This is a genomic window from Aquabacterium sp. A08, assembly GCF_011742065.1.
Genome location: NZ_JAAQQT010000550.1, coordinates 1 through 56,867 on the forward strand (window position 1 = coordinate 1; position 56,867 = coordinate 56,867).

Annotated in this window: 48 protein-coding genes and 1 riboswitch (1 of these 49 running past the window's edge); of the genes, 30 read left to right on the forward strand and 18 right to left on the reverse strand. The window is 69.6% G+C overall.

Features of this window, described 5'->3' with window-relative positions:
- Positions 1–860: 3-methyl-2-oxobutanoate hydroxymethyltransferase (gene panB / locus HA630_RS05070; RefSeq protein WP_166832921.1), on the reverse strand; the 860-nt coding region annotated here is incomplete at its 3' end.
- A 163-nt stretch (positions 861–1,023) separates the two neighbouring features.
- Here panB and nadC point away from each other — a divergent pair.
- Genes nadC through HA630_RS05085 form a run of 3 tightly spaced genes read left to right on the forward strand, consistent with a single transcriptional unit; the run spans position 1,024 to position 3,719 of the window.
- Positions 1,024–1,902, forward strand: coding sequence for a carboxylating nicotinate-nucleotide diphosphorylase (gene nadC / locus HA630_RS05075; RefSeq protein WP_166832923.1), 879 nt, complete (start codon positions 1,024–1,026; stop codon positions 1,900–1,902).
- A 13-nt stretch (positions 1,903–1,915) separates the two neighbouring features.
- Entirely contained in the window at positions 1,916–3,013 is a 1,098-nt protein-coding gene (gene nadA / locus HA630_RS05080; protein ID WP_166832925.1) for a quinolinate synthase NadA, read from the forward strand.
- Positions 3,014–3,071: 58 nt separating this feature from the next.
- Positions 3,072–3,719 carry a hypothetical protein gene (locus tag HA630_RS05085; protein ID WP_166832927.1) on the forward strand — a complete coding sequence of 216 codons (648 nt, stop codon included), beginning with the start codon at positions 3,072–3,074 and terminating at the stop codon, positions 3,717–3,719.
- An 18-nt stretch (positions 3,720–3,737) separates the two neighbouring features.
- Here HA630_RS05085 and panD read toward each other — a convergent pair whose 3' ends face one another.
- Positions 3,738–4,118, reverse strand: a complete 381-nt coding sequence (panD, locus tag HA630_RS05090) for an aspartate 1-decarboxylase (protein WP_166832929.1) — start codon at positions 4,116–4,118, stop codon at positions 3,738–3,740.
- Between the two features lie 93 nt (positions 4,119–4,211).
- Entirely contained in the window at positions 4,212–6,140 is a 1,929-nt protein-coding gene (gene thiC, locus HA630_RS05095; RefSeq protein ID WP_166832931.1) for a phosphomethylpyrimidine synthase ThiC, read from the reverse strand.
- A gap of 98 nt (positions 6,141–6,238) precedes the next feature.
- Positions 6,239–6,342, reverse strand: a riboswitch (TPP riboswitch).
- 67 nt (positions 6,343–6,409) lie between these two features.
- On the opposite strand from thiC, the gene HA630_RS05100 reads away from it, so the two are divergent.
- Positions 6,410–7,024, forward strand: a complete 615-nt coding sequence (locus HA630_RS05100; RefSeq protein WP_166832933.1) for a YitT family protein — start codon at positions 6,410–6,412, stop codon at positions 7,022–7,024.
- Positions 7,025–7,108: 84 nt separating this feature from the next.
- On the opposite strand, the gene nadB is transcribed toward HA630_RS05100, so the two are convergent.
- From nadB to metG, 6 genes are all read right to left on the reverse strand, one after another.
- Complete coding sequence (gene nadB / locus HA630_RS05105; protein ID WP_166832935.1) at positions 7,109–8,737, reverse strand: L-aspartate oxidase; 1,629 nt, start codon at positions 8,735–8,737, stop codon at positions 7,109–7,111.
- A gap of 40 nt (positions 8,738–8,777) precedes the next feature.
- The gene (locus HA630_RS05110; RefSeq protein ID WP_166832938.1) at positions 8,778–9,638 is read right to left on the reverse strand and encodes a ScpA family protein; all 861 of its coding nucleotides are present in this window, start codon (positions 9,636–9,638) and stop codon (positions 8,778–8,780) included.
- A 22-nt stretch (positions 9,639–9,660) separates the two neighbouring features.
- Positions 9,661–9,873, reverse strand: coding sequence for a DUF3460 family protein (locus tag HA630_RS05115; protein WP_166832940.1), 213 nt, complete (start codon positions 9,871–9,873; stop codon positions 9,661–9,663).
- 11 nt (positions 9,874–9,884) lie between these two features.
- Complete coding sequence (locus HA630_RS05120; protein WP_243855350.1) at positions 9,885–11,543, reverse strand: SulP family inorganic anion transporter; 1,659 nt, start codon at positions 11,541–11,543, stop codon at positions 9,885–9,887.
- A 126-nt stretch (positions 11,544–11,669) separates the two neighbouring features.
- Positions 11,670–12,404 carry a YoaK family protein gene (locus HA630_RS05125; RefSeq protein ID WP_166832944.1) on the reverse strand — a complete coding sequence of 245 codons (735 nt, stop codon included), beginning with the start codon at positions 12,402–12,404 and terminating at the stop codon, positions 11,670–11,672.
- A 12-nt stretch (positions 12,405–12,416) separates the two neighbouring features.
- Positions 12,417–14,510, reverse strand: a complete 2,094-nt coding sequence (metG, locus tag HA630_RS05130; protein WP_166832945.1) for a methionine--tRNA ligase — start codon at positions 14,508–14,510, stop codon at positions 12,417–12,419.
- 123 nt (positions 14,511–14,633) lie between these two features.
- Between metG and apbC the strand changes: the two genes are divergently transcribed.
- Both apbC and HA630_RS05140 read left to right on the forward strand, forming a co-directional pair.
- Entirely contained in the window at positions 14,634–15,725 is a 1,092-nt protein-coding gene (gene apbC, locus HA630_RS05135; RefSeq protein ID WP_166832947.1) for an iron-sulfur cluster carrier protein ApbC, read from the forward strand.
- Positions 15,725–16,207, forward strand: coding sequence for a PACE efflux transporter (locus HA630_RS05140; RefSeq protein WP_208299972.1), 483 nt, complete (start codon positions 15,725–15,727; stop codon positions 16,205–16,207). The genes apbC and HA630_RS05140 overlap by 1 nt, the downstream gene beginning before the upstream one ends.
- A gap of 54 nt (positions 16,208–16,261) precedes the next feature.
- Here HA630_RS05140 and HA630_RS05145 read toward each other — a convergent pair whose 3' ends face one another.
- Positions 16,262–17,887, reverse strand: coding sequence for a benzoate-CoA ligase family protein (locus HA630_RS05145; RefSeq protein ID WP_166832949.1), 1,626 nt, complete (start codon positions 17,885–17,887; stop codon positions 16,262–16,264).
- A 47-nt stretch (positions 17,888–17,934) separates the two neighbouring features.
- The gene (locus HA630_RS05150) at positions 17,935–19,509 is read right to left on the reverse strand and encodes a 3,4-dehydroadipyl-CoA semialdehyde dehydrogenase (protein ID WP_166832951.1); all 1,575 of its coding nucleotides are present in this window, start codon (positions 19,507–19,509) and stop codon (positions 17,935–17,937) included.
- A 166-nt stretch (positions 19,510–19,675) separates the two neighbouring features.
- Here HA630_RS05150 and HA630_RS05155 point away from each other — a divergent pair, with 166 nt between their 5' ends.
- The 8 genes from HA630_RS05155 (at position 19,676) to HA630_RS05190 (ending at position 29,654) form a co-directional block, all read left to right on the forward strand.
- Positions 19,676–20,629, forward strand: a complete 954-nt coding sequence (locus tag HA630_RS05155; protein WP_166832953.1) for a helix-turn-helix transcriptional regulator — start codon at positions 19,676–19,678, stop codon at positions 20,627–20,629.
- A 126-nt stretch (positions 20,630–20,755) separates the two neighbouring features.
- Complete coding sequence (gene boxC / locus HA630_RS05160; protein WP_166832955.1) at positions 20,756–22,417, forward strand: 2,3-epoxybenzoyl-CoA dihydrolase; 1,662 nt, start codon at positions 20,756–20,758, stop codon at positions 22,415–22,417.
- Positions 22,418–22,507: 90 nt separating this feature from the next.
- Positions 22,508–23,935, forward strand: a complete 1,428-nt coding sequence (gene boxB, locus HA630_RS05165; protein ID WP_166832957.1) for a benzoyl-CoA 2,3-epoxidase subunit BoxB — start codon at positions 22,508–22,510, stop codon at positions 23,933–23,935.
- 140 nt (positions 23,936–24,075) lie between these two features.
- Positions 24,076–25,383 (forward strand): benzoyl-CoA 2,3-epoxidase subunit BoxA, encoded by a 1,308-nt coding sequence (boxA, locus tag HA630_RS05170; protein ID WP_166832959.1) that lies wholly within the window; start codon positions 24,076–24,078, stop codon positions 25,381–25,383.
- A 166-nt stretch (positions 25,384–25,549) separates the two neighbouring features.
- The gene (locus HA630_RS05175; protein WP_166832961.1) at positions 25,550–26,188 is read left to right on the forward strand and encodes a DUF3305 domain-containing protein; all 639 of its coding nucleotides are present in this window, start codon (positions 25,550–25,552) and stop codon (positions 26,186–26,188) included.
- A complete protein-coding gene (locus HA630_RS05180) occupies positions 26,181–26,918 on the forward strand; it encodes a DUF3306 domain-containing protein (RefSeq protein ID WP_166832963.1) in 738 nt (245 codons plus the stop codon). Before HA630_RS05175 ends, HA630_RS05180 begins: the two co-directional genes overlap by 8 nt.
- Positions 26,919–26,947: 29 nt before the next feature.
- On the forward strand, positions 26,948–29,023 hold the full coding sequence (locus HA630_RS05185) for a 4Fe-4S dicluster domain-containing protein (protein ID WP_166833016.1): 2,076 nt from the start codon (positions 26,948–26,950) through the stop codon (positions 29,021–29,023).
- 13 nt (positions 29,024–29,036) lie between these two features.
- Entirely contained in the window at positions 29,037–29,654 is a 618-nt protein-coding gene (locus HA630_RS05190; protein ID WP_166832964.1) for a molecular chaperone, read from the forward strand.
- A gap of 24 nt (positions 29,655–29,678) precedes the next feature.
- Here the strand turns inward: HA630_RS05190 and HA630_RS05195 are convergent, their stop codons facing one another.
- A complete protein-coding gene (locus tag HA630_RS05195; protein ID WP_371809202.1) occupies positions 29,679–31,820 on the reverse strand; it encodes a cache domain-containing protein in 2,142 nt (713 codons plus the stop codon).
- Positions 31,821–31,832: 12 nt separating this feature from the next.
- Positions 31,833–33,245: a sigma-54-dependent transcriptional regulator gene (locus tag HA630_RS05200; RefSeq protein WP_371809203.1), complete on the reverse strand. Its 1,413-nt coding sequence runs from the start codon at positions 33,243–33,245 to the stop codon at positions 31,833–31,835.
- A gap of 403 nt (positions 33,246–33,648) precedes the next feature.
- On the opposite strand from HA630_RS05200, the gene HA630_RS05205 reads away from it, so the two are divergent.
- The 6 genes from HA630_RS05205 (at position 33,649) to HA630_RS05230 (ending at position 40,030) form a co-directional block, all read left to right on the forward strand.
- On the forward strand, positions 33,649–33,861 hold the full coding sequence (locus HA630_RS05205; RefSeq protein WP_166832966.1) for a formate dehydrogenase: 213 nt from the start codon (positions 33,649–33,651) through the stop codon (positions 33,859–33,861).
- Between the two features lie 79 nt (positions 33,862–33,940).
- Positions 33,941–36,904 carry a formate dehydrogenase subunit alpha gene (locus HA630_RS05210; protein WP_166832968.1) on the forward strand — a complete coding sequence of 988 codons (2,964 nt, stop codon included), beginning with the start codon at positions 33,941–33,943 and terminating at the stop codon, positions 36,902–36,904.
- A gap of 100 nt (positions 36,905–37,004) precedes the next feature.
- The gene (gene fdh3B / locus HA630_RS05215; protein WP_166832970.1) at positions 37,005–37,610 is read left to right on the forward strand and encodes a formate dehydrogenase FDH3 subunit beta; all 606 of its coding nucleotides are present in this window, start codon (positions 37,005–37,007) and stop codon (positions 37,608–37,610) included.
- A 2-nt stretch (positions 37,611–37,612) separates the two neighbouring features.
- Positions 37,613–37,864: a hypothetical protein gene (locus HA630_RS05220; RefSeq protein ID WP_166832972.1), complete on the forward strand. Its 252-nt coding sequence runs from the start codon at positions 37,613–37,615 to the stop codon at positions 37,862–37,864.
- 11 nt (positions 37,865–37,875) lie between these two features.
- Positions 37,876–39,081 (forward strand): formate dehydrogenase subunit gamma, encoded by a 1,206-nt coding sequence (locus tag HA630_RS05225; RefSeq protein ID WP_166832974.1) that lies wholly within the window; start codon positions 37,876–37,878, stop codon positions 39,079–39,081.
- Between the two features lie 46 nt (positions 39,082–39,127).
- Positions 39,128–40,030, forward strand: a complete 903-nt coding sequence (locus HA630_RS05230; protein WP_166832976.1) for a formate dehydrogenase accessory sulfurtransferase FdhD — start codon at positions 39,128–39,130, stop codon at positions 40,028–40,030.
- Here the strand turns inward: HA630_RS05230 and HA630_RS05235 are convergent.
- Positions 40,012–41,355, reverse strand: a complete 1,344-nt coding sequence (locus HA630_RS05235) for a glutamine synthetase family protein (RefSeq protein ID WP_166832978.1) — start codon at positions 41,353–41,355, stop codon at positions 40,012–40,014. The genes HA630_RS05230 and HA630_RS05235 overlap by 19 nt on opposite strands.
- Before the next feature lie 124 nt (positions 41,356–41,479).
- Between HA630_RS05235 and upp the strand changes: the two genes are divergently transcribed.
- The 3 genes from upp to HA630_RS05250 are packed head-to-tail and all read left to right on the forward strand — an operon-like array spanning position 41,480 to position 45,145.
- Positions 41,480–42,112: a uracil phosphoribosyltransferase gene (gene upp, locus HA630_RS05240; RefSeq protein WP_166832980.1), complete on the forward strand. Its 633-nt coding sequence runs from the start codon at positions 41,480–41,482 to the stop codon at positions 42,110–42,112.
- A 55-nt stretch (positions 42,113–42,167) separates the two neighbouring features.
- Positions 42,168–44,696 carry an ABC transporter permease gene (locus HA630_RS05245; RefSeq protein WP_208299973.1) on the forward strand — a complete coding sequence of 843 codons (2,529 nt, stop codon included), beginning with the start codon at positions 42,168–42,170 and terminating at the stop codon, positions 44,694–44,696.
- A 26-nt stretch (positions 44,697–44,722) separates the two neighbouring features.
- A complete protein-coding gene (locus HA630_RS05250; protein ID WP_166832982.1) occupies positions 44,723–45,145 on the forward strand; it encodes a group II truncated hemoglobin in 423 nt (140 codons plus the stop codon).
- Positions 45,146–45,206: 61 nt separating this feature from the next.
- On the opposite strand, the gene HA630_RS05255 is transcribed toward HA630_RS05250, so the two are convergent.
- Together HA630_RS05255 and radC are read right to left on the reverse strand one after the other, a co-directional pair.
- Positions 45,207–45,866, reverse strand: a complete 660-nt coding sequence (locus HA630_RS05255; RefSeq protein ID WP_166832984.1) for a Smr/MutS family protein — start codon at positions 45,864–45,866, stop codon at positions 45,207–45,209.
- 59 nt (positions 45,867–45,925) lie between these two features.
- Positions 45,926–46,600 (reverse strand): DNA repair protein RadC, encoded by a 675-nt coding sequence (gene radC, locus HA630_RS05260; RefSeq protein WP_166833024.1) that lies wholly within the window; start codon positions 46,598–46,600, stop codon positions 45,926–45,928.
- Between the two features lie 66 nt (positions 46,601–46,666).
- On the opposite strand from radC, the gene HA630_RS05265 reads away from it, so the two are divergent.
- The 4 genes from HA630_RS05265 to HA630_RS05280 all read left to right on the forward strand — a co-directional run bounded on the left by HA630_RS05265 (position 46,667) and on the right by HA630_RS05280 (position 51,931).
- Positions 46,667–47,113, forward strand: coding sequence for a peptidylprolyl isomerase (locus HA630_RS05265; protein ID WP_166832986.1), 447 nt, complete (start codon positions 46,667–46,669; stop codon positions 47,111–47,113).
- Complete coding sequence (gene ispH, locus HA630_RS05270; protein WP_166832988.1) at positions 47,113–48,063, forward strand: 4-hydroxy-3-methylbut-2-enyl diphosphate reductase; 951 nt, start codon at positions 47,113–47,115, stop codon at positions 48,061–48,063. Before HA630_RS05265 ends, ispH begins: the two co-directional genes overlap by 1 nt.
- 109 nt (positions 48,064–48,172) lie before the next feature.
- The gene (serS, locus tag HA630_RS05275) at positions 48,173–49,501 is read left to right on the forward strand and encodes a serine--tRNA ligase (RefSeq protein WP_166832990.1); all 1,329 of its coding nucleotides are present in this window, start codon (positions 48,173–48,175) and stop codon (positions 49,499–49,501) included.
- Between the two features lie 21 nt (positions 49,502–49,522).
- Complete coding sequence (locus HA630_RS05280) at positions 49,523–51,931, forward strand: response regulator (protein ID WP_166832992.1); 2,409 nt, start codon at positions 49,523–49,525, stop codon at positions 51,929–51,931.
- A gap of 6 nt (positions 51,932–51,937) precedes the next feature.
- On the opposite strand, the gene gloA is transcribed toward HA630_RS05280, so the two are convergent.
- A complete protein-coding gene (gloA, locus tag HA630_RS05285) occupies positions 51,938–52,351 on the reverse strand; it encodes a lactoylglutathione lyase (RefSeq protein ID WP_166832994.1) in 414 nt (137 codons plus the stop codon).
- A gap of 59 nt (positions 52,352–52,410) precedes the next feature.
- Entirely contained in the window at positions 52,411–54,132 is a 1,722-nt protein-coding gene (locus tag HA630_RS05290; protein WP_166832996.1) for a DEAD/DEAH box helicase, read from the reverse strand.
- 252 nt (positions 54,133–54,384) lie between these two features.
- Here HA630_RS05290 and ettA point away from each other — a divergent pair, with 252 nt between their 5' ends.
- The 3 genes from ettA to HA630_RS05305 all read left to right on the forward strand — a co-directional run.
- Positions 54,385–56,049 carry an energy-dependent translational throttle protein EttA gene (ettA, locus tag HA630_RS05295; RefSeq protein WP_166832998.1) on the forward strand — a complete coding sequence of 555 codons (1,665 nt, stop codon included), beginning with the start codon at positions 54,385–54,387 and terminating at the stop codon, positions 56,047–56,049.
- 8 nt (positions 56,050–56,057) lie between these two features.
- Positions 56,058–56,621, forward strand: a complete 564-nt coding sequence (locus HA630_RS05300) for a DUF1415 domain-containing protein (protein WP_166833000.1) — start codon at positions 56,058–56,060, stop codon at positions 56,619–56,621.
- A gap of 128 nt (positions 56,622–56,749) precedes the next feature.
- Positions 56,750–56,867: the 5' portion of a helix-turn-helix domain-containing protein gene (locus HA630_RS05305; RefSeq protein ID WP_371809204.1), read on the forward strand. 575 nt of this gene lie beyond the right edge of the window; the window shows 118 of its 693 coding nt (coding positions 1–118); its start codon is at positions 56,750–56,752; its stop codon lies off the right edge, out of view.

Here is a 56,867-nt window from a genome sequence, read left to right on the forward strand (position 1 = left end):
GCGTTGTCGGGGAAGCTGCCGTCCTTCACGGCGGCCACGTAGGCGGCCATGGCGGCCTTGACGCTGGCCGAGCCGTCCATGAAGTTGCGCACGAACTTGGGGTTCTTGCCGAGGTTGATGCCCAGCATGTCGTGCATCACCAGCACCTGGCCGGCGGTGGCGCTGCCCGAGCCGATGCCGATGGTGTGGCAGCGCGGCAGCTGTTGCGTGACCTCGGCCGAGAGGGCGGCGGGCACCATTTCCAGCACCAGCATGGTGGCGCCGGCGTCCTGCAGTTCCAATGCTTCGCGCTTGAGGCGCAGGGCGTCGCTGTCGTTGCGGCCCTGCACGCGGTAGCCGCCCAGGGCGTGCACCGTCTGCGGCGTCAGGCCCAGGTGGGCGCAGACGGGGATGCCGCGCTCCACCAGGAAGCGCACGGTCTCGGCGGTCCAGCCGCCGCCTTCGAGCTTGACCATGTGGGCGCCGGCGTGCATCAGCGCCGAGGCGCTGCGGATGGCCTGTTCCTTGGACTCCTGGTAGCTGCCGAACGGCAGGTCGCCCAGCACCCAGGCGGTGCCCTGCACCCGGCGCAGGCCGCGGGTGACGCTTTCCACGTGGTAGCACATGGTCTCCAGCGTCACGCCCACGGTGCTGCTCAGGCCCTGGCAGACCATGCCCAGCGAGTCACCGATGAGCAGGCATTCGACGCCGGCGCTGTCGGCGACGGCGGCGAAGGTCGCGTCGTAGGCGGTGAGCATGGTGATTTTTTCCCCGCGTTCGCGCATTTCCTGCAACCGCGGCAGGCTGACGGGTTTGCGCGCGGGCAGGGGCGACGCGGCGGGCAGGGTGCCGTAGGGCGTGCTGGCGGTGGTCTCGCTCATGTGTTGTCTCTCACTCAGGGGCGGTGCGTGGCCGGACCCGCCTGTGGGCGGGGCGGCGCAGGAAATGGCGAGTCTAGTCGATCCCGTGCGGTGGAACCGTTATGCTTGCGCCCTGTCCCGCCGGTGGCGGCAACCCGCACCCTGGGTGCGACGAGATTCTGGCATGACCCCAATGAGCAGCGATTTTTCTCCCGAGCGCGTGGCCGAGCTGGCCCGCGCCGACGTCGCCCGCGCCCTGCAAGAGGATGTGGGCAGCGGCGACCTGACCGCCGCCCTGGTGGACCCGGCGCAGCGCGCCCGCGCCCGCGTGCTGGCGCGCGAGGCCGCGGTGATCTGCGGCCAACCCTGGGTGCAGGCCACCGTGGCCGCGCTGGACCCGCAGGCCCGCATCACCTGGCACGTGGCCGAGGGCCAGCGCTGCGCCCCCAACCAGGTGGTGTTCGAGATCGACGGCCGGGCCCAGCCCCTGCTGACGGCCGAACGCACCGCGCTGAACTTTTTGCAGACCCTGAGCGCCGTGGCCACCAAAACCGCCCACTACGTGGAGCGGGTGGCCGGCACCCGCGCGCAGATCGTGGACACCCGCAAGACCCTGCCCGGCCTGCGCCTGGCGCAGAAGTACGCGGTGCTTACCGGCGGCGGCGCCAACCACCGCCTGGGCCTGTACGACGCGGTGTTGATCAAGGAAAACCACATCGCCGCCGCCGGGGGCGTGACCGCCGTGTTGCAGCGGGTGCGGCAAACCGCGCCGCAGGCCAAGTTCGTGCAGATCGAGGTGGAAACCCTGGCCCAGCTGCAGGAGGCGTTGGACGCCGGCGCCCGCATGGTGCTGCTGGACAACATGGACCTGCCCACGCTGCGCGAGGCGGTACGCCTGAACGCTGCCCACCCACAGGGCGGGGCGGTGCTGGAAAGCTCCGGCGGCGTCACCGACGCCACGGTGCGCGCCCTGGCCGAGACCGGGGTGGACCGCATTTCCATCGGCACGCTGACCAAGGACGTGCAGGCGGTGGATTTTTCAATGCGCTTCGAAGCGCTGTGAACGGGGGCGTGCCATGGAACAGGTGATTGAAGTCGATTACGAACAGCCGGCGTGCGCCACCAAGCACGCCTGGGCCCGCGTGCCCGAGGAGCCGGGCCCGGCCGAGCGCACGGCGCTGAAGGACAAGATCCGCCGCCTGCTGCAAGAGAAAAACGCGGTGATGGTGTCGCACTACTACGTGCACCCGGACCTGCAGGACCTGGCCGAAGAAACCGGCGGCATCGTCAGCGACAGCCTGGAGATGGCCCGCTTCGGCCGCGACCACGCCGCGCAGACGCTGGTGGTGTCGGGGGTGCGCTTCATGGGCGAGACGGCCAAAATCCTGTCGCCCGAAAAGACCGTGCTGATGCCCGACCTGGACGCCAACTGTTCGCTCGACCTGGGCTGCCCCTTGCCCGAGTTCAGCGCTTTTTGCGACCAGCACCCCGACCGCACCGTGGTGGTGTATGCCAACACCAGCGCCGCGGTGAAGGCCCGTGCCGACTGGCTGGTCACTTCCAGCTGCGCGCTGGACATCGTGCGCGCCCTCAAGGACAAGGGCCACAAGATCCTGTGGGGGCCGGACAAGCACCTGGGCGGTTACATCCAGCGCGAAACCGGCGCCGACATGGTGATGTGGCAGGGCTCGTGCATCGTGCACGACGAGTTCAAGGGCGCCGAACTGCAGGCCCTGATGGCCGAGCACCCCGGCGCCAAGGTGCTGGTGCACCCGGAAAGCCCGGCCGAGGTGGTGGCGCTGGCCGACGCGGTGGGCTCCACCAGCGGCATCCTCAAGGCCGCGGCCGAGATGGACGCCAAAGAATTCATCGTCGCCACCGACAACGGCATGATGCACAAGCTGCGCACGCTGAACCCGGGCAAGGTGTTCATCGAGGCGCCCACCGCTGGCAACAGCGCCACCTGCAAAAGCTGCGCCCACTGCCCCTGGATGGCCATGAACAGCCTGGCCGGCGTGGCGCGCGTGCTGGAAGGCGGTCTGAACGAGATCCAGGTGGACCCTGGCCTGATTCCGCGGGCGCGCCAGCCCATCGACCGCATGCTGGCCTTCACCGCCGCCCTCAAAGGCGGGCAAAACGCCGGGGCACTGGTGCCTCACATCGGCGCGGCCTGACGCCTCGGCGCACAATGGGCGGGTGCGGTGGCCGGGGCTACCGCGTTCGGAGCCTGCCATGCCTTGGAAGACCTGTGCACTGGCCACGTTGGGGGTGGCCACCGGCCTGGCGGCGCTGCCTGCCACGGCGGGCCCGCTGGAGCTGGACGACATCGCCCTGGAGGGCGAGCTGCGCTTCCTGGCCGAGCGGCCCGACCCCGAGGCCTACCGTTACGAGGCCACCGCCGCCATCGATGAAGGCAGCCTGCGCACCGGGGTGATCGTCCTTCAAACCTGCCACCGCCAATTGGACCCCAACCGCCGGGTGGTGGTGGCGTTCAACCGCGAACGGGTGCAGCAGATCGACCTGCTGGACCACGCGGGCGTGGGCCGCGCCTGGGTGGACGGCCACCGGGTGGAGCTGGCCGACGTGCAGCGCGGCGGGCACGTCTGCATCGGGTTGCGTTCGCGCGCGCTGGAGTCCACCGGCCCCGGCCGCTGGCGTCTGCACGCCGGCCCGCTGATGCGCCGCTACCTGGACGGCTACCTGCCGATGGACGCCACGCTGACGGTGCGCTGGCCGGCAGGCCTGCTGGCGGTGGCGCACACCGAGCCGGCGCCCCAGCCCGGCGTGCGCCTGAGCGAGGCGACCGACGGCGCCACGCTGGCCCTCACCTTTGCCGGGCGCCTGACGGCCACCTGGGAACTGCGCTCGCCCGGGCCCTGAGCCGCGGGCGGCGCGGGCTCACAGCCGCTGCGTGGCCACCTTGTCGCGCAGCTCCACCTGCTGGTTGCGTTCGTTCACGAACACCAGTTGGGGCTTGTGTTGGGCCACGTGGTCTTCGTGCACCTGGGCAAAGGCGGCGATGATGAGCAGGTCGCCCACCTGGGCGCGGCGCGCGGCCGAGCCGTTGACCGAAATCATGCCGGAGCCGCGCTGGCCCTTGATGGCGTAGGTGACGAAGCGCTCGCCGTTGTTGATGTTCCAGATGTGGATCTGTTCGTTTTCGCAGAGGTTGGCCGCGTCCATCAGGTCTTCGTCGATGGCGCAGGAGCCCTCGTAGTGCAGTTCGGCGTGGGTCGCGGCCACGCGGTGGATTTTGGATTTGAGCAAGGTGCGGAACATGGCGGTTTCCTGAGCGCGGTGCGCGGTGGGGGCGGATTGTGACAGACCGCCGCGCACCGCTTGCATACAAGACGGGGCGCGGACGGCCCGGCGTCAGACCCGCTGGATCGGGATGTACACCTCGCCGCCGGCCTTGCGGAACGCGTCGGACTGGGCTTGCATGCCCTTCTCCAACGCCTCGGCTTCGCTCACGCCCTGCTGTGCCGCGAAGTCGCGCACATCCTGCGTGATCTTCATGCTGCAGAAGTGCGGCCCGCACATCGAGCAAAAGTGTGCCACCTTGGCCGAGTCCTTGGGCAGGGTCTCGTCATGGAATTCGCGCGCCTTGTCGGGGTCCAGGCCCAGGTTGAACTGGTCTTCCCAACGGAACTCGAAGCGCGCCTTGCTCAAAGCGTTGTCGCGGATCTGCGCCCCTGGGTGGCCCTTGGCCAGGTCGGCGGCGTGGGCCGCCAGCTTGTAGGTGATGATGCCTTCCTTGACGTCCTGCTTGTTGGGCAGGCCCAGGTGCTCCTTGGGCGTCACGTAGCACAGCATGGCGGTGCCGTACCAGCCGATGGTGGCTGCGCCAATGCCGCTGGTGATGTGGTCGTAGCCCGGGGCGATGTCGGTGGTCAGCGGCCCCAGGGTGTAGAAGGGCGCCTCGTGGCATTGCTCCAGCTGCAGGTCCATGTTCTCCTTGATCAGGTGCATGGGCACGTGGCCGGGGCCTTCGATCATCACCTGCACATCGTGCTTCCAGGCGATCTGCGTGAGTTCGCCCAGGGTCTTGAGTTCGCCCAGCTGGGCTTCGTCGTTGGCGTCGTAAATGGAGCCGGGGCGCAGGCCGTCGCCCAGGCTGAAGGCCACGTCGTAGGCCTTCATGATGTCGCAGATGTCCTCGAAGTGGGTGTAGAGGAAGCTTTCCTTGTGGTGCGCCAGGCACCACTTGGCCATGATGGAGCCGCCCCGGCTGACGATGCCCGTCATGCGGTTGGCCGTGAGTGGGATGTAGCGCAGCAGCACGCCCGCGTGGATGGTGAAGTAGTCCACGCCCTGCTCGGCCTGTTCGATCAGGGTGTCGCGGAAAATCTCCCATGTCAGGTCCTCGGCCTTGCCGTTGACCTTTTCCAGTGCCTGGTAGATGGGCACGGTGCCGATGGGCACGGGCGAGTTGCGCACGATCCACTCGCGCGTTTCGTGGATGTTCTTGCCGGTGGACAGGTCCATCACCGTGTCGCCGCCCCAGCGGATGGCCCAGGTCATCTTGTCCACTTCCTCGTTGATGGACGAGCCCAGCGCAGAGTTGCCGATGTTGGCGTTGATCTTCACCAGGAAGTTGCGGCCGATGACCATCGGCTCGGTTTCGGGGTGGTTGATGTTGTTGGGGATGATGGCGCGGCCACGGGCCACCTCGTCGCGCACGAACTCGGGCGTGATCTCGGTCGGGATGCTGGCGCCGAAATGCTGGCCCGGGTGCTGGCGGCCGATCATGGCGGCCATTTTCTGGCCGGTGGGGCCAGCGGTTTTCAGGGATTCCAGGTACTCCCGGCGGCGCAGGTTTTCGCGGATGGCGATGTACTCCATCTCGGGCGTGACGATGCCGCGGCGGGCGTAGTGCATCTGCGTCACGTTGGTGCCGGGCAGGGCGCGGCGCGGCTGGCGGTGCAGGCCGGGGAAGCGCAGTGCGTCGAGCTTGGGGTCGGCGGCGCGCTCGCGCCCGAAGGCGCTGCTCAGGCCGGGCAGCACCTCGGTGTCGTTGCGTTCTTCGATCCACTTCTGGCGCAGCGCGGGCAGGCCTTGGCGGATGTCGATGTGCGCGGCCGGGTCGGTGTAGGGGCCGGAGCAGTCGTACACAAAGATGGGCGGGTTGGGTTCGGCGCCGAAGCTGGCCGGGGTGTCGCTCTGGCTGATCTCACGCATGGGCACGCGGATGTCGGGGCGGGAGCTCTCCACGTACACCTTGCGGGAATTGGGCAGGGGCTGGATGGCGGCCTGGTCCACCTGGGCGGTGGTGGCGAGGAATTTGTCGGCAGGGGCGTTCACGGGGCGTGTCTCCTTCGGTGGCAGGGTGGGTGCTCCGAAGGTCGCCCCGGCGGCGCGGCCCCACGCGGGCCAAGGGCCTGCAAGGGTGTCCACGCAACGCGGGATGTGACAGCTCTTCTTCCGCCGGTCTGAACCGGATCAAGTTCGCGGGTTCGGCATCGCCATCTCAGCCCACACCATGTGGACACCCCGGAGCAGTGCGGATTGTACGGCCCACCCGTTTGGCACCGTGGCAGCGCATGGCATGATGCCTGCATCTGACCCGCGACATGACCCACCCCGTCCCACCCATTCAAACCCACACCGTTTTTGAAGACGCCCAGGCCATCTTCACCGGCACGCTGTTCGTGTCGCTGGCGCTGATTTTGTTTGCGCAGTCCGGTTTGCTCACCGGCGGCACGGCCGGCGCGGCCTTCGTGCTGCACTACGCCACCGGTTGGGGGCTGGGGCAGTGGTTTTTTCTCATCAACCTGCCGTTTTACTGGTTCGCCTGGCGCCGCATGGGGCGCGAGTTCACGCTCAAGACCTTTTTGGCCATCACGCTGCTGTCGGCGTTGACGCAGTGGTCGCCGCAGCTGTTCGCCATCGAGCGGCTGCATCCGGCCTACGCCGCCGTGCTGGGCGGTTTGCTGCTGGGTTCGGGTTGTTTGTTCCTGGCGCGGCACCACGCCAGTTTGGGTGGGGCCACCATCATCAGCCTGTACCTGCAGCGGGCCAAGGGCTGGCGCGCGGGCAAGGTGCAAATGGGCATCGATTGCACCATCGTGCTGCTGGCGCTCACGGTGGTGGAGCCCGAGCGGGTGGCGTGGTCGGTGCTGGCGGCGGTGGTGATGAACCTGTTCATCGCCATCAACCACAAGCCGGGGCGTTACGCCGTCCTGTGAGCACCGCCGCGAGCGGTCAGCCTGGGCGCCGTTACCGGCGCCACGGGGCCCAGGGGTGCAAGGCCACGCCCGTCCCGGCGGCTTTCAGCCCGCGTTCGGGTCCAGCACCGTGGGCAATGCCTCTGGCAGCAGGCCGGTGTGGTCGCGGCTGAAGTGCAGGCCCCGGCTTTCCTTGCGCGCCTGGGCGCAACGCACGATCAGGTCGGCCACTTCCACCAGGTTGCGCAGCTCGAGCAGGTCGCGGGTGACGTGGAAGCTTTTGTAGAACTCCTGGATTTCGGCCTTGAGCAGCGCGATGCGGTGGGCGGCACGTTCCAGCCGCTTGTCGGTGCGCACGATGCCCACGTAGTCCCACATGAAGCGGCGCAGTTCGTCCCAGTTGTGCGAGATGACGACGTGCTCGTCGGCGTCGATGACGCGGCTGTCGTCCCACGGGCGGATGGTGGGGATGGCCGCCGTGGGCTGGGCCGCCATGTCGCGCACGGCGGCGCGGGCAAACACCATGCACTCCAGCAGCGAGTTGCTGGCCAGGCGGTTGGCGCCGTGCAGGCCGGTGCAGCTGGCCTCGCCCACCACGTACAGGCCAGGCAGGTCGGTGCGGGCGTTCAGGTCGGTCACCACGCCGCCGCAGGTGTAGTGCGCAGCCGGCACCACGGGGATTGGCTCTTGGGTGATGTCGATGCCCAGCTCGGCGCAGCGCGCCAGGATGTTGGGGAAGTGCTCGCGCAGGAACTCGGGCGGCTGGTGCGAGATGTCGAGGTAGACGCAGTCCAGGCCGTGCTTTTTCATCTCGAAGTCGATGGCGCGGGCCACCACGTCGCGCGGGGCCAGTTCGGCGCGCGGGTCGTGGTCGGGCATGAAGCGGTGGCCGCCCAGGTGCGCCGGCAATTTCAGCAGGCCGCCTTCGCCGCGCACCGCCTCGGTGATGAGGAAGCTCTTGGCCTTGGGGTGGTACAGGCAAGTGGGGTGGAACTGGATGAATTCCATGTTCGCCACCCGGCAGCCGGCGCGCCAGGCCGCCGCAATGCCGTCGCCGGTGGCGGTGTCGGGGTTGGAGGTGTACAGGTACACCTTGCCCGCGCCACCGGTGCAGAGCACGGTGTGGGGGGCCACAAAGGCTTCCACTGCGTCGGTGTCTTCGTTCAGGGCGTAGGCGCCCAGGCAGCGGCGCGGCGCGTCGGTTTGACCGCCGTGTTTGTCGCTCAGGATCAGGTCCACCAGGTTGTGGGTCTCGAACACCTGCACGTTGGGCGCCTGGTGCACCCGGTCGATCAGGGTGTGTTGCACGGCCGCGCCGGTGGCGTCGGCCGCGTGCACGATGCGCCGGTGGCTGTGGCCGCCTTCGCGCGTCAGGTGCAACTCGCCGTCGTGCAGGGTGAACTGGGTGCCCATGGCGCGCAGCCAGGCGATGGCTTCGGGCGCGTTTTCCACGGTGAAGCGGGTGGCCGCCGGGTCGCACAGGCCGGCGCCGGCCACGAAGGTGTCTTCCACGTGCGCGTCGAAGCTGTCGTCCTCGGCCAGCACGGCGGCAATGCCGCCCTGGGCCCAGCCGCTGGAGCCGTCTTCGATGGTGCGTTTGGTCAGCACCGCCACGCGCAGGTGGGGGGGCAGCAGCAGCGCGGTGCTCAGGCCGGCCAGGCCGCTGCCGACGATGACCACGTCAAATTGGCGGGTGGTGGTGGCGCTGGGGGCGTGTGGGGTGGAGGCGGTCATGAACGGTTCCGGGGTGGCCGGGGGGCCAAAACGGCGGGCCTCAGGTGGGGGTGTAGGCCAGCCGGACGTAGATGGGGGCAAAGGCTTCGGCCTGGGTCAGCTCGATCAGCGTTTCCTTGGCCAGCTCCAGCATGGCGATGAAGGTGACCACCAGCACCGGCACGCCCTGGCGCAGGTCGAACAGGTCGCCGAATTCGACGAAGCGACGGCCCTGCAGTTGGCGCAGCACCAGGCTCATGTGTTCGCGCACGCTCAGTTCCTCGCGGCGGATGCGGTGGTGTTGCACCAGCGTGGCGCGGCGCAGGATGTCGCGCCAGGCGGTTTGCAGGTCGATCGGGTCCACGTCGGGGAAGCGCGGCACCAGCGACTGCTCCACGTGCACCTGGGCGCGCAGGAAGTCGCGGCCCAGCTGCGGCAGGTCGTTCAGCCGCAAGGCGGCGCGCTTCATCTGCTCGTATTCCAGCAGGCGGCGCACCAGCTCGGCGCGGGGGTCTTCGGCTTCCTCGCCCTCGGCCGCCTTTTTGGGCGGCAGCAGCATGCGCGACTTGATCTCGATCAGCATCGCCGCCATCAGCAGGTATTCGCCGGCCAGCTCCAGGTTGCGGGCGCGCACCTGCTCCACGTAGCCCAGGTACTGGCGCGTGACCTCGGCCATGGGGATGTCGAGGATGTTGAAGTTCTGCTTGCGGATCAGGTAGAGCAGCAGGTCCAGCGGGCCCTCGAAGGCCTCCAGGAAGACTTCCAGCGCGTCGGGCGGGATGTAGAGGTCCTGCGGCAGCGCGAACAGCGGTTCGCCGTAGAGGCGCGCGCGCGCCACCTGGTCCACCACCTCGGGCAGGGTGGCGGCGGGGTCGGGCGGGGCCGGGGGCAGCTCGGCGGCCGGCGCGGTGGCGGGGCTCATGCTGGCCGGGGCGGCCGTGGGCTCAGCGCAGGCTGGGCTCGGTCTGGTAGACGTAGGGCTTCTGTTCCACGCGGGCGGCGTCGGCCGCGGCGTTGAAACCGCGGTCCACCGGGCGGTCCCACAGCAGGGCGCGGCCCTGGCGTTGCTCGGCTTCCAGCGTGGGCTTGGCCGCCTTGAGCGAGTCGATGAACTGCGTGGCGTCCGATGCGTAGTGGGGGCGGGCAAAGAGGTTCATAAGCGGCGATTTTACCCAGCCCCGCCGGAGGGCGCTTCGGGGGTGTCGGGGTGCAGCCGGGCGGCAAAGCCCGAGCGTTCCAGCAGCGAGCGCGGTTGTTCGTTCAGGTGGGTCATGCTCAGGTGGCCGCCGCGCTTGTCCAGCGCCTTGTGCAGCTGTTCCAGCGCGTCCAGGCCGGTGGTGTCGAGCGAAATCAGCTGGCTGGCGTCCAGCACCACGTGCAGCGGGTGGGGGGCGTTTTCCACCGCCGCCACGATGGGGTCGATCTTGGCCACCGCCCCGAAAAACAGCGAGCCGTAGAGTTTGTAGTGCAGCCGCGTGTCGCTGCCGCCGGTGGCGTCGACGCGGAAGATGTCGCTCTGCCGCCGCACGAACAGCACCACCGCCAGCACCAGGCCCAGTTCCACCGCCACCGTCAGGTCGAACACCACGGTGACGAAAAAGGTGGACAGCAACATCAGCCGGTAGTGGTTGGTGAACTGTTTGAGCCGGGCGAATTCCCGCCATTCGCCCATGTTCCAGGCCACGAACAGCAGCACCCCGGCCAGCACCGCCAGCGGGATGTGCTGGGCCAGCGGCGCGGCGGCCAGCACCACCAGCGCCAGCGTGGCCGCGTGCACGATGCCCGCCACCGGCGAGGTGGCCCCGGCGCGGATGTTGGTGACGGTGCGGGCGATGGTGCCGGTGGCCGGCATGCCGCCGAAGAAGGGCACCACCGCGTTGGCCACGCCCTGCGCCATCAGCTCCTGGTTGGGGTCGTGCTTGGGGCGGTCGCTCAACTGGTCGGCCACGCGCGCGCACAGCAGCGATTCGATGGCGCCCAGCATCGCCAGCGTCACGGTGGGCACCACCAGCAGCTTGACGGTTTCCCAGGAAAAATCGGGCAACTCGAACGCGGGCAACCCCGGGGGGATGCCGCCGAAGCGGCTGCCGATCGTCTCGACCGGCATGTCCAGCGCCCAGGCCAGCAGCGACAGGGTGACCAGCGCGATCACCGGGGCCGGCACGCGCGAGGTGGCCTTGAGCGCGCTGACGGTCTGCAATTCGTCGAGCTTTTTGCGGAAACCGGATTCGCTGGCCCACAGCCGGGGCCACAGGAACAGCCCGAACACGCACGCCGCCGCCAGCCCGAAGGCCCAGGGGTTGAAGCTGTCGGCGTGGCGCGCCAGCGTGGCGATCTGGCTGAAAAAGTCGGCCGGCATTTTGGCCACGTCCAGCCCCAGCACGTCGCGCAGCTGCGACAGGCCGATGAGCACCGCGATGCCGTTGGTGAAGCCGATGACGACGCTGATGGGCACGTAGCGCACCAGCGAACCCAGCTTGAACCAACCCAGAAGAAACAGCAGCACCCCGGCGCTGAAGGTGGCGATCAGCAGGTTGGCCAGGCCGTAGCGTTCGACGATGCCGTAAACGATGACGATGAAGGCGCCGGCCGGCCCGCCGATCTGCACCGCCGAGCCGCCAAGCGCGGAGATGAGGAAGCCGGCGATGATGGCGGTCCACAGCCCGGCTTCGGGGTTGAGGCCGGAGGCGATGGCAAAGGCCATGGCCAGGGGCAGGGCGACGATGCCCACGGTGGCGCCGGCGCCCATGTCCTTGACCAGCCGTTCGCCGTTGTAGCCGCGCAGTTCCTGCAGCAGGCGGGGGCGGAAGGGGGCCAGGGGGGGCATGCGTAGGGCCATTCCCCATGTTACCGCCCGCAAACTGGGGTGCAGCTTACAAAGCCCTGTGCCCGGCGTCGGGGTTTGTACCAGTGCGGCGGCGCAGGCGGGCGCGCCGGGGCGTCAGCGCCCGGGTCAGCCCTGCGCCCGCACGTCGGCCCACAGCGGGCGCCACACCAGCAGCAACAGCAGCACCGCCAGCGGCAGGGTGCTGACGTAGCCCAGGTGCTTGAAGCCCAGCGCCCCCAGCAGCGCGCCCGCAAAAAAGCTGCCCACCATGCGCGCCTGCAGCCGCAGCTTGTCGCGGTTGGCGCGCACCGGCGCCTGGCGCGGGTGGCGGTTGACGTAGAGCAGCTTGCCCAGTTCCAGCCCCAGGTCGGTGACCAGCCCGGTGAGGTGGGTGGTGCGGATCTCGGCCTTGGAGATTTTGGTGATGACCGCGTTCTGCAGCCCCATGATGAAGCACAGCAGCACCACCGTGAGCGGCAGGAACAGGGTGGCCAGCAGGCCGATGGCCGCGCCGAACAGGCCGAACAGCAGCAGCGCCACGGCTTCGAGCAGCAGTGGCAGGCCAAAGGCGCTGTGCAGGCCGTGGCGCAGGCCCCAGTTCACCAGCCAGGCAGTGGTCATGGCCCCGAGCACAAACGCCAGCAGGGCACCCAGGCCGGCCGCCGCCAGCGCCCACTGGCCCAGCACGATCTGGTCGGCCACCGACGAAACCACCCCGGTCATGTGCGAGGTGTACTGCCCCACCGCCAGGAAGCCGCCCGCGTTGGTGGCGCCAGCGACGAAGGCCAGCGTCAGCCCCAGGCGCACGTTGGCCTGGTGCGTGCGTTGCACGTCCACCCAGCCACGCAGTTGCGGGTGCACGCCGGCGTCCGGTCAGTGGATGCGCATGCCTGGCTGCGCGCCCGGCCACGGCTGCAGCACGTAAATGCCGGGCTGGGCTTTGTCGTCCGCGTGGCTGGCGGCCAGCACCATGCCTTCGCTCACGCCAAACTTCATCTTGCGTGGCGCCAGGTTGGCCACCACCACGGTGAGCTTGCCGATCAGGTCGGCGGGCTGGTACATGCTGGCGATGCCACTGAACACGTTGCGCGTGCGGCCCTCGCCCACGTCCAGCGTCAGGCGCAGCAGCTTGGTGGAGCCTTCCACCGGCTCGCAGTGGTCGATGCGGGCGATGCGCAGGTCCACCTTGGCGAAGTCGTCGATGGAAATGGTGGGGGCGATGTCTTCACCACCGGGGATGACCTTTTCCGGTTCGGGCGCGGCGGGCGGCTCGAACAGGGCCTCGAGCAGTTGGATGTCCACCCGCTGCATCAGGTGCTGGTAGGCGGCGATGGTGTGGCCGGCGCCCAGCGGCGTGGTGGCGTTGGCGTAGGTCAGGGGTTCGCACTGCAGGAAGGCTTCCACCTGGGCGGCCAGTGCCGGCAGCACCGGCTTGAGCAGCGCGGTCAGCAGGCGGAAGGTTTCGATGCAGGTGGTGCACACGTCGTGCAGGCGGGCGTCCATGCCGGGCTGCTTGGCCAGCTCCCACGGCTTGTTGGCGTCCACGTACTCGTTCACCCGGTCGGCCAGGGCCATGGTTTCGCGGATGGCCTTGCCGTACTCGCGCTCGGCCAGCAACTCGGCCACGCCCGGCACGGCCTGCTGCAGGTGGTCCAGCAGCGCCTCGCCGTCGGCCGAGATGGCGCCCAGTTGGCCACCGAAGCGTTTGGCGATGAAACCCGCCGCGCGCGACGCGATGTTGATGTACTTGCCCACCAGGTCGCTGTTGACGCGGGCGACGAAGTCGTCGGGGTTGAAGTCCACGTCTTCCACCCGGCTGCTCAGTTTGGCGGCCAGGTAGTAGCGCAGCCATTCGGGGTTCATGCCCAGCCCCAGGTACTTCAGCGGGTCCAGGCCGGTGCCGCGGCTCTTGCTCATTTTTTCGCCGCCGTTGACGGTGATGAAGCCGTGCACGTTGACCTGCGTCGGCGTTTTGCGGCCGCTGAACCGCAGCATGGCCGGCCAGAACAGGGTGTGGAAGTAGGTGATGTCCTTGCCAATGAAGTGCACCTGTTCCACCGCGGGGTCGGCCACGAACTCGTCGTAGGACTGCGGGGTGCGCGATTCAGGGTGCCAGTGGTTCGCGGCCTGGCCCTTGGCGAAGTGGTTCTTCAGGCTGGCCAGGTAGCCAATGGGGGCGTCCAGCCAGACGTAGAAGTACTTGCCCGGCGCGTCTGGGATTTCGATGCCGAAGTAGGGTGCGTCGCGGCTGATGTCCCAGTCGCCCAGGCCGCCCTGGCCGTGCTCGTCCTTGGCGAACCATTCCTTGATCTTGTTGAGCACTTCCGGCTGCAGGCGGCCGGGTTCGGCGGTCCAGTTTTCCAGGAACTCGATGCAGCGCGGGTCGCTGAGTTTGAAGAAATAGTGCTCGGAGGTGCGCAGCACCGGGGTGGCGCCGGAGAGTGCGGAGTAGGGGTGTTTCAGCTCGGTGGGGGCGTACACGGCGCCGCAGCTCTCGCAAGAGTCGCCGTACTGGTCCTTGGCGCCGCACTTGGGGCATTCGCCCTTGATGAAGCGGTCGGGCAGGAACATGTTCTTCTCGGGGTCGAAGAACTGCTCGATGGTCTTGGTGCTGATCAGGCCGTTGGCCTTGAGGCCGCGGTAGATGGCCTGGGCCAGTTCGTGGTTTTCCGGGCCGTCGGTGCTGTGCCAGTTGTCGAACTTCACGTGGAAGCCTTCGAGGTACTGGGCGCGGCCGGCGGCGATGTTGGCGACGAAAGCTTGCGGGGTGACGCCGGCCTTTTCGGCGGCGATCATGATCGGCGCGCCGTGCGCGTCGTCCGCGCCCACGAAGTGCACCTCGTGGCCGTGCATGCGCTGCATCCGCACCCAGATGTCGGCCTGGATGTACTCCATGATGTGGCCGATGTGGAAGTTGCCGTTGGCGTAGGGCAGGGCGGTGGTGACGAAGAAGCGACGCTGGCTCATGTGGGGGTCCTTGTGGGCAAGCCCTCGATTTTAATGAGGGCACTGTCGTCTGGTGTGCAGGCGCCACCCGCCGGACCGGATAGACTTCGGCCACCCATTCCTCTAGACCGGAGACCACCCCAGATGGCCGTAGAACAACAGGCACTGCTGCAGGCGCTGCAAACCGTGCAAGACCCGAACACGGGCAAAGACTTTGTGTCCACCCGCGCGCTCAAGAACCTGCAGGTGCAGGACGGCGACGTGTCCTTTGACGTCGAATTCGGCTACCCGTGCAAAAGCCAGCACCCGGCGCTGCGCAAGGCGCTGATCGCCGCTGCCAAGGGCGTGCCCGGCGTGGACAACGTCTCGGTCAACCTGCAGACGCGGGTCATCGCGCACGCGGTGCAGCGTGGCGTGCAGCTGCTGCCCAACGTGAAGAACATCATCGCCGTGGCCTCGGGCAAGGGCGGCGTGGGCAAGAGCACCACCACCGTCAACCTGGCGCTGGCGCTGGCCGCCGAGGGCGCGCGCGTGGGCATCCTGGACGCCGACATCTACGGCCCCAGCCAGCCCATGATGATGGGCATCGAAGGCCGGCCCGAGAGCGTGGACGGCCAGTCCATGGAGCCGCTGGAGAACTACGGCGTGCAGGTGATTTCCATCGGCTTCCTGGTGGACAAGGACGAGGCCATGATCTGGCGCGGCCCCATGGCCACCCAGGCGCTGGACCAGCTGCTGCGCCAGACCAACTGGAAAGACCTGGACTACCTGCTGGTGGACATGCCGCCCGGCACCGGCGACATCCAGCTGACCCTGAGCCAGCGCGTGCCCATGACCGGCGCGGTGATCGTGACCACGCCGCAGGACATCGCCCTGCTGGACGCGCGCAAGGGCGTGAAGATGTTCGAGAAGGTGGGCGTGCCCATCCTGGGCCTGGTGGAGAACATGGCAGTGTACTGCTGCCCCAGCTGCGGCCACACCGAACACATTTTCGGCGCCGATGGCGGCAAGCGCATGGCCACCGAGTTCGGCATGGACTACCTGGGCGCGCTGCCCCTGAACATGCAGATCCGGGTGCAGGCCGACAGCGGTCAGCCCACCGTGGTGGCCGACCCGGACGGCGAAATCGCCGGCACCTACAAGGCGGTCGCGCGCCAGGTGGCGATCACCGTGGCGAACAAGGCCAAGGACTTTTCCAGCAAGTTCCCCAGCATCAAGATCAGCAAGGACACCTGATGGGGCCGACGCCCGCGGTGCCCACCCGGCCGGTGCCTGTCTGGCGCCGCCTGGGGCCCCGCACCCGCCGCGTGGTGCAGGTGGCGCTGTACGAGGCCATCGCCATCGTGGTGGTGGCGCTGGCGCTGGCGCTGGCCTTCAACGAGCCGGGGCCGTCGGCGGTGGGCCTGTCGGTGCTCACCTCGGGCATCGCGGTGACCTGGAACTACGTCTTCAACACCCTGTTCGAGCGCTGGGAGCGGCGCCAGCCGGTCAAGGGCCGCTCCTGGCAGCGGCGCGTGGCCCACGGCCTCGGGTTCGAGGGCGGGCTGACCGTGTTTCTGGTGCCGGTGATGGCCTGGTGGCTGGACACCACGCTGTGGCTGGCCTTTCTGGCCGACTTGGGCCTGCTGCTGTTCTTCCTCGTGTACACCGTGGTGTTCACCTGGTGCTTCGACCAGGTGTTCGGGCTGCCGCAGTCGGCCTTGCAGCCCCCCGATTGACCTGGGGCGCGCGCCCCGCCCCGGTGGGGGCGGGTATGGGTCCACAGCAGGGTGTCAGTGCCCGCCGCTGCGCTGCGCCTCCAGGTCGCGCAGCTTGAAGCGCTGGATCTTGCCCGTGGCGGTTTTGGGCAGTTCGGTGACGAACTCGATCTGGCGCGGGTACTTGTAGGGTGCCAGGTGTTCCTTGCAGAAGGCCTTGACGCCGTCTTCGTCCAGCGCCTGCCCGGCCTTGAGCACGATGAAGGCCTTGGTCTTGGTCAAGCCGTCGGCGCCGGTGGTGCCGATCACCGCCGCCTCCAGGATGGCCGGGTGCTGCACCAGCGTGGCCTCCACCTCGAACGGGCTGACGTAGATGCCGCTGACCTTGAGCATGTCGTCGTTGCGGCCGGCGTAGGTGTAGTAGCCCTCGGCGTCGCGGCTGTACTTGTCGCCGCTCTTGGTCCAGGCGCCCTGGAAAGTGTCGCGCGACTTCTCGCGGTTGTGCCAGTACATCAGCGCCGCGCTCGGGCCCTTCACATACAGGTCGCCGATGTCGATGCTGCCGTCGGCGTTGGGCGCCAGGGGCAGGCCGTCCTCGCCGCGCAGTTCCACCTCGTAGCCGGGCACCGGTTTGCCGGTGGTGCCGTAGCGCACGTCGCCGGGGCGGTTGGACAGGAAGATGTGCAGCATCTCGGTGGAGCCGATGCCGTCGATGATTTCGGCGCCGAAGTGGGCGGTCCAGCGTTCGCCGATGTCGCGCGGCAGCGCTTCGCCGGCCGATGAGCACAGCCGCAGGGCCACATCGGCCTTGGGCGGCAGGTCGGGCTGGGCCAGCATGCCGCCGTAGCCGGTGGGGGCGCCGTAGAACACGGTGGGTTGGCGTCCTGCCAGTGCAGGTGTGCTCCCGGTCAGTCGCTGGAACACGGCCTGCGGGGTGGGGCGCTCGGCCATCAGCACCACGGTGGCGCCCACGCTGAGCGGGAAGCTCAGGCCGTTGCCCAGGCCGTAGGCGAAGAACAGCTTGGCGGCCGAGAAGACGGTGTCGTCCTCGGTCAGGCCCAGCACCGGCTGGGCGTAGAGTTCGGCGGTCCAGTACAGGTTGGCCTGGGTGTGCACCGTGCCCTTGGGGCGGCCGGTGGAGCCGGAGGAGTAGAGCCAGAACGCGGCCTCGTCGGCCAGCGTGGCCACCGGCGAGGCCTGGGGCGCCGCCCCCGCCAGCAAGGCGTCCAGTGCCACGGCGCGGTAGCCCGGGCCGGCCGGCAGCGGCAGGGTTGCGCGCGACACCACCAGGTGCTGCACCTCGTGTGGGCCCTGCTCCAAAGCGGCCTCCAGCGTGGGCAGCAGGGCTTCGGACACCAGCGCCGCCTGGGCCCGGCTGTTGTTCAGCATGAAGGCGTAGTCCTCGGCGGTGAGCAGGGTGTTCAGGCACACCGGCACCACGCCGGCGTACAGCGCGCCGAGGAAGGACACGATCCAGTCGTTGCTGTCCTGCATCAGCAGCAGCACCCGTTCCTCGCGCCGCAGGCCCAGCGACTGCAGGCCGTTGGCCATGCGCCGCACCCGGTCGGCCAGCTCGGCGTAGGTCAGCCGGCCCTGGTCGTCGATCAGGGCCACCCGCTCGCCGCGCCCGGCGTTGAGCCGGATCAGGTGCTGTGCGAAGTTGAACTCGGTGGGGGGCGGGGCGGGCGGGCGGGCGGTCATGGGTGTCTCCAGGGATGTTTGTTGTGGAAGGCGGGGGGGGCGCGGCGTCAGGGCTGGAAGGCCACGGCCGCCGCACCCCATTGGTCGAGGGCGGCGGTGCTGGCCTGCACCGCGGTGCGGCGGTGGTAGAAGTTCAGGGCGCGCAGGCCGCCCAGTTCCTCGCCGCCGCCGGCGCGGCCCGGGCCGCCGTGCAGCGACATCGGCATCACGTTGCCGTGGCCGCTGTGCAGCGTGGCGATGTCGGGCGAGACGGCGTGCACCCGGCCGTGGCTGGAACCCAACTCAGCCGCGGTCTGGGCGATGAAGGCCGGGTCGGCGCTGAACACCGACATGACGAGCGAGCCTTCGCCGCGGCGGATCAGCTCGTGGGCCTGTTCGATGCCGTCGTAGGCCATGAGCGTGGCCACCGGGCCGAACACTTCCACGGCGTGCAGCACCTCGGCGTCGGCCGGCTGGCGGCTGCCCAGCAGGGTGGGGGCGACGCAGGCGGCCACGGCGGGGTCGGCGTCCACCAGGGCGGTCTGGCTGCCGTCGAACAGCACCTCGGCTTCGGTTTTCAGGTGGGCGATGCCGGCCTGCACCGTGTCGAACTGTTCGCGGCTCACCAGCGCGCCCATGCGCACGCCTTCGCTGCGCGGGTCGCCCACGGTGGTTTTGGCCAGCTTGGCGGCGATGGCCTGCGCGGCGGCGTCGTACAGCGCGCGCGGCACGAACACGCGGCGGATGGCGGTGCACTTCTGGCCGCTTTTGACGGTCATTTCCCGCACCACCTCGCTCACCAGCAGCTGGAAGGCTTCGCTGTCGGCGGTGGCGGCGGGGTCCAGCAGGGCGGAGTTGACGCTGTCGGCCTCGATGTTGCAGCGCACCGAGCGCTGGGCCACCGCGGGGTGCGAGCGGATGATGCGCCCGGTGTCGGCCGAGCCGGTGAAGGACACCACATCGAAGGGCTGCAGCTGGTCCATCAGCCCGGCCGACGAGCCGCAGACGATGGACAGGGCGCCGGCCGGCAGGATGTTGGCGTCGACCACGTCCTGCACCATGCGCTGGGTGAGCCACGCCGTGCTGGTGGCGGGCTTGACGATGACGGGCACGCCCGACAGCAGGGCCGGCGCGGCCTTTTCCCACAGGCCCCAACTGGGGAAGTTGAAGGCGTTGATGAACAGCGCCACGCCGCGCGTGGGGGTGAGGATGTGCTGGGTCTGGAACAGCGGGTCCTTGGCCATGCGGATGCGCGCGCCGTCCAGGAGGAAGGTGGCGTCGCCCAGGGCCGCGCCCTGCTTGGCGTAGTAGCCGAGGGTGAAGATGCCACCGTCGATGTCCACCGCCGAGTCCTTGGTCACGGTGCCGCAGTTGGCGGTGGCGATTTCGTAATAGGCGTCGCGGTTTTTCTGCAGCACCTCAACGATCTGGCCCAGCAGCGCGGCGCGTTGGCCGTAGCTCAGGGCGCGCAGCGCGGCGCCGCCCTGTTCGCGGGCAAAGGCAAAGCCTTCGGCCAGGTCCAGCCCGGCGCTGGAGACGCGGACCAGTTCAGTGCCGCGCACCGGGTCGAACAGTGGCAGGCCGGCGCCGGTACCGGTTTGCCAGCGGCCAGCGAGGAAATTGGGGAGCAGGGGAGTGGTCATGGGGTGGAAAAAAGATGCAGGTGGGAACTGGTCAGTGCAGGGCAAAGGCGTTATAAATGCACTATCTTGCGTCCCCGTGAGTATGCAGTAAAGTGCATGTTTTGCGGGGGCGTGCTGTTAAGGGTTTTCCCCGGGGGGTGTGCCACCCCCGGGCCACGGTGATGATATGACGCAGTTATCGGCAGACACAACGGGCCGCCCGGAGGCGGCGGTGCTGGGCCTGGCCGACGCGGCCGGCGACCCGGACGAGCAACGCCCCCCTTTCCTGGTGGCCCTGGGCGAGCGGGTGCGCACCCTGCGCTCGCGCCGCGGCATGACGCGCAAGGCCGTGGCCCTGGCGGCCGACGTCTCCGAACGCCACCTGGCCAACCTGGAGTACGGTGCTGGCAACGCGTCCATTTTGGTGCTGCTGCAGGTGGCCCGGGCGCTGCAGTGTTCCCTGGCCGAACTGCTGGGCGACGTGACCACCTCGTCCCCCGAGTGGCTGCTGATCCGCGAACTGCTGCAGGGCCGCGACGAGGCCGAGTTGCGCCGCGCGCGGGTGCAACTGGTGGAGCTGTTCGGCGGCAGCGGCGTGGACGTGCAGGGCAGCCGCGCCCGGGTGGCGCTCATCGGGCTGCGCGGGGCGGGCAAGTCCACCCTGGGGCAGCGGCTGGCGGCCGACCTGGGCTACCCCTTCATTGAACTGAGCCGCGAGATCGAGCAGTTCGCCGGCTGCAGCATCAGCGAAATCCACAACCTGTACGGCACCAACGCCTACCGCCGCTACGAACGCCGCGCGCTCGAGGAAGCCATCCAGATCTACCCCGAGGTGGTGATTGCCACGCCCGGCGGGCTGGTGTCGGACTCGGCCAATTTCAACCTGCTGCTGCAGCACTGCACCACCGTCTGGCTCAAGGCCGAGCCGGCCGACCACCTGCAGCGCGTGGCCGCCCAGGGCGACATGCGCCCCATGGCCGCCAGCCGCGAGGCGATGGAAGATCTCAAGCGCATCCTGGAAGGGCGCTCGGCCTTCTATTCCAAAGCCGACCTGACCTTCGACACCAGTGCAGCGCCGCTGGAGCCGACCTTTGCCCAGCTGCGCCAGGCGGTGCGCCAGCTGCTGCACCTGCCGGCGTAAAAGCTAGGGTAAACACCGATCGCATGCAATAAAATGCATTAGCTTTTTTGCGTGGCATGCAGTATTATTCATGCATGGCCGCAACATCCTTCATGTGGCCTTTCCCGCCACCCCTGAGGAGTCCCCATGAGCCAGAACCCGATTGTCGATTACCGGACCACCCCCGCTGAGTACCACCACATCACCCTGTCGTTCGACGGTGAGGTGGCCACGCTGGCGCTGAACATCAACGAAGACGCGGGCCTGCGCCCCGGCTACAAGCTCAAGCTCAACAGCTACGACCTGGGCGTGGACATCGAACTGCACGACGCGCTGCAGCGCATCCGCTTCGAGCACCCGGAAGTCAAGGCGGTGGTCGTCACCAGCCTGCGCGACCGCATCTTCTGCTCCGGCGCCAACATCTTCATGCTGGGCCTGTCCAGCCACGGCTGGAAGGTGAACTTCTGCAAGTTCACCAACGAAACCCGCAACGGCATCGAGGATTCGTCCCAGCACAGCGGTCTGAAGTTCGTGGCGGCCCTGAACGGCGCCTGCGCCGGCGGCGGTTACGAGCTGGCCCTGGCCTGTGACGACATCGTGCTGGTGGACGACCGTTCCTCCAGCGTCAGCCTGCCCGAGGTGCCGCTGCTGGGTGTGCTGCCCGGCACCGGTGGCCTGACCCGCGTGACCGACAAGCGCCACGTGCGCCACGACCTGGCCGACATCTTCTGCACCAGCGTGGAGGGCGCACGCGGCCAGAAAGCCGTGGACTGGCGCCTGGTGGACGCGATCGCCAAGCCGGCACAGTTCCCGCAAGTGGTGCGCGAACGCGCCGAGAAGCTGGCCGCCGGCAGCACCCGCCCCGGCGCCGGTGCCCAGGGCGTGGCCCTGACGCCGCTGCAGCGCACCGTCGAGGCCGACAAGCTCACCTACACCCACGTCACGGTCGAGATCGACCGCGCCAAGCGCCAGGCCACCTTCACCGTCAAGGCCCCCACCGGGGCGCAGCCGACCGACACCGCTGCCATCGTGGCCGCCGGCGCCCAGTGGTACCCGCTGGCCATGGCCCGCGACCTGGACGACGCCATCCTGCACATGCGCACCAACGAGCTGGACATCGGCACCTGGGTGCTGAAGACCGCCGGCGCCGCCGCCGCCGTGCTGGCCAGCGACGCCACCCTGTTGGCGCACCGTGACCACTGGTTCGTCAACGAAACCATCGGCATGCTGCGCCGCACCCTGGCCCGCCTGGACGTGTCCAGCCGCAGCCTGTTCACCCTGATCGAAGCCGGCTCCTGCTTCGCCGGTACCCTGGCCGAACTGGCGTTCTGTGCCGACCGCACCTACATCCAGGTGCTGCCCGACACCCCCGAGCAGCAGCCCGCGCTGCAGCTCAACGACTTCAACTTCGGCTTCTACCCGATGGTCAACGGCCAGTCGCGCCTGGCGCGCCGTTTCTACGAGGAAGCCGGCCCGATGGAAGCGGTGCGTGCCGCCGCCGGCCGCGCCCTGGACGGCGACACCGCGGCCGAGCTGGGCCTGGTCACCGCCGCGCTGGACGACATCGACTGGGCCGACGAAATCCGCCTGGAGCTGGAGCAGCGCGCCGCCATGTCGCCCGACGCCCTGACCGGCCTGGAGGCCAACCTGCGCTTTGCCCAGCAGGAAAACATGCTGACCCGCATCTTCGGCCGCCTGACCGCCTGGCAGAACTGGATCTTCCAGCGCCCCAACGCCGTGGGCGACAAGGGTGCCCTGAAGGTGTACGGCAAGGGCGACAAGGCCCAGTTCGACATGAACCGCGTCTGACCCTGTTTTGATCGTTGTGCGGTGGGTTTCCCGGTGGAGCCCGCCGCAACCGAATGCCACTTCCACCGCGTTTGTTCCTCGGAGACTTTCATGTCCGGCATCAACTACAGCGAAAAAATCCCCAACAACGTCAACCTGAGCGAAGACCGCACACTGCAGCGCGCGCTGGAGCACTGGCAGCCCAACTACCTGCAGTGGTGGCAGGACATGGGCCCGGACGGCTCGCAGAACTTCGACGTCTACCTGCGCACCGCCGTCAGCGTGGACCCGCAGGGCTGGGCCCAGTTCGGCCACGTGAAAATGCCCGACTACCGCTGGGGCATCTTCCTGAACCCGGCCGAGCAGGACCGCAAGATCCACTTCGGTGACCACATGGGCGAAGCCGCCTGGCAGGACGTGCCCGGCGAACACCGCGCCAACCTGCGCCGCATCATCGTCACGCAAGGCGACACCGAGCCGGCATCCGTCGAACAGCAGCGCCACCTGGGCCTGACCGCGCCCAGCCAGTACGACCTGCGCAACCTGTTCCAGGTGAACGTGGAAGAAGGCCGCCACCTGTGGGCCATGGTCTACCTGCTGCACAAGTACTTCGGCCGCGACGGCCGCGAAGAAGCCGAAGCCCTGCTCGAGCGCAACAGCGGCAACGCCGACAACCCGCGCATCCTGGAGGCCTTCAACGAGAAGACGCCCGACTGGCTGAGCTTCTTCATGTTCACCTACTTCACCGACCGCGACGGCAAGTTCCAGCTGTGCGCGCTGGCCGAGTCCGCGTTCGACCCGCTGGCCCGCACCACCAAGTTCATGCTGACCGAGGAAGCGCACCACATGTTCGTGGGCGAGTCCGGCGTGGGCCGCGTGATCCAGCGCACCGTCAACGCGATGAACGAGCTCAAGACCGACGACGTGGCCAAGCTGCGCGCCGCCGGCGTGATCGACCTGCCGACCATCCAGCGCTACATCAACTTCCACTTCAGCGTCACCATCGACCTGTTCGGCGCCGACCAGTCGTCCAACGCCGCCATCTTCTACAGCTCGGGCCTCAAGGGCCGCTACGAAGAAGGCAAGCGCACCGACGACCACGTGCTCAAGGGCAACACCTACAAGATCCTGGCGGTCGAGAACGGCGCCCTGGTCGAGAAGGAAGTGCCGATGCTCAACGCCCTCAACGAGGTGCTGCGCGACGACTACATCAAGGACTCTGTCGGCGGCGTGGAGCGCTGGAACCGCATCATCGAGAAGGCCGGCATCGACTTCCGCCTGAAGGTGCCGCACAAGGCCTTCCACCGCAACATCGGCACCCTGGCCGGTGTCAAGGCCAACCCGGACGGCCGCGTGGTGAGCGACGCCGAGTGGAACGCCAAGCAGGCCGAGTGGCTGCCGAGCGACCAGGACCGCGCCTACGTGGCCAGCCTGATGGGCCGTGTGGTCGAGCCGGGCAAGTTCGCCAACTGGATCGCGCCGCCGGTCATGGGCATCAACCGCCAGCCGGTGAACTTCGAGTACGTGCGCTTCAACTGACGCGCCTGAACTGGGTGCCCGACACCCAGGCCGAGGGCCGGCCCTGAAATTGCGCAGGGCCGGCCCTTTTCTTTGGCCCCGAAGATGCGTTACCCTGCCGGGCCACGCCGCCGTTTGTCACCCACCCCACCCGACCGACCATGAGCACCGAATCCCCCCTGATCCAGCAGCACCTGATCGACCCGGAAATCTGCATCCGCTGCAACACCTGCGAGGCCACCTGCCCGGTGGACGCCATCACCCACGACTCGAACAACTACGTGGTGGACGCCGAGAAGTGCAACCTGTGCATGGCCTGCGTGCCGCCGTGTCCCACGGGCTCCATCGACAACTGGCGCACCATGCCGCGCGTCAAGGCCTACACCATCGAAGAACAGCTGGGCTGGATGGAGCTGCCCGCGGCCTTGAGCGACGCGGAATTGGCCGCTTTGGGTGGCAGCGCGGCCGAGGTTGAAGCAGCGGCCCAGGAAGCCCAGGCGGCATTGTCGGCCGCGGCAGACAGTTCCGCGGCGTCGGTCGGCAGCGCCAGTGCGCCGGCCTTCAACAGTGCCGCCTACGGCGCGGTGGTGCCGCCCTGGTCGGCCGCGCACGCCTACACCAACCTGTACGGCCCCAAGGCCGCGCAGAAAACCGTCACGGCCACCGTCACCGGCAACGTGCGCGTGACCGAGGTCGGCACCGACTACGACACCCACCACATCGTGCTGGACTTCGGCACCATGCCCTTCCCGGTGCTCGAAGGCCAGTCTATTGGCATCGTGCCGCCGGGCCTGGACGAGCGCGGCAAGCCGCACCACGCGCGCCAGTACTCCATCGCCAGCCCGCGCAACGGCGAACGGCCGGGCTACAACAACCTGTCGCTGACCATCAAGCGGGTGCTGGAAGACCACGACGGCAAGCCGGTGCGCGGCGTCGGCTCCAACTACATGTGCGACCTGCAGGTGGGCGACGCGGTGCAGGTGATCGGTCCCTTCGGCGCCAGCTTCCTGATGCCGAACCACCCCAAGTCCAGCATCGTCATGATCTGCACCGGCACCGGCAGCGCCCCCATGCGCGCCATGACCGAGTGGCGGCGCCGCCTGCGCGCCAGCGGCAAGTTCGAGGGCGGCAAGCTGATGCTGTTCTTCGGCGCCCGCACCCCGCAGGAGCTGCCGTACTTCGGTCCGCTGCAAAAGCTGCCCAAGGACTTCATCGACACCACTTTCGCCTTCAGCCGCGTGCCGGGGCAGCCCAAACGCTACGTTCAGGACGCGATGCGCGAGCGCGCCGCCGACCTGGTGGCGCTGCTGAAGGACCCGAACGCCTACTTCTACGTCTGCGGCCTGAAGAGCATGGAAGAGGGCGTGGTGATGGCCCTGCGCGACGCGGCCCAGGCCGCCGGCCTGGACTGGGACACGCTGGGCGCCGAGCTGAAGCAGCAGGGTCGCCTGCACCTGGAAACCTACTGAACCGGACCCCTCGCCCGCTGGGGCGGGGCCAGCGCCGCCCCAGCGGCCCGCCATCAGCGCCTCCCCCGAGGCGCTTTTTTTCGGCTCATGGATAACCCGTGCCCTGGGCCCGGACATGGGGCCGCGCGACAAATTGTCGTGCGGTATGCCGTACAGTGCAGTCGCTATGGACGCTGCAGAGGAGACCCCACGCGCCACCCGCCCGACCCTCACGGTCGGTGTGGTCATGCGCCGCGAACGGGTGGAAGGCCCGATGAGCCGCTGGCAAACCTGGCGCTGGTGCCTGGCCGACGTGGTGTGCCACGACCGGCTGCCCGCCTTGCCCCCCTTGACGACCGAGCCCGGGGACCCGTCCAGCGCGGTGCCGATCGAGCCCGATGCCCCGGCCGGCCCCGAGGCGGCACCCGCCAGCCACTGGCTGTTCCCCCATTTCCCCGTCACCCTGCACCGCGACGACGCCGAGGGTTACTTCCTCAACCTGAGTTCACCGCAGCCCTGCTTCTGGGTGATGTGGCGCCAGCCCGAAGGCGGCGACGACGCCTTGCCGGCGCCCCAGGTGGTGACCCTGAGCTACCACGACGCCGGTCGCTGGCTGGACGCGCAGGAGCGGGTGGACCAGGTGCCGGCCCCGCCCGAGGTGCGGGCCTGGCTGGCCGACTTTGTGAGCGCCCACTACCGGCCAGAGCCCAAGCGCCGCCAGCGCCCGGACAGCTTCCAGCCCCTGACCGACCGCTTCGGCCAGCCGGCGTCGGTGAGCACCGGCCCGCGCCGCGGCCCCGGCGCCGGAGGCCCCCGCCATGGCTGACGACGGCGGATTTTTCAGCCGCTGGTCGCGACGCAAGGCCGCCGAGCGGGCCGCGGTGGCGCCTGCCCCGGCGCACGCCCGTCCGCTGCCCGTGGCTCCGGCCCCGGCTGTTGAGGCCCCACCGCCCGCCGCCGGGCCGGGGGCGCGTTCTGCGGTGGTCGCGGCCCCCGCTGCCGTACCGCCGCCCACCGGACCGGCTGGCGCGGCTGATATGCTCCACAGCCCCGCCCCGGCCGACGCCGATGCGCCGGCCCGGCCCGCCAACGCGCCCGCGCCACTGGGCCTGGACGACGTGCGCCGGCTCACCCCCGACGCCGATTTCCGCCCCTTTGTCGCCCGCGACGTGGCCCCCGAGGTGCGCAACGCTGCCTTCAAGAAGCTGTTCGCCGACCCCAAGTTCAACGTCATGGACGGCTTGGACATTTACATCGACGACTATTCCCAGCCCGATCCCTTGCCCGCCAGCCTGGCGCGCCAGCTGGTCAGCGCCCGCTCGCTCGGGCTGTTCGATGACACCCCCGCTCCAGGGGCTGAGCCGGCTGCCAATGCCCCCGCGCCGCTGGGGCCCTCGGACGGCCGATCCCATGCGCCGGACCCGGCCGCTGTGCCCGACCAGGTGCCCGATCCAGGGCTGCCCGCGCCCGCCACCGGGCCCGGCGCGGTCACCTCCCTCTCCACCGACACCGCGGTCCCCCCGCCGACCGTTCCCACCCCACCCGCTCAGCCATGACCACGCTCCTTTGCAACTGCAACCGCACCATGCCCCTGGACGGGGCCGCCCTGGGCCAGGCCCTGGGGGAGGGGCCGCTGGCGGTGCACACCACCCTGTGCCGGCGCGAGGCCCCGGCCTTCCAGCGCGCCACCCGCAGCAGCGACGACCTCACCGTGGCCTGTACCCAGGAACAGCGCCTGTTCACCGAGCTGTCGGCGCAGACCGAGGGTGCGGTGCCGCTGGAGGCGCGCCCGATCCGCTTCGTCAACCTGCGCGAAACCGGCGGCTGGGGCCGCGAGGCCGCCCGGGCCACGCCCAAGATGGCGGCCCTGCTGGCCGCCGCGCGCCTGCCCGACCCGGAACCGGTGCCCACCGTGACCTACCGCAGCGCCGGGCGGCTGCTCATCATCGGGCCGCTGGACCGGGCCGAGGCCCTGGCCGCGCACCTGGACGACGCCTTGCAGGTCACCCTGTTCGCCACCGGCGGCGCCGGCCGCCAGGAGCGGCGCCACCCGGTGCTGGGGGGCGAGTTGCAGCGCGTCAGCGGCTGGCTGGGGGCCTTCAGCGTGGCCTGGTCGGAACAGAACCCCATCGCGTTGGACCTGTGCACCCGCTGCAACGCCTGCGTGGCGGCCTGCCCCGAGAGCGCCATCGGTCTGGACTACCAGGTCAATCTGGACGCCTGCCGCAGCCACCGCGACTGCGTGCGGGTGTGCGAAGCCCCCGGGGCCATCGACTTCCAGCGCGCTCCGGTGGCGCACGAGGACACCTTCGACCTGGTGCTGGACCTGCGGCCCCAGCCCGCTTTCACCCAGCACGCCTTGCCCCAGGGCTACCTGCACCTGCCGCCCCAGGCCGGCGCCGACGCCCAGCTCGCCGCGCTGCTGCAGCTGCGCGAACGGGTGGGGGAGTTTGAAAAACCCAAGTTCTTCCACTACCAGCAGCGGCTGTGTGCCCACGGCCGCAACGAGCGGGTGGGCTGCAACGCCTGCGTCGAGGTCTGCTCGGCCTCGGCCATCAGCAGCCAGCTGGCGCAGCAGCGCATCCAGGTCAACCCGCAGCTGTGCGTGGGTTGCGGCGCCTGCACCACGGTGTGCCCCACCGGCGCGCTGGGCTATGCCTACCCCAGCGCCGCGCACCAGGGTCGCACCTTGCGCACCCTGCTGTCCACCTACGCCCGCGCCGGCGGGCGCCACGCCGCACTGCTGCTGCACAGCCAGGGCGCCGGCCAGCAGCGGCTGCAGGACTGGGGCCGGGCCGCCCAGCTCGACCGCCAGTTGAACGGCGTGCCGGCCCGGGTGCTGCCGGTGGCCCTGTGGCACACCGCCAGCGTCGGGCTGGAGCTGTGGCTCAGCGCCATTGCCCAAGGCGCCAGCCAGGTCTGGTTGCTGACCACCGACGAGGAGGCCCCCGACTACCTGCGTGCCCTGCGCGAGCAGATGGACGTGGCCGAAGCCCTGCTGCAGGGCCTGGGCTACAGCGGCGAGCACTTCCGCCTGCTGCACGCGCGCGACGCCCGCGACCTGGCCGCGCTGGACGCCGCCGCCCAGGTGCCGCCCGCGGCCACGGTGCGCCAGCCCGCCACCTTTGCGGTGCAGGCCGACAAGCGCGCCACGCTCGAACTGGCGCTGGACCACCTGGTGCAGCAGTCGCCGCTGGCCACCCCCCCGGCGGCCATTGCCTTGCCGGCGGCCGGCGCCCCGCTGGGCACCGTCGAAGTGGACCGCGACGCCTGCACCCTGTGCCTGAGCTGCGTCAGCGCCTGCCCGGCCAACGCCCTGCAGGACAACCCGCAGGCGCCGCAGCTGCGCTTCGTCGAGAAAAACTGCGTGCAGTGCGGCCTGTGTGTGGGCACCTGCCCGGAAAACGCCCTGCGCTTGCAGCCCCGGCTGTGGCTGGACCCACAGCGCCGCCAGCCGCGTGTGGTCAACGAACAACCCGCCTACGGCTGCATCCGCTGTGGCACACCGTTCGGCACCCTCAAGGGGGTGGAGGCGATGCTCGCCCGGCTGTCGGGCCACCCGATGTTCCAGGGCGCCGCTGCCGACCGGCTCAAGATGTGCGGCGACTGCCGCGTCATCGACATCCACACCGGCCAGCAGCCCCGCATCACCGACCTTTGAACCCGCCCCCGCCATGACCCCCGAAATTCCCCTGCGCGCCACCCTGGACGAAGAAACCGCCCGCGCCGAGCTCTACGGCCTGCTGGCCGCGCTGTACTACGCCCCGCCCAGCCCGGCGCTGCTGGCCCAGTTGCGCGTGGCCGTGACCGAAGCGCCCAGCGCCGGCGGTTTTCTGGAGGAACCCTGGCGCGCCCTGGTGGCCAGCGCCCGGGCCCTGGGGGACGACGAGGTGGCGTCCGAGTTCCACGACCTGTTCGGCGGCGTCGGCAAGCCCGAGGTGTACCTGTTCGGGTCGCACTACCTCAGCGGCTTCCTGAACGAAAAACCGCTGGTGGCCCTGCGCCACGACCTGGCCGCGCTCGGCCTGGGCCGTGACGAGGCCATGCCCGAAACCGAAGACCACGTCGCCTTCCTGTGCGAGGTGATGCGCTTTCTCATCGCCGGGGACGACGTGGCGGTGTCGAACCTGACGCGGCAACAGGCCTTTTTTGCCCAGCACCTGCAGCCTTGGTTGCCGGCCCTGTGCGACGCCTTGCAGGCGCACCCCCGGGCCCGCTTTTACGCCGACCTGGCCGGCCTCACCCGCGCCCTGGTGTCGGTGGAGGCCCAGGGTTTCGACATGCTGGACTGAGGCGGCGGCCCGGGGCACCCGGCGTCAGCCGCGCCGGCCCGGCCGGCCGTCCTGGGTGCGCTCCTGGCTGGCCTCGGGCACCTGCGGTTCGGCCAGCAGCCGCACCCGGAACACCGCGCCCCGGCCGTCGGGCCGGTTCTCGGCCTCCAGCCGCCCGCCGTAGCGCTCCACCAGCCCCAGGCTGATCCACAGTCCCAGCCCGTTGCCGTCGTTCTTGGTGGTGAAAAACGGGCTGAACAGCCGCGCCCGCACCTCGGGCGTCAGGCCCGGGCCTTCGTCCTGCACCTCCAGCCAGGCCCCCGGCGCTGCGCCGGGCGTGGTCTGCCAGTCGCGCGTCACCAGCCGCAGTTCGCCGCCGGCCGGCATGGCCTGGATGGCGTTGATCATCAGGTTGATGACCACCTGCTGCAGTTCCTGCCGGTTGCAGGCCACCGGGGTCTGGGCCTGCAGGTCGCGTACCACCCGGATGCGGTGCTGTTGCAGCAGGTGCCCCACCAGCACCAGCGAGTCGGTGGTGGCCTGGTTCAGGTCCAGCGCGTCCACGTAGCCGGCGAATTCGGTCGGTCGGGCGTATTGCAGCAACTGGGTCACGATCAGGCGCATGCGCTCGACCTGCTCGTCCAGCAGTTGCAACTCGGCCCGCACCGGCGCGGCCTGCGGGCCCAGGGTTTCGCGCATCAGGTCCAGGTTGCCCTGGATCACCGCGATCGGGTTGTTGATCTCGTGCGCGATGCTGGCGGTGAGCTGGCCGATGGCCGCGAGCTTTTCCGACTTCACCAACTGCTGCTGCGCCTGCTGCAGCGAGGCGTTGCTCGCCTCCAGTTCGCGGGTGCGTTCGGCCACCTTGCGGTCCAGGGTGTCGCCCCAGTCGCGCAGGCGGCGGGTGTTGTCGTCCACCACGTCCAGCAACTGGTCCAGGTGGTTGGCCAGGGCGCCCAGCTCGTCGCGCGCCGGCACCGGCCCGACCCGGGCCGACGCCTCACCCAGCTCCACCCGGCGCATGGTCTGGTTCATCTGCTCCACCGGGCGGAAGATGCTGCGCGCCCAGCGCAGCGAGAACACCGCCGCCAGCGCCATCACCGCCAGGAAGATCAGCCCCATGACCGCCAGCATGCCGTAGCGCACCCAGCGGAAGGGCTGCTCCAGAAACCCCACGTAGAGCATGCCGATGCGGTCGCCCTGGGCGTCGAGCAGCGGTTGGTAGGCGCTGACGTACCAGTCGTTGACGACGAAGGCGCGGTCCAGCCAGGTCTGGCCGCGCGCCAGCACCGCTTCGCGCACCGCCTGCGACACCCTGGTGCCGATGGCGCGCTGGTCCTGGAACAGGCGCACGTTGGTGGTGATGCGCACGTCCTCCAGAAACAGCGTGGCCGTGCCCTGGCTGCCGAAGGGCAGCGAGCCGTCGGGGTAGACGATGCGGTTGATGTGGTCGATGAAGTCCAGGTTCTGGTTGAGCAGGGTGCCCCCGTGCAGCGTGGCCCACTGCCGGCCCTGCGCGTCGAGCACCGGCAGGCTGGCCAGCACCACCATGGCGCGGTCTTCCACCGGGCGGGTGGTGGGCAGGGCGTTGCGGGTGGGCACCAGCGGGATGTCCAGCCGCGCGCCCAGGTAGGGCGCGAGCTGGCGCAGCAGCGCCGGCGGCAGCAGCACCAGCCGGGCGGTGGAGCCGTCGCCCACCGACTGCGCCGGCAACCGCCCCAGGGCGTCCAGCCCGGCCGGCCCGGATTTGGGCGTGCGCCCGGTGTGGCGGGTGCTGCGTTCCAGCACCAGAAAGTCCAGCCCCAGGCGCTGGCGTTCGTTCAGCAGCAGGGTGTTGAGCGCGTCCAGGGGGGCGTCGGTGTCCGGTTCGTCGGAGCCGTGGCGCGGCAGCAGCAGCCGGGGCGGGGCCGCCTCCAGCGCCGAGACCGCCCCCACCAGCGCGTGCGAGCGCGCCACCCCGCGGGTGCCCGAGCCGACCTCGTGGAGCAGCTGCTGGAAATAACCGCTGGCCACGGCCAGGTCGGCCCGCACCTTGGTGATCAGCAGCCGGTCGTAGGCCACGTTGCTCCACAGCAGCAGCGCCAGCACCAGCAGCGGAAACACCACCGCCAGCGGCAGCAGCGCCATGGCCAGCAGCTTGTTGCGCACCGAGGCGGCCATCCAGGCCGGGGTGTGTAAGGGTCGCACGGCGCTGGCGGCTCAGGTGTCGGGGTGGTCGCGCTGGCCCCATTCGGCCACGCGCCGCTCCAGGGTGCGGCGCGACACGCCCAGCAGTTGCGCGGCGCGGGTCTTGTCGCCCTGCACCGACGCCAGCACCGCCTGGATGTGCTGCTTCTCCAGCGTCTGCAGGTCGGTCGGTCGCGGGCCACCGGCGGCGCGCGCGCTGCCCGGCATCGACGGGTACAGCGCCGACACGTTGAGCGCCCCCAGGATCAGCGAGCGTTCCACTAGGTTGCGCAGCTCGCGCACGTTGCCCGGCCAGTGGTAGTCGCGCAGCAGGGCCAGCTCCTCCGCGCGCGCCTCGATCGGCTCCACCCCCAGCACCGGCGCCAGCTCCAGCACAAAGTGGCGCAGCAGGTCGGGGATGTCGTCTTTGTGTTCGCGCAGCGGCTGCAGGGCGATGTCCACCACCTGCAGGCGGTAGTAGAGGTCGGCGCGGAAGCGGCCGGCGGCCACCTCGTCGCTCAGGCGCCGGTTGGTCGCGGCGACGATGCGCACGTCCACCGGCAGCAGCTGCTGGCTGCCCACCGGGCGGATCTGCAATTCCTCGATGGCGCGCAGCAGCATGGCCTGCACCGGCAGCGGCAGCTCGGCCACCTCGTCGAAAAACAGCGTGCCGCCCTGGGCGTAGTAGAACAGGCCGTCGCGGGCGTGGGTCTGGCCCTGGGCGGTGGCGCGGGTGTGGCCGAACAGCTCCATGGCCATGGCGTCGGGCGCCAGCGCGGCGCAGTTCACCGGCACGAAGGGCCCGGGCGCGCGCGGGCTGCGGGCGTGCAGCTGGCGCGCCACCAGCTCCTTGCCGGTGCCCGACTCGCCCTGCAGCAGCACGGTGCTGGGCATGGGCGCCACCCGTTCCACCGCGGCGCGCAGCCGGGCGGTGGCGTCGGAGCGGCCCACCAGCGGCGAGGTGCTGGGCCGCGGCAGGCGGGCGTTGCGCCGCAGCACGTAGTTTTCCCGGCGCAGCTGGGCCCGGTCGTAGCATTGCTTGATGGCGTTGAGGATTTGCGGGATGCGAAACGGCTTGAGGATGAAGTCCGACGCCCCGGCGCGCAGCGCCTCGATGGCGGTGTCCAGGTCGGCGAAGGCGGTGATCAGGATGACCTCGCCGCTATAGCCCTGTTCGCGCAGCTCCTTGAGCCAGGCCACGCCGTTCTTGCCCGGCAGGGAGATGTCCAGGATCACCAGGTCCACCCGTTGCGCCTGCATCCACTCGGCGCCTTCTTCGGCGCTGGCGGCGGTGGCCACCAGGCGGCAGCGCGGGGCCAGCACCTTGAGCAGGAAGTTGCGCATGCCCTGCTCGTCGTCCACCACCAGCATGGACCAGTGGGGCCAGCCGTCGGGGGTGGGCGCGGTGGCCGTACCGGCATCGGAAGGGGGGAGGGGAGCGTTCACAGCCCCGGATTCTACGGAAATTCCTTAACGGAATAGTCAACTATTTCGGTGATTTCCCTATGAACGCCGGGGCCTGGGCGGCACCGGGCGGCCTCTGGCGCGCGACAGTTTGTCGCCCGTCCGCGCGACAAAGCGGCGCCGGGCCGGCTGTCCAAAGCCTGGGCCTGAGCCCTTCCTCGGGCGGCGTGCTTCGGGCATCAGTGGGTGCTTATGGTCCGGGTCTTGCTTGGCTGTTGCCCGGGATGCAAACGCGCGCGGGCACCCCGGCATGGCCGGGGTCGGCACCGCGGCGGAACATGGGCTGGCACCGGTTGCCAGCGGCGGAGTGCGCACGTACAGTGACGCCTATGAAGCAAAACCCACACGGTCTGTGCCAGGGTTTGCGCGGTTACAGGAGACACCCATGACCCAGCCCACATCCCCCGCCATGAACCGCCGACGCCTCTTTGCCGGGGTCGGCACGGTCGGTGCCGTGGCGGCCGTCGCAGCGGTGGCGCCCCGCGTGGTGGCGCCCCAGCCCCCGGTGGCCGCCGCGGTGCGCCAGCCCCCCGCCCGGGGCGGTGGCTACACCGTGTCCGAGCACGTTCAGCGCTACTACCAGACCACCCGCGTCTGAGCGCATTGCGAACGCCGTGCCCTGGCCCTTGGCGCCGGGCGCCGCACCTTCCCACTTGTTCGTTCCGAGGCACAACCCCATGTTGCTGACCAAAAAATCGGCCCCCAGCGGGCGCACCGACCCGGCCGCCAGCGGCTTCGTCCACAGCCTGCGCCGCGGCTTTGCGCACGCGCTGCCCACCATGGACCGCCGCGCCTTCCTGCGCCGCTCCGGCCTGGGCGTGGGCGTCGGCCTGGCCGCGTCCCAGCTCACCCTGGTCAAGCCCGCCCGGGCGGCGGCCGGCGGCTCCATCGACGGCACCGGCAAGATCGAAGTCAAGCGCACCGTCTGCACCCACTGCTCGGTGGGCTGCGCGATCGATGCCGTGGTGGAAAACGGCGTCTGGACCCGGCAGGAGCCGGTGTTCGACTCCCCCATCAACCTGGGCGCGCACTGCGCCAAGGGCGCGTCCATCCGCGAACACGGCCACGGCGAATACCGCCTGCGCTACCCGATGAAGCTGGTCAACGGCAAGTACCAGCGCATCAGCTGGGACGAGGCCTACACCGAAATCGTGGCCAAGATGAACGCGCTGCGCGAGGCCAGCGGCCCCGACAGCGTGTACTTCGTCGGCTCGTCCAAGCACAGCAACGAACAGGCCTACCTGCTGCGCAAGTTCGTCAGCTTCTGGGGCACCAACAACTGCGACCACCAAGCGCGCATCTGCCACAGCACCACGGTGGCCGGCGTGGCGAACACCTGGGGCTACGGCGCCATGACCAACTCGTACAACGACATGCAGAACAGCAAGGTCGCCTTGTACATTGGCTCCAACGCCGCCGAAGCGCACCCGGTGTCCATGCTGCACATGCTGCACGCCAAGGAAACCGGCTGCAAGATGATCGTGGTGGACCCGCGCTTCACCCGCACCGCGGCCAAGGCCGACGAGTACGTGCGCATCCGCTCCGGCACCGACATCCCCTTCCTGTTCGGGGTGCTGTACCACATCTTCAAGAACGGCTGGGAAGACCAGCAGTACATCAACGACCGGGTGTACGGCATGGACGCGGTGAAAGCCGACGTGCTGGCCAAATGGACCCCGGACAAGGTGGAAGAGGCCTGTGGCGTGCCCGAGGCCCAGGTGGCCAAGGTGGCCCAGATGCTGCACGAGAACAGCCCCGGCACCATCGTCTGGTGCATGGGCCAGACGCAGCACACCATCGGCAACGCCATGGTGCGGGCTTCGTGCATCCTCCAGCTGGCGCTGGGCAACATCGGCAAGAGCGGCGGCGGCACCAACATCTTCCGCGGCCACGACAACGTGCAAGGCGCCACCGACGTGGGCCCCAACCCCGACTCGCTGCCCGGCTACTACGGCCTGGCCGCCGGTTCCTGGAAGCACTTCGCCGCCACCTGGGGCGTGGACTACGACTGGATCAAGTCCAAGTACGCCGAGGGCATGATGGAGAAGCCCGGCATCACCGTCTCGCGCTGGATCGACGGGGTGCTGGAAGCCAAGGAAGCGGTGGACCAGGGCTCCAACCTGCGCGGCGTGTTCTTCTGGGGCCACGCGCCCAACTCGCAGACGCGCGGCCTGGAAATGAAACGCGCCATGGACAAGCTGGACCTGCTGGTGGTGATCGACCCCTACCCATCGGCCACCGCCGCCATGGCGGCCATGCCCGGCAAGCCGGAAGACCTCAACCCCAACCGCACCGTCATCCTGCTGCCGGCCGCCACCCAGTTCGAAACCAGCGGTTCTTGCACCGCGTCCAACCGGTCCATCCAGTGGCGCGAAAAAGTCATCGAGCCGCTGTGGGAAAGCCGCACCGACCACATGATCATGTACCAGCTGGCGCAGAAGCTGGGCTTTGACAAGGAGCTGGTCAAGAACGTCAAGCTGCAGCAGGTCAAGGGCATGGACGAGCCGGTGCCCGAGGACATCCTGCGCGAAATCAACAAGTGCGTGTGGACCATCGGCTACACCGGCCAGAGCCCGGAGCGCCTCAAGGCCCACATGCGCCACATGAACGCCTTCGACATCAAGACCCTGAAGTGCAAAGGCACGGTGGTGGACCAGGCAACCGGCTACGACATGACCGGCGACTACTTCGGCCTGCCCTGGCCCTGCTACGGCACGCCAGAGATGAAACACCCGGGTTCGCCCAACCTGTACGACACCTCCAAGCACGTGATGGACGGTGGCGGTAACTTCCGCGCCAACTTCGGTGTCGAGAAAGACGGCGTGAGCCTGCTGGCCGCCGACGGTTCGCACTCGCTGGGCGCCGAAATCACCACCGGCTACCCGGAGCTGACCGACGAGTTGCTGAAAAAGGTTGGCTGGTGGGACGAGTTGAGCGACGAAGAAAAAGCCAAGGCCGAAGGCAAGAACTGGAAGACCGACCCGACCGGCGCCATGATGCGCGTGTTCATGAAGCACGGCTGCCACCCCTTCGGCAACGCCAAGGCGCGCGCCGTGGTGTGGAACTTCCCCGACGCCATCCCGCAGCACCGCGAGCCGATCTACGGCATCCGCCCCGACCTGGTGGCCAAGTACCCCAGCCACGACGACCAGAAGAACCGCTGGCGCCTGCCCATCCTCTACAAGACGCTGCAGCAGAAGAACGTGGACGACAAGGTGCACGAGAAGTACCCGCTGATCATGACCTCCGGGCGCCTGGTGGAGTACGAGGGCGGTGGCGAGGAAACCCGCTCCAACCCCTGGTTGGCCGAGTTGCAGCAGGAAATGTTCGTGGAAATCAACCCGGCCACGGCGGCCCAGCGCGGCATCCGCAACGGCGAGCGGGTGTGGGTGAGCACCCCCACCGGCGCGCGCATCAACGTGCAGGCGCTGGTGACACCGCGGGTGGATGCGCAGACGGTGTTCCTGCCGTTCCACTTCTCCGGTCGCTGGCAGGGGGTGGACCTGAAGGCGCATTACCCCGAGGGGGCGGCGCCCATCGTGCGCGGCGAGGCGGTCAACACCGCCACGACCTATGGTTACGACATCGTGACCATGATGCAGGAAACCAAAACCACCATCTGCAACGTCGAACGCGCATGACCCCCACGCTTTTCACTGCGTGTAATTCGCTGCCCCCCGAGGGGGCGCGTTTTCCCTTGGGGCGACCCGGCGGGAAAACCACCGTTAAGGAGACACCAACATGGCACGAATGAAATTTGTGTGTGACGCCGAGCGCTGCATCGAGTGCAACGGCTGCGTCACCGCCTGCAAGAACGAACACGAGGTGCCCTGGGGCGTGAACCGCCGCCGCGTGGTCACCCTCAACGACGGGGTGCCGGGCGAAAAGTCCATTTCGGTTGCGTGCATGCACTGCTCCGACGCGCCCTGCATGGCGGTGTGCCCGGTGCAGTGCTTCTACCGCACCGACGAAGGCGTGGTGCTGCACGACAAGGATGTGTGCATCGGCTGCGGCTACTGCAGCTACGCCTGCCCGTTCGGCGCGCCGCAGTTCCCCAGCCAGGGCACCTTCGGTGTGCGCGGCAAGATGGACAAGTGCACCTTCTGCGCCGGCGGCCCCGAGGCCAACGGCAGCCAGGCCGAGTTCGAGAAATACGGCCGCAACCGCCTGGCCGAAGGCAAGCTGCCCGCCTGCGCCGAGATGTGCTCCACCAAGGCCCTGCTGGCCGGTGACGGCGACGTGGTCGCCGACATCTTCCGCACCCGGGTGGTGCAGCGCGGCAAGGGTGCCGAAGTCTGGGGCTGGGGCACCGCCTACGGCAGCCAGTCGACCGCGAAAGGGGCCTGACCATGCCAGCACTGCGCACCTTCACCACCGCCGCGGCACTGGCCGCTGCCGCCCTGCTGCTCACGGCCTGTGGCGAGAAGCCGCAGGGCATGGGCGGCATCAAGTCCGACAGCCCGCCCAGCACCGGCGTGGGCGCCAGCCAGTACGCGGCCCCCGGCTGGAAGGCCGGCGACGCCAACGGCTGGCAGCAACAGCTGCGTGCCCGTGCCCAGTACGGCCAGAACGAATACAGCCGCGCCACGGCGGCGCAGTGAGGAGGCTCCCCATGACCGGCTCCCCCACCTTGCGCGCCGCCCGGCACTGGCTGGCCGGCGCCGGCCTGGCTTTCGGGCTGGCCCTGGCCGGCGGCTGGGCCCAGGCCCAGACCGCCCCGGTCGCTCCAGCCGACGCAGCCGCCACGCCCGTGGCGGCCCCTGGCGGCATCCAACACGGCAACATCCTGGCCATCACCGACGCCGCCAGCCAGCCCGGCTACGCCGAACAGACCAACGCGCAGCGGCGCGAGGTGCAGCCCGGCAACAACGCCCCCATGTGGCGCGAGGTGGGCAAAGGCACGACCGGCGTCACCAACTTCCCCTACCCGGAATACGGCACCCTGATCCAGCCCTTTGTGCAGTACCCGGGCTCCTCTTACACCAACGCCGGCGAGGCCTGGCGCCAGGTGCGCAACCAGCTCATCCTGCCCTACGGTGGCTCGCTAATGCTGATCGTGCTGGTGGCCATCGGCATCTTCTACGCCAGCAAGGGCACGCTGAAGCTGCATGGCGCCGAAACCGGGCGCCAGATCGAGCGTTTCACCGCCTTCGAGCGCGCCGCCCACTGGGTCAACGCCATCGCGTTCGTGGCGCTGGCGGTGTCGGGCATCGTCATGGCGTTCGGGCAGTTCTTCCTGCTGCCGGTCATCGGCAGCACGCTGTTCGGCTGGCTCACCTACGCGCTCAAGAACCTCCACAACTTCACGGGCCCGCTGTTCGCGGTGTCGCTGGTGGTGGTCATCCTCACCTTCGTGAAGGACAACCTGCCCCGCCAGGAGGACCTCACCTGGCTGCTCAAAGGCGGCGGCCTGCTGGGGGGGCACGAGGTGCCGTCGCACCGCTTCAACGCCGGCGAGAAGGTGCTGTTCTGGGGCGGGGTGTTCCTGTTCGGGCTGTTGGTGGTCGCGTCGGGCCTGGTGCTGGACAAGGTCGTCCCCGGCCTGGCCTACCTGCGCGCCGACATGCAGATCGCCCACATGGTCCACGCCAGCGCGGCGGTCGTCATGATGGTGATGTTCATGGGCCACATCTACATGGGCACGGTGGGCATGCAGGGCGCCTACAGCGCCATGAAGACCGGCTACGTGGACGAAACCTGGGCCAAGGAGCACCACGAGCTGTGGTACGACGACATCCAGGCCGGCAAGATCCCGGCGGTGCGCAGCGCCCAGGCGCCGGCCGGCGGTGCGGGCGTCCCTGCCACCGGCAAGGCCTGAGCCGGCGTGGCCGGTCGGGTCTTCGGCTCCGTGATATGGTGAACGCATGCTGCTGACCGAGCCCCGCCACGCCGCTTTCCAGGCCCCCTTGCCCCGCTTGACCGCGGCCCAGGCCCCGCTGACGCGCGAGGTGCGCGTGGTCAACGAATTTGGGGAGTCGCGCGACATCGCCATCCCGGCCGAGCGCGACCTGACGGTGTACGTGGACAAGCGCGAACTGGTCACGCTGATGACGCTGGGCGCCCACCCCGAATGGCTGGTGCTGGGTTACCTGCGCAACCAGCGCCTGGTGCGCTCGGTGCACGACATCGAGTCCATCACCGTGGACTGGGAGGTGGGCGCGGCGTCGGTCAAGACGCGGGCCGGCATCGACGGCATCGAGGCGCGCACGGCGCGCCGCGTCGTCACCACCGGCTGCGGCCAGGGCAGCGTGTTCGGCGGCCTGATGGACGAAATCGACCAGATCGCCCTGCCGCCCGAGGCGCGGCTGCGCCAGTCCGACCTCTACGCCATGCTCAAGGCCATCCGCGAGCGCGATTCGGTCTACAAGTCGGCCGGCTCGGTGCACGGCTGCGCGCTGTTCCGCGGCAGCGAGCTGCTGGTGTTCGTGGAGGACGTGGGCCGCCACAACGCGGTGGACACCATCGCCGGCTGGATGTGGCTGCAGGACCCCGCCGCCATGGACGGCGCCGACAAGGCCTTCTACACCACCGGGCGGCTGACCAGCGAGATGGTCATCAAGTCCGCCCAGATGGGGGTGCCGGTGGTGGTCTCGCGCAGCGGCACCACGCAGATGGGTCTGGCCGTGGCCGAGCGCGTGGGCCTGTGCGCCGTGGGTCGGGCGACCCACCAGCGCTTTTTGTGTTTCACCCACCCGCAACGCCTGTGGCGCGACGTGGAGCCGCCGCGCCCGCCCCAGGCGGTGGCGCCTCAGACCACCTCCAGGTAACGCGCCAGCTCCCAGTCGGTGACGGCGCGCTGGTGGCGGTCGCATTCCCAACGGCGCGTCTGCACAAAGTGGGTCACGAAGGCGCTGCCCAGCAGGTCGCGCGCCAGCGTGGAGCGGTCCAGCCGCTCGGTCGCCTGTTCCAGGCTGCGCGGCAGGCTGGCCTGGGCGCTCTGCCGCACCACCTCGTCCAGGTCCAGCCCTTGGCGGATGCCGTGCAGCCCCGATGCGATGGCCGCCGCCAGGGCCAGGTAGGGGTTGGCGTCGGCCCCGGGCGTGCGGGTTTCCAGCCGCAGCGACCGCGGCCCGCCCGGCACCACGCGCAAGGCGGCGTGCCGGTCGTCCACACCCCAGCTGGGCTGCACCGGCGCCAGCATGCCGGGCACCAGCCGCTTGTAGCTGTTGACGAAGGGCGCGTACAGCGCGCACAGCTCGGGCAGGGCCTGCAGCTGGCCGGCAATGTACTGGCGCAGCGTGGCGCTCAGGCCCTGGGGGGCGGACGGGTCGTGGAACAGGTTGCGGTGGTCGCGCCACAGGCTCTGGTGCAGGTGCTGGCCGCAGCCGCCGTAGGCGGTCGACCACTTGGCCATGAAGGTGCTCAGCAGCCCGTGCGGGCGGCCAATTTCGCGCACCGCCTGCTTGAACAGCACGGCCCGGTCGGCCATGGCCAGGGCCTCGCCGTGGCGCAGCGCCACCTCCAGGTTGCCGGGGCCGGCCTCGGTGTGCAGGGCTTCCAGGGGAAGGTCGGCCTGCGGCAGCCAGCGGAACAGGTCGTTGACAAAGCCCTTGACCGCGTCCACCCGGAAGGGCGAGTAGTTGCTCACCGCCTCGGTGCCGGTGCGCAGCTGCCGAAAACCCTTGTCGCGCACGCTGCGCTCGGTTTCCTGCAGCACGAACCACTCGAACTCCACCCCCACCTGCACGCTCAGGTCCATGCGCTGGGCCTCGGCCAGCACGCGTTGCAGCACCTGGCGCGGGCAGATCGGCAGCGGCGTGCCGTCGGGCTGCAGGTGCTCGCCGATCAGCACCCAGCGCCCCTCGTCCCAGGGCAGTTGCCGCGCCGTGGCCGGGTCCAGCCGCAGGCCGATTTCGCCCAGCGCGGTGCCCAGGCCGGCAAAGTCCACGCCGTGCTGGTAGAGGTCGTCGGCCACGTCCCAGCCGAACACCGCGCTCGCGATGGTGCCGCCCTGCACCAGCAGGTCGGCCATGCGTTCGCCCGAGAGGGTCTTGCCGCGGCAGAGCCCGTCGAGGTCGGTGACGAAGAAGCGCGCGTGCGTGGCCGCGCGCAACTGCTGCTCCAGCGGCGAATGGGGAGTGGGGGGCGTCATGCGGCCATTGTGCCGGCCCGGCCCTGGCCTGGGGGTGCCACTGGCCGGGTCCCGGGCGGGGCCGGCTGGCGGTAGGATACGGCCCATCCACCCTGACACCCCCGGGCCCAGAGCCCGCCCTGCCATGACACCCCAAGTCCACCTGATCGAGCACCCGCTGGTGCAGCACAAACTCACCCTGATGCGCCGCAAGGACACCAGCACCAAGAGCTTTCGCCAGCTGGTGCACGAGCTCAGCGCGCTGCTGGCCTACGAGGTCACGCGCGACATGCCGATGCAGGAAGTCGAGATCGACACCCCGCTGGAGCGCACCACCGGCCGCGTCATCGACGGCAAGAAGATCGTGCTGGCCTCCATCCTGCGCGCGGGCAATGGCTTTCTGGACGGCATGCTGGAGGTGCTGCCCAGCGCCCGCGTCGGCCACATCGGTCTGTTCCGCGACCCGAACACCCTGCAGGCGGTGGAGTACTACTTCAAGATGCCCTCGGGCATGGAAGAGCGCGACGTGATCGTGCTCGACCCGATGCTGGCCACCGGCAACTCGGCGGTGGCGGCGGTGGACCGGCTCAAGGCCTGCCAGCCGCGTTCGCTGCGCTTCGTCTGCCTGGTCACCTGCCCCGAAGGCCTGGCCACCTTCCACCGGCACCACCCCGACGTGCCGGTGTACACCCCGGCGGTGGACCGCGGCCTGAACGAGCACGGCTACATCGTGCCCGGCCTGGGCGACGCCGGCGACCGCATTTTCGGCACCAAATAAGGCCCGCAAGCCCCGGCGCCGGTGCCGGATTGGGGTTTGCGCTAACCTCCAGCCCATGAACGCTGTGTCTGCAAGTTTCTGGGCCATCGGCTGGCGTGCGCTGCGGCGCGACGGGCGCGCTGGCGAATTGCGCGTGCTGGTGCTGGCCATCGCCCTGGCGGTGGCGGCGCTGACCGCGGTGGGCTTTTTCGCCGACCGCCTGCAAAACGGCCTGGCCCGCGACGCGCGCCAGCTCATCGGCGGCGACGCCGTGCTGCGCAGCGACCAGCCTGCCCCCGCCGCCTTCGCCGAACAGGCCCGTGCGCTGGGCCTGCAGACCACCGAACACGTGAGCTTCCCCACCATGGGCCGGGCCGACGACGCCCACGGCGGCGTCGCGCGCCTGGTGGCGCTCAAGGCCGTGGCCGACGGTTACCCCCTGCGCGGCCAGCTGCGCGTGGCCGCCGCGCCGGGCGAGGCCGGCCAGCCCACCGCTGCCGTGCCCACCCCCGGCACCGCCTGGGTGGACGAGCCCTTGCTGGCGGCGCTGGACCTGCGGCTCGGCGACACCCTGTGGCTGGGCGACCGCGCGTTCCGGCTGGCGCGCCTGATCGTCGTCGAACCCGACCGCGGCGCCGGCTTCATGAGCTTCGCCCCGCGGGTGATGATCCACCGCGACGACCTGCCCGCCACCGGCCTGGTGCAGCCCGCCAGCCGCCTGAGCTATCGTCTGGCCGTGGCCGGCCCCGACGCGGCGGTGCAGCGCTACACCGCCTGGGCCGAGGCCGAGCTGGCCCGGCCCACCGTGCGTGGTGTGCGGCTGGAGTCGTTCGAGTCCGGCCGACCCGAGATGCAGCAGACGCTGGGCCGCGCGGAAAAATTCCTCAACCTGGTGGCTCTGCTGGCGGCGTTGTTGAGCGCGGTGGCCGTCGCCATCGCCGCGCGGGTGTACGCCGGCCGCCACCTGGACGACTGCGCCATGCTGCGCGTGCTGGGGCTGTCGCAGGGCACCATGGCCCGGGCCTACACTTTCTCATTCGTGCTGGTGGGCGGGCTGGCCGGGGCCCTGGGCGTGGCCCTGGGCTACGCGGTGCACCACGGCTTTGTCTGGCTGCTGGCCGGCCTGGTGCAAGCCGACCTGCCGCCGCCCAGCCTGTGGCCGGCGGTGTTCGGCCTGGGCGTGGGCCTGACCCTGATGCTCGCCTTTGGCCTGCCGCCGGTGCTGCAACTGGCCCAGGTGCCGCCGCTGCGCGTCATCCGGCGCGAGGTCGGCAACCTCAAGCCCGCCTCGCTGGCGGTGCTGGGTCTGGGGGCCGCCGGCTTCGCCGTGCTGCTGCTGGCGGTCAGCCGCGACGCCACCCTGGGCCTGATCGCCGTCGGCGGCTTTGCCGCGGCTGTGGCGCTGTTCGCGGCCGTCAGCTACGGCGCGGTGCGCCTGCTGCGGGCGCTGGTCAACGAAACCACTGCGCCGCGCTGGCTGCGGCTGGCCACCCGCCAGCTGTGTGCCCGCCCGGCCTACGCGGTGGTGCAGGTCAGCGCCCTGTCGGTCGGCCTGCTGGCGCTGGTGCTGCTGGTGCTGCTGCGCACCGACCTGATCCGCAGCTGGCAGCAGGCCACCCAGCCCGACGCGCCCAACCGCTTCGTCATCAACATCCAGCCCGAGCAGGCCCAGCCCTTCCAGGCCACCCTGCGCGAGCAGGGCGTGGCGCGCTACGACTGGTACCCCATGATCCGCGGGCGGCTGGTGGCCATCAACGGCCGCACCGTGGTGCCCGAAGACTTCCCCGGCGACCGCGCCCAGCGCCTGGTGGACCGCGAATTCAACCTGTCGCACAGCGCCGAACTGCCCCCGCACAACCCGGTGGTGGCCGGGCGCTGGGCGCCCGACGAGGCCGGTGCCATCAGCGTCGAGGACGGCCTGGCCCAGACCCTGGGGCTGAAGCTGGGCGACCGGCTGACCTTCGACATCGCCGGCCAGCCGGTGGAGTCCACCCTCACCAGCCTGCGCAAGGTGGACTGGGGCTCGATGCGGGTCAACTTCTTTGCCATGTTCCCGGTGGCGCAGATGCCCGGCGTGCCGCTCACCTACATCAGCGCCTACCGCGCTCCGGCCACGCCGGGGTTCGACAACGCGCTGGTGCGCGCCTACCCCAACGTCACCAACGTCGACATGAGCAGCACCCTGGCCCAGGTGCAGCGGGTGCTGGACCAGGTGATCCGGGCGGTGGAATTCCTGTTTGCCTTCACCCTGGCCGCCGGGTTGGTGGTGCTGTTCGCCGCCATCACCGCCACCCGCAGCCAGCGCGAACGCGAGTTCGCCATCCTGCGGGCGGTGGGGGCGCAGTCGTCGTTGCTCCGGCAGGTGCAGCGGGCCGAGCTGGTGGGGGTGGGTCTGCTGGCGGGGCTGCTGGCGTCGCTGGTGGCGGTGGCGGTGGGCTGGGCGCTGGCGCGCTACGCCTTCGAGTTCAGCTGGAACGCCTCGCCCTGGGTGCCGCTGGCCGGCGCGGCGGCCGGCGCGTTGCTGGCGCTGGCCGCCGGCTGGTGGGGGCTGCGTGGCATCCTGCGCACGCCGGTGGTGGCCACCCTGCGCCAGGCCGCCGACTGACGCCGCCACAGCGGCACAATACGCCCATGCAGATACAGGAACCCCCGCCCCGTGGCGCCGACGGCCAGCCGCTGACCCCGTTCGACTGGATCGGGGGCGAGCCCGCCGTGCAGCAGTTGGTGGACCGCTTTTACGACCTGATGGACCTGGAGCCCGGTTACCGCGAACTGCGCGCCAGCCACGGCCCGGCGCTGGACGATGCCCGGCAAAAACTGTTCTGGTTCCTGTGCGGCTGGCTCGGGGGCCCGCAGCACTACCAGCACCGCTACGGCCACCCGCGCCTGCGCATGCGCCACATGCCGTTCAAAATCGGGGTGTTGGAACGCGACCAGTGGCTGGCCTGCATGCAGCAGGCGATGCAGGACACCGGCGTGCCGGCGGATTTGCGCGAGCGCCTGGCCCAGAGCTTTTTCCAGACCGCCGACTGGATGCGCAACACCCCGGCCTGAGCGCGGACCGGGGCTGGGTCTGTGCGCGTCCGGTGCGGGCCGCGCCCCGACCGGCCGAGGTTCAACGGCTGTGCGGCGACGGCCGCAGCAGCACCACCAGCGCGCCGGCGCCGCCCTCGGCCGGGCGCGCCTGCACAAACGCCATCACCTCGTTTTTCTGCACCAGCCAGCTGTGCACCTTGCCCTTGAGCACCGGCGTCTTGCCGGGCGAGCCCAGGCCCTTGCCGTGCACCACGCGCACGCAGCGCAGGCCGTGCTTGTGCGCTTCGCGCACGAAGGTGGCCAGGGTGCTGCGGGCCTCGTCGGTGCGCAGGCCGTGCAGGTCCACCTGGGCCTGCAGGCTCCAGTCGCCCTGGCGCAGTTTGCGCACCACCTCCGGCCCCACGCCGGGGCGGCGAAAGCTCAGGTGCTCGTCGGTGTGCAGCAGGGTTTCGGCGTCGAACTCGTCGCTCAGGGCCTCCTGCATGACCGCCTCCTCGTCGCGACGGCGCTGCTGCGGCACGGGCAGGGGCGTGGCCCGCGGTGGCGTGTGCCGGCCGTGGTGCGGCAGCCGCTGCACCGCGCCCACGGCCCGTTCAAACAGCAGGCGGTCTCGGTGGGCGCGTTCGTGGGCCGCCTGGCGCTCGGCCTCGGCCGCCGCGCGTTCGGCCGCCCGCTGCGCGGTGCGCGCGGCCAGGGCTTTCTGCACGGTTTTCAGGTCGGCCAGGGAGCGCACTTTCATCGCCCCGATTGTCGCCCAGGGCCGGCTTCCCGCGCCGCGTGGGGGCTGGGCAACCCGGCTCAGACTCGGCCCATTTCGGCCATGGAGCGGCAGCCGTGCGCGGTGACGATGAAGTGGTCCAGCACCCGCACGTCCACCAGCGCCAGGGCGGCTTTCAGGGTCTGCGTCAGCGTCTCGTCGGCGCGCGACGGTTCGGCCACGCCGCTGGGGTGGTTGTGCGCCAGCACCACGGCCGCGGCGTGGTGGTGCAGGGCGCGCAGCACCACCTCGCGCGGGTAGACGCTGGTTTGCGCCAGGGTGCCGCGGAACAGTTCCTCCAGCGCCAGCAGGCGGTGCTGGCTGTCGAGGAACAGCACCGCGAACACCTCGTGCGGTTTGTGCCCCAGGTGCAGCTGCAGGTAGTCGCCCACGGCCTGCGGGGAGTCGAACAGGGGCTTTTGCTGCAGTTCCTGTGCCAGCGCGCGCCGGGCCAGTTCCACCACCGCCATCAGTTCGGCGCGTTTGGCCGGCCCCAGGCCCTTGACGGTTTTCAGCGCGTCGGCCCCGCAGTGCAGCAGGCCGGCGACGCCGCCAAAGCGGTCCACCAGTTCCTGCCCGAGCTGGATCACGTTCTTGCCCGGCAGGCCGGTGCGCAGCAGCAGCGCCAGCAGTTCGGCGTCGCTCAGCGCGGTCGGGCCGCGTTGCAGCAGCTTTTCGCGCGGCCGGGCGTCGGCGGGCAGGCCCTTCAAGGGCATGGCCAAGTCTGTCATGTGGTTGCTCCCTTTCTACAATAGCGGGTTGTACCACCGAAAGTGTTTGCCATGCCCCAGGTCGAAGCCGGATCGTTTCTCACGTTGCACTACCGCCTCAGCGGGCCGGACGGGCGCGACTTCATCAACACCTTCGACGCCCAGCCCGCCACCCTCAGCCTGGGCGGCGGCGAGCTGTCGCCGGCCATCGAACAGCGCCTGCTGGGCCTGGAGGAGGGCACGCACACGGTGATCGAGCTGGCCGCCGGCGAGGCGTTTGGCGAGCGCCAGCCCGACATGGTGCAGTGGGTGGCGCGCAAGCTGATGGACCAGCTGGGCGACCCGATGGAGCGCTACGCCGCCGGCGACGTGGTCCAGTTCCCCACGCCCGACGGCCTGGGCAGCTACGCCGGGGCGGTGCGCGAGGTGCGCGAAGACGGCGCCATCCTGTTCGACTTCAACCACCCCCTGGCTGGCCAACCGGTGCGCTTCGAGGTGCAGCTGATCGGGGTGCTCTGATGACCGCCGTGCAAGAGGTGCTGCTGGCCGAGCCGCGCGGGTTTTGCGCCGGGGTGGACCGGGCCATCGAGATCGTCGAGCGCGCGCTGACCAAATTCGGCCGGCCCATCTACGTGCGCCACGAGATCGTGCACAACACCCACGTCGTCAACGACCTCAAGGCCCGCGGCGCCATCTTCATCGAAGAGCTCGACGAGGTGCCCGCCGGCGCCACCCTGGTGTTCAGCGCCCACGGCGTGAGCCAGGCCATCCAGCGCGAGGCCGAGCGGCGGGGTTTTCGCATCTTCGACGCCACCTGCCCGCTGGTCAGCAAGGTCCACGTCGAGGTGGCCAAGCTGCACAAGGAAGGCTACGAATTCATCATGATCGGCCACAAGGGCCACCCCGAGGTCGAAGGCACCATGGGCCAGCTCGACAGCGGCATCCACCTGGTGGAAGACGTGGCCGACGTGGCCCGGGTCCAGCCCGCCCAGACCGAGAAGCTGGCCGTGGTGACGCAAACCACCCTGAGCGTGGACGATGCCTCCGCCATCACCGCCGCGGTCCAGGCGCGCTTCCCGCACATCCGCAGCCCCAAGCAGCAGGACATCTGCTACGCCACCCAGAACCGCCAGGACGCGGTCAAGCTGATGAGCACACAGGTGGATGCGGTGGTGGTGGTGGGCAGCCCCAGCAGCAGCAACACCAACCGCCTGCGCGAACTGGCCGAGCGCCTGGGCGTGCCCGCCCACATGGTGGACGACGCCAGCGAATTGCAGGACGCCTGGTTCGACGGCCATGCCCGCATCGGCGTGACCGCCGGGGCCTCGGCGCCCGAAGCCCTGGTGCAGGGCGTGGTGCAGCGCCTCAAGCAGCTCGGCGCGGTCTCGGTGCGCAGCCTGGACGGCGTGCGCGAAACCACCCAGTTCCCGCTGCCCAAGGGCTTGAAGCTCAACGCCCCCGGCGCCTGAGCCCCCCCGTGGGCGGGACCGTGTGCCGGAACGCGGCACAATCCCCCCATGACGGCCAGCGCCGCGCCCCCGCGGCCCGGGCCCTCCACCGAACCCGACAGACGCCCCCATGCTAGACATCACCACCCTGCGCAAAGACCTCGACGCCGTCGTCGCCCGGCTCCAGACCCGCAAATCCCCCCAGCCTTTCCTCGACGTGGCCGCTTTCCAGTCGCTGGAGCACGAACGCAAGGCGCTGCAGGTGCGCACCGAAGAACTGCAGGCCCAGCGCAACAGCCTGTCCAAGCAGATCGGCATGCTCAAAGGCAAGGGCCAGCACGCCGAGGCCGACGTCGCCATGGCCCAGGTGGCCGGCTACAAGACCGAGCTGGAGCAGTCCGCCGCCCGGCTGGAGCAGATCCAGGCCGAACTGCAGGCCCTGCTGCTGGCCGTGCCCAATCTGCCGCACGAGAGCGTGCCGGTGGGGGCCGACGAACACGGCAACGTCGAGCTGCGCCGCTGGAGCCCGCAGGGCGGTGAAGGGGGGCACCCACCGGAGTTGGGTTTCGCCCCCAAAGACCACGTGGAATTGGCCGAGCCCCTGGGGCTGGACTTTGAAACCGCGGCCAAGCTCAGCGGCTCGCGCTTCGTCGTCATGAAGGGCCAGGTCGCCCGCCTGCACCGCGCGCTGGCCCAGTTCATGCTGGACGTGCAGACCCAGGAGCACGGCTACACCGAGTGCTACACGCCCTACATCGTCAACGCCGAGACGCTGCGCGGCACCGGGCAGTTGCCCAAGTTCGAGGCCGACCTGTTCGCCGCGAACAAGGGCGGCCAGGAGGGCGAGAGCGAGACCGCGCTCTACCTCATCCCCACCAGCGAGGTGCCGCTGACCAACTTCGTGCGCGACGCCATCGTGGCCGAGGCCGACCTGCCCATCAAGCTCACCGCCCATACCCCTTGCTTCCGTTCCGAAGCCGGTTCTGCCGGGCGTGACACGCGCGGCCTGATCCGCCAGCACCAGTTCGACAAGGTCGAGATGGTGCAGATCGTCCACCCCGAGCAGAGCTACGCCGCCCTGGAAGACATGACCCGCCACGCCGAGGCCATTCTGCAGAAGCTGGGCCTGCCCTACCGCGTGCTGGCGCTGTGCACCGGCGACATGGGCTTCGGTGCCACCCGCACGCACGACCTGGAGGTCTGGTTGCCCGCGCAGAACACCTACCGCGAAATCAGCTCGGTCAGCAACTGCGAAGCCTTCCAGGCGCGCCGCCTGCAGGCCCGCTTCAAGAACGCCCAGGGCAAGAACGAACTGGTGCACACCCTCAACGGCTCTGGCCTGGCAGTCGGCCGGGCGCTGGTGGCGGTGCTGGAAAATTACCAGAACGCCGACGGCAGCGTCACCGTGCCGGCGGCGCTGCGGCCTTACCTGGGCGGCCTGGAACGGCTGGCCGCCTGAGCCCCAGCCCCTGACGCCGCCATGACCACACCCCCGCCTTCGCCGCCGACCGCGCTCGACGCGGGGGCCGGGGCTGCGCCAGACGTACCCGCCCTGCGGCGCCGACTGCACGCCCTGGAACGCCAGCGCCTGGCGCTGGACGAGCACGCCATCGTCAGCATGGCCGACCTGGACGGCCGCATCACCTACGCCAATGACCGGTTTTGTGCCCTCAGCGGCTACTCCCGCGAAGAACTGCTCGGGCAGAACCACCGCATCGTCAACGCCGGCGTGCACGGCCCCGAGCTGTTCGCCGAGATGTGGCACCACATCGGCACCGGGCAGGTCTGGCGCGGCGACGTGTGCAACCGCCGCAAGACCGGCGAGCTGTACTGGGTGGCGGCCACCATCGTGCCGCTGCTGGACGCGGATGGCCTGCCCGAGGCCTACATCTCCATCCGCACCGACATCACCCGCCAGAAGCGCGCCGAGCAGGACCTGCTGGACGCGGCCCGCCGGCTGGAGCTGGCGACCCGTTCGGCCGGCATTGGCGTGTGGGAGTGGGACGTGCGCAGCCAGCGCATGCAGTGCGACCAGCAGATGCTGGATTTGCACCGCGTCGCGCCGGACGGCCTGGACGGCACCCATGCACCCTTCCTGCGCCGCGTTCACGCCGACGATGCCCCGGGGCTGATGGCCGCGCTGGAGGCCCTGTGGGCGGCGGGGCAGAGCGTGGACCTGGAGTACCGCGTCTGCTGGCCCGACGGCCAGGAGCGCATCTTCCACACCAACGCCACCGCCTTGCGCGGCGGCTCGTCCGAGGGGCAGCAGCGGCTCATCGGCATCGTGCGCGACGTGACCGAGGTGCGCCACGCCGAACGCGCCATGCGCCAGGCCAAGGAGGCGGCCGAGGCCGCCAACCGCGCCAAGAGCGAGTTCCTGGCCAACATGAGCCACGAGATCCGCACGCCCATGAACGGCATCATCGGCATGTGCGACCTGGCGCTGGACACCCCCCTGACCGAGGAGCAGCGCGACTACCTGCAGATCGTCAAGAACTCCTCCGAGTCGCTGCTGACCATCATCAACGACATCCTGGACTTCTCTAAGATCGAGGCCGGCAAGCTCCAGGTCGAACGGGTGCCACTGCGCCTGGGCCGGCTGGTCAGCGACACGCTGCGCGTGCTGGGCCTGCGCGCCCACCACAAGGGCCTGGAGGTGCTGGCCGACGTGCCGCTGGACCCGCCCGGGCAGGTGCTGGGCGACCCGGGGCGCATCCGGCAGGTGCTGGTCAACCTGGTGGGCAACGCCATCAAGTTCACCCACCAGGGCGAGGTGGCGGTGCAGGTCGAATGGCGCGACGGACCGACGTCCGGCCAGCGCGTCGTGCAGGTGGCGGTGCGCGACACCGGCATCGGCATCGCGCCGGCGCAGCAGGCGCGCGTCTTCGACGCCTTCAGCCAGGCCGACACCACCACCACCCGCCACTTCGGTGGCACCGGGCTGGGCCTGTCGATCTCGCGCCGCCTGATCGAGCTGATGGGCGGGCGCCTGTGGCTGGAGAGCCAGCCCGGGGTGGGCAGTGTGTTCCACTTCACCCTGACCCTGGACTGGGAGCCCACGGCCGCGCCGTCCTGGGCGTCGGCCCCCGGCGCGCTGGCCGGACGGCGCATGCTGGTGGTGGACGACAACCCGACCAACCGCACCATCTACCAGCGCCTGCTGGCCAAGTGGGGCGTGGACGTGGCGGTGGCGGCCAGCGGCCCCGAGGCCCTGGCCTGGCTGGCGCAGCGGCCCTGCGACCTGGCGCTGCTCGACTGCCACATGCCCGGCATGGACGGTTTCCAGGTGGCCGAGGCCCTGCGCGCCCACCCGCCGCCGCACGGCACGCCGGTGCTGCTGATGCTGTCGTCCGGCGCCGTGGGCGGCGACGCGCAGCGCGGCCGCGCGCTGGGCTTTGCCGGCCACTACGCCAAGCCGATCGCGCCGGAAGATCTGTACGAGGCGTTGCTGCGGGCCTTGCGGGTGCCGGCCCCGGGCGCATCGGGCGAGGCGCCGGCCCGCGCGCCCACCCGCCATGCCCGCAGCCTGCGCGTGCTGCTGGTGGAGGACCAACCCGTGAACCAGAAACTGGCGCTGGCGCTGCTGCACAAGTGGGGCCACGCGGTGGACCTGGCCGTCAACGGCCAGCAGGCGCTGGACGCCCTGGCCCAGCGGCCCTACGACCTGGTGCTGATGGACCTGCAGATGCCGGTGATGGATGGGCTGGAGGCCACGCGCCGCATCCGCGAACGGGAGCGGCGCGGCCTGCAGCCGCGCACCTGCATCATCGCCATGACGGCCAATGCCCTGAAGGAAGACCAGCAGGCCAGCCTGGCCGCCGGCATGGACGACTACATCACCAAGCCCATCCACGCCCAGGCCCTGTTTGAGCGCCTGGCCGGGGTCTGAGCCGGGTCAGCGCAGGCCCGCGCCCGCGCCCTCAAAGTCGCGTTGGATCAGTTCAATCTTGTAACCGTCGGGGTCGGTGATGAAGGCGATGACGGTGGTGCCGCCCTTGACCGGGCCGGGTTCGCGCGTGATCTGGCCACCGGCCGCCCGGATTTTCTCGCAGGCGGCGTAGGCGTCGGGCACGCCCAGGGCGATGTGGCCGTAGGCGCTGCCGTGGTCGTATTGTTCCACGCCCCAGTTGTAGGTCAACTCCAGCTCGGCCTGGCCGGGGTTGCCGCCCTCAAAGCCCAGGAAGGCCAGCGAGTACTTGTACTCGGGGTTGTCGGAGGTGCGCAGCAGTTGCATGCCCAGCACCTGGGTGTAGAAATCGATGGAGCGCTGCAGGTGGCCCACGCGCAGCATGGTGTGGAGGAATCGCATGGGCGCTATTGTGCGCCCCCGCTCATCGCCCCACACCGCGTGCTGGCACTGGCGCGGCATTACTTGATGCGGCCGTAGCTGGTGCGCAGCGGGTCGATGCCACCACCGCCGCCTCCGCCACTGCGGCCTTGGCCGCCGCCGCCCGGGCGGCCACCGCGGCCGCGGTTGTTGCGGCCGCGTTCGCCCAGGGCGTCGATGCCGGTGCGCAGCGGGTCGGGCTGGCGCTGGGCGCCGCCCTGGCCACCGGCCCCAGCGTTGCCCGCACCTTGGCCCTGACCGGCCGGACGGCCGCGGCCATCGCCCCGGGCACCCTGGCCGGCCGGCCGTGGCCGGTTGTTGCCGTTGCCGCGTGGGCCGTTGGCGCCGGCGCCCGGGCGCGGCCCGTTGTGGTGGCGGCGTTGGCCGTCGTGGCGCGGCGGCTGGCTGTCGTCGTCCTCGTCGCGCGGCGCCTGGGCCCGCGGGGCGGCGCCCCGGGCCGGCTTCTGGCCGCCCTTGTCGTGGGCCTTCTTGTCGCGGATGCGCTCCATCATCTCGGAGCGGGCGGCCTTGGCCGCAGCGGCCATCACCTCGCGGCTTGGCGGCTTGCCGGCACCGCCCCAGATGGTCTGGCGACCCATCGCAATGGGTTCGGCCTTCTCACCCGGCTCGGGCATGAACTCGGGGAAGATTTCCACCGGGATCTGCTGCTTGGTGAACTTTTCGATGGCCATCATGAAGCCTTCTTCGTCCAGGCTCACCAGGCTCACCGCCTCGCCCTGCGCGCCGGCGCGGCCGGTGCGGCCGATGCGGTGCACGTAGTCCTCGCAGACGTTGGGGATCTCGTAGTTCACCACGTGCGGCAGGTCGTCGATGTCAATGCCGCGGGCCGCGATGTCGGTGGCCACCAGCGCGCGCAGCTCGCCGGTCTTGAAGCCGGCCAGCGCCTGGGTGCGGGCGCTCTGGCTCTTGTTGCCGTGCAGCGCCATGGCGCTGATGCCGTTCTTCTCCAGGAACTCGGCCACGTTGTTGGCGCCGAACTTGGTGCGGGTGAACACCAGCACCTGGCTCCAGTTGTGCTGGTTGATGATGTGCGCCAGCAGCGCCTTCTTCTTGCCGCGACCGACCGGGTGGATGGTCTGCTTGATGCGCTGCACCGTGGTGTTGGGCGGGGTCACCTGGATGCTGCGCGGGTTGTTGAGCAGGCCGTTGGCCAGTTCGCGGATCTCGTCGCTGAAGGTGGCCGAGAACAGCAGGCTCTGCTTTTGCTTGGGCACCAGCTTCAGGATCTTCTTCACGTCGTGGATGAAGCCCATGTCCAGCATGCGGTCGGCCTCGTCCAGCACCATGATCTGGATCTGCGACAGGTCCACGTGGCCTTGCTCGATCAGGTCGAGCAGGCGGCCCGGGGTGGCCACCACGATGTCCACGCCCTTGTTGAGCGCGTTGATCTGCGGGTTCATGCCCACACCGCCGAAGATGACGGCCGACTTGAGCTTGAGGTGTTTGCCGTAGGCCTTGACCGATTCTTCGACCTGGGCGGCCAGTTCGCGGGTGGGGGCCAGCACCAGGGCGCGGATGGCGCGCTTGGCACCGGTGGCCGGGGCCTGCTCGCTCAGGCGGTGCAGCAGGGGCAGGGTGAAGGCGGCGGTCTTGCCGGTGCCGGTCTGGGCGCCGGCCAGCAGGTCGTGGCCTTCGAGCACGGCCGGAATGGCTTCGGCCTGGATGGGGGTGGGGGTTTCGTAGCCTTGTTCGCGAACGGCTTCGAGGATGGCCGGGGCCAGTTTCAGGTCTTCAAACGTCATGTGGGTATCGGCGCCCGTCCTGGGCGCAGGGGGTATCGGCCGCTTCCTGTGCACGGTGGCAACAGGCCAGTCAAGGTGGGCTGATGGGTCTAAAAATTGGGCCGACCAGAGTTGCCGCAGCGGCAAGCGGGGCCCCAGCAGGGCGCTGATGTGGCACTGACTGAAGGTGCGCAACGACCCCATTGTCGCATAAAGGGATAATCGGAGGTTGCGTGCCCGCCCGGGTGCCCGATTTTTGCAAGCGAAACCGACATGGCCCAATACGTTTTTTCCATGAACCGCGTCACCAAGACTGTTCCGCCGAAGCGGCAGATCTTGAAGGACGTGTCCATCAGCTTCTTTCCCGGCGCCAAGATCGGCGTGCTCGGCCTGAACGGCTCGGGCAAATCGACGCTGCTCAAGATCATGGCCGGCATCGACAAGGAGATCGAGGGCGAAGCCATCGCCATGCCGGGCATCAAGATCGGCTACCTGCCGCAGGAGCCGCAGATCGACCCGGAACAGACCGTGCGTCAGGCGGTGGAAGAGGGCATTGGCGGCGCCCTGGCCGCCAAGCAGCGGCTGGAGGAGGTGTACGCCGCCTACGCCGACGAGAACGCCGACTTTGACGCCCTGGCCGCCGAGCAGGCCGAGCTCGAAGCCATCATCGCGGCCAGCGGTTCCGAAAACGCCGACCTGCAGTTGGAGTTGGCCGCCGACGCGCTGAACCTGCCGCCCTGGGAGGCCACCATCAAGAACCTGTCGGGCGGGGAAAAGCGCCGCGTGGCCCTGTGCCGCCTGCTGCTCTCCAAGCCCGACATGCTGCTGCTCGACGAACCGACCAACCACCTGGACGCCGAAAGCGTGGAATGGCTGGAGCACTTCCTGCAGCGCTTCCCGGGCACCGTGGTGGCCATCACCCACGACCGCTACTTCCTCGACAACGCCGCCGAGTGGATTCTGGAACTGGACCGCGGCCACGGCATTCCGTGGAAGGGCAACTACTCCGACTGGCTGGACCAGAAGGAACGCCGCCTGGAGACGGAACAGAAGTCCGAGGACGCCCGCACCAAGGCCATGAAAGAGGAATTGAAGTGGGTGCGCTCCAACGCCAAGGGCCGCCAGGCCAAGAGCAAGGCGCGCTTGGCCCGCTTCGAGGAACTGAGCGATGTGGACTACCAGCGCCGCAACGAGACCAACGAGATCTTCATCCCCGTGGCCGAGCGCCTGGGCAACCAGGTGATCGAGTTCAAGAACGTCAGCAAGTCCTTTGGCGACCGGGTGCTGATCGACAACCTGAGCTTTTCGGTACCGCCGGGCGCCATCGTCGGCATCATCGGTCCCAACGGCGCCGGCAAATCGACGCTGTTCCGCATGATCCAGGGCGTGGAAACGCCGGACGCGGGCGAAGTCATCATTGGCCAGACCGCCAAGCTGGCCTTTGTGGACCAGGGCCGCGAAAGCCTGGACGGCGCCAAGACGGTGTGGGAAGACGTCTCCGGCGGGCTGGACAACATCACCGTGGGCAAGTTCGTGATGCCGTCGCGCGCCTACATCGGCCGCTTCAACTTCAAGGGCAACGACCAGCAGAAGCTGGTGGGCAACCTGTCGGGCGGTGAGCGCGGCCGCCTGCACCTGGCCAAAACCCTGGCCCAGGGCGGCAACGTGCTGATGCTGGACGAACCCTCGAACGACCTCGACGTCGAAACCCTGCGCGCGCTGGAAGAAGCGCTGCTGGAATTCGCCGGCAGCGCCATGGTCATTTCGCACGACCGCTGGTTCCTCGACCGCATCTGCACCCACATCCTGGCCTGCGAGGGCAACTCGCAGTGGTACTTCTACGACGGCAACTTCACCGAGTACGAAGCCGACAAGAAGAAGCGCCTGGGCGAAGAGGGCGCACGCCCCAAGCGCGCCCGCTTCAAGTCCCTGAAGTGACCGCCGCCATGACCGCCACCGCCCCCGTGCCCAGCGACGAACAGGTGCTGGCCGACACCCGCCGCTGGATCGAGCGGGCGGTGATCGGCCTGAACCTGTGCCCGTTCGCCAAGGCCGTGTACGTGAAAAACCAGGTGCGGCTGGTGGTCAGCCGCGCGCGCCACCTCGACGGTTTTCTGGACGACCTGGACCGCGAACTGGAACTGTTGAAAAACACCCCGGCCGAGGTGGTGGACACCACGCTGCTGATCCACCCGACGCTGTTCCCCGACTTTCTGGTGTTCAACGACCTGCTGGACGTGGTGGACGAGGTGCTGGAAGAGCACGAACTGGACGGGGTGCTGCAGGTGGCGCCGTTTCACCCGGACTTCCAGTTCGAGGGCACCGAGCCCGACGACGTGACCAACGCCACCAACCGCGCGCCATACCCCACCCTGCACCTGCTGCGGGAAGACAGCGTCGAGCGGGCCACCGCCTCGGGCGACAGCGCCGACACCATCGTGGCGCGCAACCTCGACACCCTGCGCCGGCTCGGGGCCGAGGGCTGGCGCACGCTGCTGAACAACGGCTGATTTTTCCACTTGTTTGGCACTCCTAGCGCTTTCGGGACGCTGGGGGCTGCATGTGCCCGCCCCGCGGCCCGCGAAGTGGTAAAAATTTATGTTGTGGTCAATGTGCCATTTGTTGCAAAATCATGCCCATGAATACCCCCGCCGCTCCCAACGACATGTCCTCTGCCAACTACTACACCACGCTGGAGGTGGCGAAAATCCTCGGCATGGCGGTGCGGTCGGTCCAGCTGATGGTGGACCGCGGCG

Bases quoted from the DNA above. Each gene is read 5' to 3' on its own strand.
- nadC (WP_166832923.1), top strand. From the start codon at position 1,024: ATGACCCCAATGAGCAGCGATTTTTCTCCCGAGCGCGTGGCCGAGCTG.
- nadA (WP_166832925.1), top strand. From the start codon at position 1,916: ATGGAACAGGTGATTGAAGTCGATTACGAACAGCCGGCGTGCGCCACC.
- HA630_RS05085 (WP_166832927.1), top strand. From the start codon at position 3,072: ATGCCTTGGAAGACCTGTGCACTGGCCACGTTGGGGGTGGCCACCGGC.
- panD (WP_166832929.1), bottom strand. From the start codon at position 4,118: ATGTTCCGCACCTTGCTCAAATCCAAAATCCACCGCGTGGCCGCGACC.
- HA630_RS05100 (WP_166832933.1), top strand. From the start codon at position 6,410: ATGACCCACCCCGTCCCACCCATTCAAACCCACACCGTTTTTGAAGAC.
- nadB (WP_166832935.1), bottom strand. From the start codon at position 8,737: ATGACCGCCTCCACCCCACACGCCCCCAGCGCCACCACCACCCGCCAA.
- HA630_RS05110 (WP_166832938.1), bottom strand. From the start codon at position 9,638: ATGAGCCCCGCCACCGCGCCGGCCGCCGAGCTGCCCCCGGCCCCGCCC.
- HA630_RS05115 (WP_166832940.1), bottom strand. From the start codon at position 9,873: ATGAACCTCTTTGCCCGCCCCCACTACGCATCGGACGCCACGCAGTTC.
- HA630_RS05120 (WP_243855350.1), bottom strand. From the start codon at position 11,543: ATGCCCCCCCTGGCCCCCTTCCGCCCCCGCCTGCTGCAGGAACTGCGC.
- metG (WP_166832945.1), bottom strand. From the start codon at position 14,510: ATGAGCCAGCGTCGCTTCTTCGTCACCACCGCCCTGCCCTACGCCAAC.
- apbC (WP_166832947.1), top strand. From the start codon at position 14,634: ATGGCCGTAGAACAACAGGCACTGCTGCAGGCGCTGCAAACCGTGCAA.
- HA630_RS05140 (WP_208299972.1), top strand. From the start codon at position 15,725: ATGGGGCCGACGCCCGCGGTGCCCACCCGGCCGGTGCCTGTCTGGCGC.
- HA630_RS05145 (WP_166832949.1), bottom strand. From the start codon at position 17,887: ATGACCGCCCGCCCGCCCGCCCCGCCCCCCACCGAGTTCAACTTCGCA.
- HA630_RS05150 (WP_166832951.1), bottom strand. From the start codon at position 19,509: ATGACCACTCCCCTGCTCCCCAATTTCCTCGCTGGCCGCTGGCAAACC.
- HA630_RS05155 (WP_166832953.1), top strand. From the start codon at position 19,676: ATGACGCAGTTATCGGCAGACACAACGGGCCGCCCGGAGGCGGCGGTG.
- boxC (WP_166832955.1), top strand. From the start codon at position 20,756: ATGAGCCAGAACCCGATTGTCGATTACCGGACCACCCCCGCTGAGTAC.
- boxB (WP_166832957.1), top strand. From the start codon at position 22,508: ATGTCCGGCATCAACTACAGCGAAAAAATCCCCAACAACGTCAACCTG.
- boxA (WP_166832959.1), top strand. From the start codon at position 24,076: ATGAGCACCGAATCCCCCCTGATCCAGCAGCACCTGATCGACCCGGAA.
- HA630_RS05175 (WP_166832961.1), top strand. From the start codon at position 25,550: ATGGACGCTGCAGAGGAGACCCCACGCGCCACCCGCCCGACCCTCACG.
- HA630_RS05180 (WP_166832963.1), top strand. From the start codon at position 26,181: ATGGCTGACGACGGCGGATTTTTCAGCCGCTGGTCGCGACGCAAGGCC.
- HA630_RS05185 (WP_166833016.1), top strand. From the start codon at position 26,948: ATGCCCCTGGACGGGGCCGCCCTGGGCCAGGCCCTGGGGGAGGGGCCG.
- HA630_RS05190 (WP_166832964.1), top strand. From the start codon at position 29,037: ATGACCCCCGAAATTCCCCTGCGCGCCACCCTGGACGAAGAAACCGCC.
- HA630_RS05205 (WP_166832966.1), top strand. From the start codon at position 33,649: ATGACCCAGCCCACATCCCCCGCCATGAACCGCCGACGCCTCTTTGCC.
- HA630_RS05210 (WP_166832968.1), top strand. From the start codon at position 33,941: ATGTTGCTGACCAAAAAATCGGCCCCCAGCGGGCGCACCGACCCGGCC.
- fdh3B (WP_166832970.1), top strand. From the start codon at position 37,005: ATGGCACGAATGAAATTTGTGTGTGACGCCGAGCGCTGCATCGAGTGC.
- HA630_RS05220 (WP_166832972.1), top strand. From the start codon at position 37,613: ATGCCAGCACTGCGCACCTTCACCACCGCCGCGGCACTGGCCGCTGCC.
- HA630_RS05225 (WP_166832974.1), top strand. From the start codon at position 37,876: ATGACCGGCTCCCCCACCTTGCGCGCCGCCCGGCACTGGCTGGCCGGC.
- HA630_RS05230 (WP_166832976.1), top strand. From the start codon at position 39,128: ATGCTGCTGACCGAGCCCCGCCACGCCGCTTTCCAGGCCCCCTTGCCC.
- HA630_RS05235 (WP_166832978.1), bottom strand. From the start codon at position 41,355: ATGACGCCCCCCACTCCCCATTCGCCGCTGGAGCAGCAGTTGCGCGCG.
- upp (WP_166832980.1), top strand. From the start codon at position 41,480: ATGACACCCCAAGTCCACCTGATCGAGCACCCGCTGGTGCAGCACAAA.
- HA630_RS05245 (WP_208299973.1), top strand. From the start codon at position 42,168: ATGAACGCTGTGTCTGCAAGTTTCTGGGCCATCGGCTGGCGTGCGCTG.
- HA630_RS05250 (WP_166832982.1), top strand. From the start codon at position 44,723: ATGCAGATACAGGAACCCCCGCCCCGTGGCGCCGACGGCCAGCCGCTG.
- HA630_RS05255 (WP_166832984.1), bottom strand. From the start codon at position 45,866: ATGAAAGTGCGCTCCCTGGCCGACCTGAAAACCGTGCAGAAAGCCCTG.
- radC (WP_166833024.1), bottom strand. From the start codon at position 46,600: ATGCCCTTGAAGGGCCTGCCCGCCGACGCCCGGCCGCGCGAAAAGCTG.
- HA630_RS05265 (WP_166832986.1), top strand. From the start codon at position 46,667: ATGCCCCAGGTCGAAGCCGGATCGTTTCTCACGTTGCACTACCGCCTC.
- ispH (WP_166832988.1), top strand. From the start codon at position 47,113: ATGACCGCCGTGCAAGAGGTGCTGCTGGCCGAGCCGCGCGGGTTTTGC.
- serS (WP_166832990.1), top strand. From the start codon at position 48,173: ATGCTAGACATCACCACCCTGCGCAAAGACCTCGACGCCGTCGTCGCC.
- HA630_RS05280 (WP_166832992.1), top strand. From the start codon at position 49,523: ATGACCACACCCCCGCCTTCGCCGCCGACCGCGCTCGACGCGGGGGCC.
- gloA (WP_166832994.1), bottom strand. From the start codon at position 52,351: ATGCGATTCCTCCACACCATGCTGCGCGTGGGCCACCTGCAGCGCTCC.
- HA630_RS05290 (WP_166832996.1), bottom strand. From the start codon at position 54,132: ATGACGTTTGAAGACCTGAAACTGGCCCCGGCCATCCTCGAAGCCGTT.
- ettA (WP_166832998.1), top strand. From the start codon at position 54,385: ATGGCCCAATACGTTTTTTCCATGAACCGCGTCACCAAGACTGTTCCG.
- HA630_RS05300 (WP_166833000.1), top strand. From the start codon at position 56,058: ATGACCGCCACCGCCCCCGTGCCCAGCGACGAACAGGTGCTGGCCGAC.